At 65.4% G+C, this 46,826-nt stretch carries 40 protein-coding genes and 1 pseudogene; 24 read left to right on the top strand and 17 right to left on the bottom strand.

Annotated elements, in window-relative coordinates:
* Nucleotides 1-180: 180 nt before the first annotated feature.
* Both ACIPUB_RS15900 and ACIPUB_RS15895 read left to right on the top strand, forming a co-directional pair.
* Nucleotides 181-2,343: a S9 family peptidase gene (locus ACIPUB_RS15900; RefSeq protein WP_407608257.1), complete on the top strand. Its 2,163-nt coding sequence runs from the start codon at nt 181-183 to the stop codon at nt 2,341-2,343.
* Nucleotides 2,340-3,410: a GNAT family N-acetyltransferase gene (locus ACIPUB_RS15895; RefSeq protein ID WP_407608256.1), complete on the top strand. Its 1,071-nt coding sequence runs from the start codon at nt 2,340-2,342 to the stop codon at nt 3,408-3,410. The genes ACIPUB_RS15900 and ACIPUB_RS15895 overlap by 4 nt, the downstream gene beginning before the upstream one ends.
* A 71-nt stretch (nt 3,411-3,481) precedes the next feature.
* Here the strand turns inward: ACIPUB_RS15895 and ACIPUB_RS15890 are convergent, their stop codons facing one another.
* Nucleotides 3,482-3,841 (bottom strand): hypothetical protein, encoded by a 360-nt coding sequence (locus tag ACIPUB_RS15890; protein WP_407608255.1) that lies wholly within the window; start codon nt 3,839-3,841, stop codon nt 3,482-3,484.
* A 247-nt stretch (nt 3,842-4,088) separates the two neighbouring features.
* On the opposite strand from ACIPUB_RS15890, the gene paaI reads away from it, so the two are divergent.
* The 4 genes from paaI (at nt 4,089) to ACIPUB_RS15870 (ending at nt 7,413) form a co-directional block, all read left to right on the top strand.
* Nucleotides 4,089-4,529, top strand: coding sequence for a hydroxyphenylacetyl-CoA thioesterase PaaI (gene paaI, locus ACIPUB_RS15885; RefSeq protein ID WP_407608254.1), 441 nt, complete (start codon nt 4,089-4,091; stop codon nt 4,527-4,529).
* Between the two features lie 50 nt (nt 4,530-4,579).
* Nucleotides 4,580-5,899 (top strand): phenylacetate--CoA ligase family protein, encoded by a 1,320-nt coding sequence (locus ACIPUB_RS15880; protein ID WP_407608253.1) that lies wholly within the window; start codon nt 4,580-4,582, stop codon nt 5,897-5,899.
* A 106-nt stretch (nt 5,900-6,005) separates the two neighbouring features.
* Entirely contained in the window at nt 6,006-6,623 is a 618-nt protein-coding gene (locus ACIPUB_RS15875) for a TetR/AcrR family transcriptional regulator (protein ID WP_407608252.1), read from the top strand.
* 88 nt (nt 6,624-6,711) lie between these two features.
* Entirely contained in the window at nt 6,712-7,413 is a 702-nt protein-coding gene (locus tag ACIPUB_RS15870) for a nicotinamide mononucleotide transporter (RefSeq protein WP_407608251.1), read from the top strand.
* A gap of 85 nt (nt 7,414-7,498) precedes the next feature.
* On the opposite strand, the gene ACIPUB_RS15865 is transcribed toward ACIPUB_RS15870, so the two are convergent.
* A complete protein-coding gene (locus tag ACIPUB_RS15865) occupies nt 7,499-8,077 on the bottom strand; it encodes a GNAT family N-acetyltransferase (protein WP_407608250.1) in 579 nt (192 codons plus the stop codon).
* Nucleotides 8,078-8,356: 279 nt separating this feature from the next.
* On the opposite strand from ACIPUB_RS15865, the gene ACIPUB_RS15860 reads away from it, so the two are divergent.
* Nucleotides 8,357-10,033, top strand: a complete 1,677-nt coding sequence (locus ACIPUB_RS15860; protein WP_407608249.1) for a thiamine pyrophosphate-dependent enzyme — start codon at nt 8,357-8,359, stop codon at nt 10,031-10,033.
* An 81-nt stretch (nt 10,034-10,114) separates the two neighbouring features.
* Here the strand turns inward: ACIPUB_RS15860 and ACIPUB_RS15855 are convergent, their stop codons facing one another.
* Nucleotides 10,115-10,795 (bottom strand): SGNH/GDSL hydrolase family protein, encoded by a 681-nt coding sequence (locus tag ACIPUB_RS15855; RefSeq protein ID WP_407608248.1) that lies wholly within the window; start codon nt 10,793-10,795, stop codon nt 10,115-10,117.
* Nucleotides 10,796-11,151: 356 nt separating this feature from the next.
* Here ACIPUB_RS15855 and ACIPUB_RS15850 point away from each other — a divergent pair, with 356 nt between their 5' ends.
* The 3 genes from ACIPUB_RS15850 to ACIPUB_RS15840 are packed head-to-tail and all read left to right on the top strand — an operon-like array spanning nt 11,152 to nt 13,685.
* Nucleotides 11,152-11,535: a hypothetical protein gene (locus ACIPUB_RS15850; protein WP_407608247.1), complete on the top strand. Its 384-nt coding sequence runs from the start codon at nt 11,152-11,154 to the stop codon at nt 11,533-11,535.
* Nucleotides 11,528-13,039 (top strand): sensor histidine kinase, encoded by a 1,512-nt coding sequence (locus ACIPUB_RS15845; RefSeq protein ID WP_407608246.1) that lies wholly within the window; start codon nt 11,528-11,530, stop codon nt 13,037-13,039. Before ACIPUB_RS15850 ends, ACIPUB_RS15845 begins: the two co-directional genes overlap by 8 nt.
* Nucleotides 13,017-13,685: a response regulator transcription factor gene (locus tag ACIPUB_RS15840; RefSeq protein ID WP_407608245.1), complete on the top strand. Its 669-nt coding sequence runs from the start codon at nt 13,017-13,019 to the stop codon at nt 13,683-13,685. The genes ACIPUB_RS15845 and ACIPUB_RS15840 overlap by 23 nt, the downstream gene beginning before the upstream one ends.
* Before the next feature lie 125 nt (nt 13,686-13,810).
* Here ACIPUB_RS15840 and ACIPUB_RS15835 read toward each other — a convergent pair whose 3' ends face one another.
* From ACIPUB_RS15835 to paaZ, 4 genes are all read right to left on the bottom strand, one after another.
* The gene (locus ACIPUB_RS15835; RefSeq protein WP_407608258.1) at nt 13,811-14,275 is read right to left on the bottom strand and encodes an ASCH domain-containing protein; all 465 of its coding nucleotides are present in this window, start codon (nt 14,273-14,275) and stop codon (nt 13,811-13,813) included.
* A gap of 205 nt (nt 14,276-14,480) precedes the next feature.
* Entirely contained in the window at nt 14,481-14,966 is a 486-nt protein-coding gene (locus tag ACIPUB_RS15830; RefSeq protein WP_407608244.1) for a hypothetical protein, read from the bottom strand.
* 164 nt (nt 14,967-15,130) lie between these two features.
* Nucleotides 15,131-16,375, bottom strand: coding sequence for a phosphotransferase (locus ACIPUB_RS15825; RefSeq protein ID WP_407608243.1), 1,245 nt, complete (start codon nt 16,373-16,375; stop codon nt 15,131-15,133).
* 237 nt (nt 16,376-16,612) lie between these two features.
* Entirely contained in the window at nt 16,613-18,739 is a 2,127-nt protein-coding gene (gene paaZ / locus ACIPUB_RS15820) for a phenylacetic acid degradation bifunctional protein PaaZ (protein ID WP_407608242.1), read from the bottom strand.
* Between the two features lie 114 nt (nt 18,740-18,853).
* Here paaZ and ACIPUB_RS15815 point away from each other — a divergent pair, with 114 nt between their 5' ends.
* The 3 genes from ACIPUB_RS15815 to ACIPUB_RS15805 all read left to right on the top strand — a co-directional run bounded on the left by ACIPUB_RS15815 (nt 18,854) and on the right by ACIPUB_RS15805 (nt 21,238).
* Nucleotides 18,854-19,294, top strand: coding sequence for a PaaI family thioesterase (locus ACIPUB_RS15815; RefSeq protein ID WP_407608241.1), 441 nt, complete (start codon nt 18,854-18,856; stop codon nt 19,292-19,294).
* Between the two features lie 400 nt (nt 19,295-19,694).
* Nucleotides 19,695-20,582, top strand: a complete 888-nt coding sequence (locus ACIPUB_RS15810; protein WP_407608240.1) for a serine protein kinase RIO — start codon at nt 19,695-19,697, stop codon at nt 20,580-20,582.
* A gap of 227 nt (nt 20,583-20,809) precedes the next feature.
* The gene (locus ACIPUB_RS15805; protein ID WP_407608239.1) at nt 20,810-21,238 is read left to right on the top strand and encodes a hypothetical protein; all 429 of its coding nucleotides are present in this window, start codon (nt 20,810-20,812) and stop codon (nt 21,236-21,238) included.
* Here ACIPUB_RS15805 and ACIPUB_RS15800 read toward each other — a convergent pair.
* Both ACIPUB_RS15800 and ACIPUB_RS15795 read right to left on the bottom strand, forming a co-directional pair.
* The gene (locus ACIPUB_RS15800; RefSeq protein ID WP_407608238.1) at nt 21,219-22,883 is read right to left on the bottom strand and encodes an ATP-binding cassette domain-containing protein; all 1,665 of its coding nucleotides are present in this window, start codon (nt 22,881-22,883) and stop codon (nt 21,219-21,221) included. The genes ACIPUB_RS15805 and ACIPUB_RS15800 overlap by 20 nt on opposite strands.
* A 221-nt stretch (nt 22,884-23,104) precedes the next feature.
* The gene (locus ACIPUB_RS15795) at nt 23,105-24,121 is read right to left on the bottom strand and encodes an NAD-dependent epimerase/dehydratase family protein (RefSeq protein ID WP_407608237.1); all 1,017 of its coding nucleotides are present in this window, start codon (nt 24,119-24,121) and stop codon (nt 23,105-23,107) included.
* A gap of 485 nt (nt 24,122-24,606) precedes the next feature.
* On the opposite strand from ACIPUB_RS15795, the gene ACIPUB_RS15790 reads away from it, so the two are divergent.
* The 4 genes from ACIPUB_RS15790 (at nt 24,607) to ACIPUB_RS15775 (ending at nt 30,595) form a co-directional block, all read left to right on the top strand.
* Nucleotides 24,607-26,136: a pyridoxal phosphate-dependent decarboxylase family protein gene (locus ACIPUB_RS15790; protein WP_407608236.1), complete on the top strand. Its 1,530-nt coding sequence runs from the start codon at nt 24,607-24,609 to the stop codon at nt 26,134-26,136.
* Complete coding sequence (locus ACIPUB_RS15785; protein WP_407608235.1) at nt 26,133-27,476, top strand: lysine N(6)-hydroxylase/L-ornithine N(5)-oxygenase family protein; 1,344 nt, start codon at nt 26,133-26,135, stop codon at nt 27,474-27,476. The genes ACIPUB_RS15790 and ACIPUB_RS15785 overlap by 4 nt, the downstream gene beginning before the upstream one ends.
* Nucleotides 27,473-29,887, top strand: coding sequence for a GNAT family N-acetyltransferase (locus ACIPUB_RS15780; protein ID WP_407608234.1), 2,415 nt, complete (start codon nt 27,473-27,475; stop codon nt 29,885-29,887). The genes ACIPUB_RS15785 and ACIPUB_RS15780 overlap by 4 nt, the downstream gene beginning before the upstream one ends.
* Before the next feature lie 129 nt (nt 29,888-30,016).
* Nucleotides 30,017-30,595, top strand: coding sequence for a hypothetical protein (locus tag ACIPUB_RS15775; RefSeq protein WP_407608233.1), 579 nt, complete (start codon nt 30,017-30,019; stop codon nt 30,593-30,595).
* A 62-nt stretch (nt 30,596-30,657) separates the two neighbouring features.
* Here the strand turns inward: ACIPUB_RS15775 and ACIPUB_RS15770 are convergent, their stop codons facing one another.
* The 6 genes from ACIPUB_RS15770 to ACIPUB_RS15745 form a co-directional block, all read right to left on the bottom strand.
* The gene (locus tag ACIPUB_RS15770; protein ID WP_407608232.1) at nt 30,658-31,263 is read right to left on the bottom strand and encodes a GNAT family N-acetyltransferase; all 606 of its coding nucleotides are present in this window, start codon (nt 31,261-31,263) and stop codon (nt 30,658-30,660) included.
* 42 nt (nt 31,264-31,305) lie between these two features.
* Nucleotides 31,306-31,989, bottom strand: a complete 684-nt coding sequence (locus ACIPUB_RS15765) for a tyrosine-protein phosphatase (protein ID WP_407608231.1) — start codon at nt 31,987-31,989, stop codon at nt 31,306-31,308.
* Nucleotides 31,990-32,017: 28 nt separating this feature from the next.
* Nucleotides 32,018-32,407, bottom strand: a complete 390-nt coding sequence (locus ACIPUB_RS15760) for an antibiotic biosynthesis monooxygenase (RefSeq protein WP_407608230.1) — start codon at nt 32,405-32,407, stop codon at nt 32,018-32,020.
* Nucleotides 32,408-32,575: 168 nt separating this feature from the next.
* Nucleotides 32,576-33,448: a 3-hydroxyacyl-CoA dehydrogenase family protein gene (locus ACIPUB_RS15755; protein WP_407608229.1), complete on the bottom strand. Its 873-nt coding sequence runs from the start codon at nt 33,446-33,448 to the stop codon at nt 32,576-32,578.
* On the bottom strand, nt 33,445-34,233 hold the full coding sequence (locus ACIPUB_RS15750) for an enoyl-CoA hydratase/isomerase family protein (protein ID WP_407608228.1): 789 nt from the start codon (nt 34,231-34,233) through the stop codon (nt 33,445-33,447). The genes ACIPUB_RS15755 and ACIPUB_RS15750 overlap by 4 nt, the downstream gene beginning before the upstream one ends.
* 4 nt (nt 34,234-34,237) lie before the next feature.
* On the bottom strand, nt 34,238-35,461 hold the full coding sequence (locus tag ACIPUB_RS15745; protein WP_407608227.1) for a thiolase family protein: 1,224 nt from the start codon (nt 35,459-35,461) through the stop codon (nt 34,238-34,240).
* Between the two features lie 346 nt (nt 35,462-35,807).
* On the opposite strand from ACIPUB_RS15745, the gene ACIPUB_RS15740 reads away from it, so the two are divergent.
* The gene (locus ACIPUB_RS15740; protein ID WP_407608226.1) at nt 35,808-37,268 is read left to right on the top strand and encodes an MFS transporter; all 1,461 of its coding nucleotides are present in this window, start codon (nt 35,808-35,810) and stop codon (nt 37,266-37,268) included.
* A 126-nt stretch (nt 37,269-37,394) separates the two neighbouring features.
* On the opposite strand, the gene ACIPUB_RS15735 is transcribed toward ACIPUB_RS15740, so the two are convergent.
* Entirely contained in the window at nt 37,395-38,846 is a 1,452-nt protein-coding gene (locus ACIPUB_RS15735; protein ID WP_407608225.1) for an amino acid permease, read from the bottom strand.
* 374 nt (nt 38,847-39,220) lie between these two features.
* Here ACIPUB_RS15735 and ACIPUB_RS15730 point away from each other — a divergent pair, with 374 nt between their 5' ends.
* The 5 genes and pseudogenes from ACIPUB_RS15730 (at nt 39,221) to ACIPUB_RS15710 (ending at nt 45,747) form a co-directional block, all read left to right on the top strand.
* Nucleotides 39,221-40,186: a 1,4-dihydroxy-2-naphthoyl-CoA synthase gene (locus tag ACIPUB_RS15730; protein ID WP_407608224.1), complete on the top strand. Its 966-nt coding sequence runs from the start codon at nt 39,221-39,223 to the stop codon at nt 40,184-40,186.
* A gap of 21 nt (nt 40,187-40,207) precedes the next feature.
* Nucleotides 40,208-41,335 carry an AMP-binding protein gene (locus ACIPUB_RS15725; RefSeq protein WP_407608223.1) on the top strand — a complete coding sequence of 376 codons (1,128 nt, stop codon included), beginning with the start codon at nt 40,208-40,210 and terminating at the stop codon, nt 41,333-41,335.
* Between the two features lie 476 nt (nt 41,336-41,811).
* Nucleotides 41,812-43,386 (top strand): zinc ribbon domain-containing protein, encoded by a 1,575-nt coding sequence (locus tag ACIPUB_RS15720; RefSeq protein WP_407608222.1) that lies wholly within the window; start codon nt 41,812-41,814, stop codon nt 43,384-43,386.
* Nucleotides 43,387-43,397: 11 nt separating this feature from the next.
* A pseudogene (locus tag ACIPUB_RS15715) lies at nt 43,398-44,767 on the top strand (short-chain fatty acid transporter).
* A 92-nt stretch (nt 44,768-44,859) separates the two neighbouring features.
* Nucleotides 44,860-45,747: a 1,4-dihydroxy-2-naphthoate polyprenyltransferase gene (locus ACIPUB_RS15710; RefSeq protein WP_407608221.1), complete on the top strand. Its 888-nt coding sequence runs from the start codon at nt 44,860-44,862 to the stop codon at nt 45,745-45,747.
* A gap of 261 nt (nt 45,748-46,008) precedes the next feature.
* Here the strand turns inward: ACIPUB_RS15710 and ACIPUB_RS15705 are convergent, their stop codons facing one another.
* Nucleotides 46,009-46,278 carry a DUF4229 domain-containing protein gene (locus tag ACIPUB_RS15705; RefSeq protein ID WP_407608220.1) on the bottom strand — a complete coding sequence of 90 codons (270 nt, stop codon included), beginning with the start codon at nt 46,276-46,278 and terminating at the stop codon, nt 46,009-46,011.
* 73 nt (nt 46,279-46,351) lie between these two features.
* On the opposite strand from ACIPUB_RS15705, the gene ACIPUB_RS15700 reads away from it, so the two are divergent.
* Nucleotides 46,352-46,768: a PLD nuclease N-terminal domain-containing protein gene (locus tag ACIPUB_RS15700; RefSeq protein WP_407608219.1), complete on the top strand. Its 417-nt coding sequence runs from the start codon at nt 46,352-46,354 to the stop codon at nt 46,766-46,768.
* Nucleotides 46,769-46,826: the final 58 nt, after the last annotated feature.

Here is a 46,826-nt window from a genome sequence, read left to right as displayed (position 1 = left end):
CCCCCCCCCCCGGGCCCCGGGGGCGCGCCCCCCCCCCCCCCCCCCCCGGGGGGGCCGGGGGGGGGGCCCCCCCCCCCCCCCCCCCCATCCCCCCCTGACAGTTGGCGCCGGTAGGGTGGTTTTGTCCGCGTTGGGCGAAGCCGGGCGGCGGTTGGGTGATTGTTCGGATTGAATGGAGGCATGAGCCACGCCGAGCACGCACCCGCCGCACCGCAGACCCCCAAGGTCCCCACCGTCCGCACCCACCACGGGGATGCCTTCACCGACGACTACGAATGGCTGCGGGACAAGGACAGCCCCCAGGTCCGCGCCCACCTCGAGGCGGAGAACGCCTACGCGGAGGCAGTCACCGCCGACCAGGCACAGCTGCGCGAGGCGATCTTCAACGAGATCAAGGCACGCACCGTGGAAACCGACCTCTCGGTCCCTGCCCGCAAGCGCGGCTGGTGGTACTTCACCCGCACCCTCGAGGGCTCCCAGTACGCCATCCACTGCCGCGTTGCAGCCACCGACACCGGGGACCTGAACGCCGACTGGACCCCACCGGCCATCGAGGCCGGCGTCCCGATCGAGGGCGAGCAGGTACTGCTGGACGGCAACAAGGAGGCCGAGGGCAAGCCCTTCTTCTCCCTGGGCGGGATGGCCGTCACCGAGGACGGGAACCTGCTGGCCTACGCCCAGGACAACGCCGGCGACGAGCGCTTCACCCTGCGCATCAAGGACCTGGGCACCGGCGAACTGCTTCCGGACTCCATCGAAAACGTGTTCTACGGCCTGGCGTTCTCCCCCGACGGGACCCGCGTCTTCTACACCGTGGTCGACGACTCGTGGCGCCCCCACCAGATCAAGGCACACACCCTGGGCACCGACCCGGCCACCGACATTGTGGTGTTCCAGGAGGACGACCCGGGCATGTGGCTGGGCTTCGACCTCTCCGCGGACCGCACCGAGCTGCTGATCTCCATCGGCAACTCCGAGTACTCCGAGACCCTGACCCTTGACCTGCTCGATCCCCATGCGGTCCCGGTCATGCTCATCTCCCGGGAGCACCGCATCCTGCACTCGGCCGATCCGCTCACGCTCGACGGGCAGCGGGCCTACGTTATCACCCACGACCGCGACGCCCTGAACAACATGGTCTCGCTGCTGCGCACCGACCAGTTGGCCCTGCCCTTCGCGCAGCAGCGCTGGGAGACCGTGCTCGAGCACCGCGACACCGTCAAGGTCGAGGGCACCGCCGCCACCGCCACCCACTTGGTCGTTTCGGTGCGCAAGGACACCACCGAACGCGTCGTGGTCCTGCCGCTGGAGGGCCTGGGCACCGCGGCCCAGCAACCGGCCGTGGAACCCGCCTTCGACGAGGAGCTCTACACCTGCTCGCTGGCCAATGCGGAACTCGAAGCACCCATGATCCGGCTGTCCTACACCTCGGACTTCACCCCGGCGCGCGTCTACGACTACACCCTGGCCGACGGCACCCTGTCGCTGCGCAAGCAAACCCAGGTCAACGACTACGACCCGTCCAAGTACCGCGCCACCCGCGAATGGGCCACAGCGGCGGACGGCACCAAGATCCCGCTGACCATCCTGCGCCGGGCCGATATCTCCAACGAAACCCCCAACCCGGTGCTGGTCTACGGCTACGGCAGCTATGAGATGTCCATGGACCCCGGCTTCGGCATCCCCAGGCTCTCGCTGCTGGACCGCGGGGTCGTGTTCGTCATCGCCCACGTGCGCGGCGGCGGCGAGCTGGGCCGGTCCTGGTACCTGGAGGGCAAGAAGCTGGCCAAGAAGAACACCTTCACCGACTTCGTGGACGCCACCAAGCACCTGCTGGACACCGGCTGGGCCGACCCGAAGCGCATCGTGGCCCTGGGCGGTTCGGCGGGTGGCCTGCTCATGGGTGCTGTGGCCAACCTGGCCCCGCAGCTCTACGCCGGCATCATCGCCCAGGTCCCGTTCGTCGATGCGCTGACCTCCATCCTGGACCCGGACCTTCCGCTCTCGGCCCTGGAATGGGAGGAGTGGGGAAACCCCATCGAGGATGCCGACGTCTACGAGTACATGAAGTCCTACAGCCCGTACGAGAACGTCGCGGCCCTGCCCTACCCGAAGATCGCCGCCGTCACCTCGCTGAACGACACCCGCGTTCTCTACGTCGAACCGGCCAAGTGGGTAGCGAAGCTGCGCGAGGAGACCACCGGCACCGCGCCCATCGTGATGAAGATCGAAATGGACGGCGGACACGGTGGGGCCTCGGGCCGCTACGAGGGCTGGAAGACCCGCGCCTGGGACTACGCCTTCGCCCTCGACACCCTGGGCCTGAACTTCGAAGGCGCATGAACACACCGGAGATAACCAGCGCCCGCAGCGCGGGGTTCGCCACGAACACCGCGTTCCGGGCGCTGCTCACCGCGGCTTCCGACGCCACCGGCGCGGACCTCGACGCCCTGATCGACGAGATCAAGGACCGGGAGCTGCTGGTCGCCGTCGACGAACACGGCGTCCCGACGGCGCTGGCCGCGTACCGGCGCCTGGATCGGCACGCAGTGGAAATCGAATACCTCGCCGTCGCCCCGCAGCAGCGGCGCAGCGGGGTGGCAACCGCACTGGTGCACCGGGTCCGGGAGATTTCGGCCGCCATGGTCGTGGCGCGCACCGACGAGGACGCCATCGGCTTTTACCGGGCCATCGGCTTTCACTGCACCGACACCCCGCCCGACCCCCGCCGGCCCGGTCGCCGCCGCCACCTTTGCGTGCTGCCCCACCCGCCGCTGGTGCGGGACCCGGAACCCGATGACGGAAACGTCGAGTGGATCCGGGGGAAGCCCTCCCCCGCGCCGGTGTTGGTTCTCCCGCCGTCACCGACCTGGCCGCAGGACTTCGCTGCACTCGCCGGGGTGATCCGGCGCGCCCTCGGGGACCGTGCGCTGGCCATTGAGCACCTGGGATCCACTTCGGTGCCGGGACTTCCCGCCAAACCGATCATCGACGTGGTGCTGACGGTTCAGGATCCGGACGGGGAATCGGAATATGTGCCGCTGCTTGAGGCGGCGGGATTCATTTTCCGCCTGCGCGAGCCCGGCTGGTACCGCCACCGGCTCCTGGTGTCCGGCCCCGGTGCGGCCCTTCCGGCCGCCAATGTCCACGTCCTGGCCCCGGGCTGCCCGGAGACCGCCCGGATGGTTGCATTCCGCGACTGGCTGCGCACGCACGAGGCCGACCGCGCCGCCTATGCCCTCATCAAGCGGGCCACTGCAGCGGCAACAAATGAACGCGGCGGCGGCGCCGGGCTGGTCATGGACTACAACAAGGCCAAGGAACCGTTCATCCGCGCCCTCTACGCCCGGATCCACCAGATCCCGGCCGTAAGCGGACCCGACCGGCCCACGCCAAGACCGGACAGGTAGTGGCTCTCCGGGGACGGGACCGCGGACTCGGTTGCATGCAGGTGCGGCGCCGCTTCACGGACCCGGCGACACTACCCTTCCTGGTGCTGCAGCTTGTGCGAGGTTTCGATGCTCGGCTTCATCGCCAGCAACGTTGCAACCACGGCGATTCCGCCTCCGATCCAGGCCGTGAGTGCCGGGACATTGGCCCCGGCAAAGGACCCCAGCCCGGGCAGGATGATGGCCACCATGGCCGCCAGCAGCTGCCCCACCTCGATCCCGTACAGGTTTGGCCCGCCCAGATTGACCATGCCGACGGCAAACAACAGCGCCCCGGTGGTGATCAACAGCGGCACGGAATTCCCGATGCCCTCGGACCACAAGGGTGTCAATGCCATGACCAGGCCCACGACAACCACGGCCCAGTCTTCCCAGCGCCTCCACCTACGCATCTACGCTCAACTCCTTCGGCACGATGGATTCATTCCATTTCCCAGTCTCGCCCCGGCCCCCTGGCTGCGTGTAGGGGCTTTCGTCCCGCGACACCGAGGGAAGGGGGTTGGACGCCTGCGGCCGATTTGCCGAAACATGGCGACGACATGTCCCGCGGAAACTCGGGAATCCCGCCCTCCCGTCTTGACTTATCTCACATTTCAGGATTACCTAATGATCGTTCGGTAAATAACTGAGAGGTCCTTCATGAGCGACACTGGCGTCGATGCACCGCTGATGCATCCCATCCTGAAAAACGATTATGCGGCCAAATGGTTGGGCATCGAGGTGCTGAAGGTTGCCGACGGGCACGCCACCATCTCCATGGAGTTGCGCCAGGAAATGCTCAACGGATTCGGCATCGCCCACGGCGGAATGATCTTCGCCCTCGCCGACACCGCGTTCGCCATGTCATGCAACCCGCACACCGGTTCCTCGGACACCATCACCGTGGCTTCCGGTGTCGACATCAACTTCCTCAAGCCCGGCATCCCCGGCCGGATCCTGACTGCCGTGGCCAACCGCCGCCAGAAATCCGGGCGCAGCGGCATTTACGACATCCAGATCCTCCAGTCCGTCCCCGGCGCAGAGGACGAGGTGCTGGCCGAATTCCGTGGCCGCTCCCGCACCATCCCCAAGCGCACCTGAGAACGTTTCATCTCTCCCTACCAACCCGCAATCGCACGTAAGGCCACATCATGACCCAGACTTCCACCCGGATCGAACTGCCCAACCCGTTGGATCCCGAAGAAACCATGAGCCGCGACCAGATCGAATCGATCCAACTCGCGCGCCTGCAGGAAACGTTGGCCTACGCGTACGACAGGGTGCCGCTGTACAAGGAAAAGTACGACGGCGCGGGCGTTCACCCGAGCGACCTGAAGGAACTGGCCGACCTGGCCAAGTTCCCGTTCACCGAGAAGGAAGACCTGCGCAAGACCTACCCCTTTGGCATGTTCGCCGTGCCGCAGCACGAGGTCGCCCGCATCCACGCTTCCTCCGGCACCACCGGCCGGGCCACCGTGGTCGGCTACACCCAGCAGGACCTGGACGACTGGGCCAAGATGGGCGCGCGCTGCCTGCGCCTCTCGGGTGTGAAGCCGGGCTGGAAGGTCCACAACGCCTACGGCTACGGGTTGTTCACCGGCGGCCTGGGGGCACATGCCGCCGCCGAGCGCCTCGGCACCACCGTGATCCCGATGTCCGGCGGCCAGACCGAGAAGCAGATCACCATGATCAACGACTTCGAGCCGGACGCGATCCTGTGCACCCCGACCTATTTGTTGACCATTGGCGATGCCATGCAGCGTCAGGGCTTGGATCCGCGCAAGACCTCGCTAAAGACCGCGGTACTCGGGGCCGAGCCGTGGACCGAGGAAATGCGTCACGAGCTCGAGGTCATGTTCAACATCGATGCCTGCGACATCTACGGCCTCTCCGAAGTCATGGGCCCGGGAGTGGCCGGGGAATCCAACGAGACCAAGGACGGAAGCCACATCTGGGAGGACCACTTCCGCCCGGAGATCATCGACGCCTTCGACGAGACCAAGGTGCTGGGCGACGGGGAGCACGGTGAGCTGGTGTTCACCTCGCTGACCAAGCAGGCGCTGCCGATCATCCGCTACCGCACCCACGACCTCACCCGCCTGTTGCCCGGCACCGCGCGGCCGGGTCACCGCCGCATGGGCCGGATCACCGGGCGCAGCGACGATATGATCATCCTGCGCGGGGTCAACCTCTTCCCGTCCCAGATCGAGGAGATCGCCCTGCGCATCGATGGGCTGTCCCCGCACTTCCAGCTGGAGATCACCCGTCCCGGGCGCATGGACCAGCTCGCAGTGAAGATAGAACGCCGCGAGGACTGCACCTCCGACCGTGCCGAGGCCGCCGGCAAGGAGCTCGCCCAGCAAATCAAGATCCACGTCGGGTCCTCCTGCGCCATCCAGGTCGTTGACCCGGGCACGCTCGCCCGCTCCTCGGGCAAGCTGCGCCGCATCTACGACCTGCGCAACAAGTAGGCCGCCATGGTGATGGGGACGGGAGCGCGACACCGCGCTCCCGTCACCGTCACCGTCTTCCCGCCACCGATTTCCGGACCGACCGTTCGTGAGAGAATGAGGAATCATGACTGCCAGCATTGCAAACTCCTCACCGATCAAGCGTGGACGCCCCGGATACGACCAGGACTCCGTCCTGTCCATAGCGGTGGAAGTCTTCAACAAGCACGGCTACGACGCGACGTCGATGGGCAAGCTCGCGGAAAACCTGGGTATCAGCAAGTCCGCCATTTACCACCACGTCCCCTCCAAGGGCGATTTGCTGCGTCTGGCCCTTGACGAGGCGTTGGTGCCCCTCGAGGCCATCGCCGAGGACGAACGTGCAGGCGTGGGCACCGCCGAGGAGCGACTGAAGTTCTTCCTCCGCTCCACGATCCGCGTCCTGGTCAAGCGCCAGCAATACGTGACCCTGCTGCTGCGGTTGCGCGGCAACACCGAGATCGAGCGCGACGCGCTGCAGCGCCGCCGTGCCGTGGACCGCCGGGTCTCGGACCTCGTGGTCGAGGCCCAACGAGAGGGCTCCTTGCGCGACGACATCGATCCGCGCACCACCACTCGCCTGCTGTTCGGCACCATCAACTCGCTGGTCGAGTGGTTCCGGGAAGACGGAAACGTCACGGCCGAACAGGTCGAAGAGCATGCCATCACCATGATGTTCGATGGGTTACACAAGGCCGACCGGTAGCCGCGCGCACAGCAAGACACGCTACGATCGATAGCTGAGGCATCGGACCGCCCCCATCGTTTTTCTTTGTGAATAGGCAGTATTCTTCGTGGACGAACTTTTCTATAATCTCTTCACCCAAGCCCCCGGAACGGATTCCGGAACCCAGGTGGCACTCTTTTCAGCTTCAGCGCTGCTCAGCTGCATTGCCATGGTGCTGTTGGCCCGGCGCAACGACCTGGGCTGGTGGGCCCAGATCCTGGCGGTCTTTGCCGGCCCCCTGGTCATCGCCCTGCAGTTCGAGGCTTCCATGCTCCTGTACGCGGTGCCTGCACTGCTGGCCGCGGCCTTTGGACTGTGGCGCTTCTCCCGCTTTGAAAACGCCGGCCGTTTTGGCCGCAAGGTGATCCAACGTGGCTTCAGCGTCAAGTCGTTGCTGATCGGCGCATTGCTCGTTGTGGTTTTCACTGCCTTGCGGATGGGCCGCATGCTGACATCCGGCTTCATCTTCACCGACGGCACGGCATCCTTGTGGATTTCCTTTGCCGCCGAGTCCGCCCTGGTCGTGGCCCTCATCGGCATTGCGTGCGGGTACCGCTGGGCATGGTTGGCCAGCACGGTCTCGGCAATTGTTTACGTCGCCCTGCTTTTCAACACGAACCCCGCCTTGGCCCTGCTCGGCGTCACGGTCTTCCAGGCCCTGGCCGGCTTCTACGGCTGGTTTGCCTGGCGAAACCTCCCCGGCGAACGGTCCATCAACGCCGACGAGCCGTCGAACGCGAAGTATCCGCCCAGCCCCTACGCGGCATAGTCGGAGCCAGGCTCCGCTACGTGTGGCAATGGCCCGGAACCCTCTTGGTTCCGGGCCATTGCCGTCTCCATGCCGTGGCCGTCTCCTAGGCGCGGATCTGCAGCGGCATCGCAGGCGCGGGGTCGTCGGTGAGCAGCCTGGCGCACGTCTGGACGTCGAAGCGCTCCGGCCTGCCGAATTCGTCGAGGTACAGCAATTTCGCCCGCTCCAGGCCCTCCACCTTGAACCCGGCCTTCCTGGCCACCGCAGCCGAAGCCGGGTTGTTCATCCTGTAGGCCAACTCGAGCCGAAAGAGGCCAAGCGTTCCAAAACAGTGCACGGCCATTGCGGCTGTGGCGCGCGATGCCAATCCGGCGCCACGTGCCTCGGATGCGACCCAATAGGAGATCCACGCCGTCTCGTGGCGGCGGTCAATGGCCGTAGCCATGACATGTCCCACCGCCAGGCCGTTCACGTCAATGGCGAATGCCAGCACCTGATCGTTCTCGCAGTCGATCCACGGCGCCACCCACCTCCGAGCCGCCGCCGCGGAATTCACCGGTTCCCCGGCCTGGGCCGCCATGTCGTCGACCCCAAAGGCCGCCATAATTGACTCAATGTCCTCTTCCGAGTCGGTCCACGGCCGCAGGAAGGCTGTCGAATGGGAATCGGGTTTCGGGCTCATGCACCTACCCTAGGCCCAGTGGATCCAGTCCGGGTTCGGCCGTTTCAGCCCATCGGACCCAGCCGCGACGCATGCCGCCGGGGATTGGGCGAAAAACAAGTCATTGTGATCAACAACCCAATGTGACAGATGCGTTTCGTTGCATTCTGCGGGCAAGTGGCGGACATCATGTACATTTGCTGGAACTTGAGATCTCGTTCGACCACGGCGCGGCACAAAGACGTGCCCGCTTAGCAACACAAGTCCCGTATGCCACGGTGACCACAAGGAGCAACTGCCATGAGCGCCCAAACACTAGAAGCACTCCCCGATGCCCAGGCCACGAACAAGAAGTCGGCCGGGCACATCATTGTCGACACCCTGGTCGCCCACGGCGTGGAACGCACCTATGTGATCCCCGGGGAAAGCTACCTTGATGTACTGGACGGACTGCACCACTCCCCCATCGAGACCGTCGTCTGCCGCCACGAAGGCGGAGCCGCATACATGGCCGAGGCCGACGGCAAGATGCACCAGCGTCCGGGCATCGCCATGGTCACCCGCGGACCCGGTGCCGCCAACGCACACGTGGGCCTGCACACCGCCTGGCAGGACTCGACCCCGATGGTGCTCTTCGTGGGCCTGATCCCCTTTGCCCACCGTGACCGCGAAGCCTTCCAGGAATTCGACATCAAGGGCTGGTTCGACACCGGCGCCAAACGCGTCATGGTCCTTGACCACGCAGAGCGCGCCTCGGAGATCGTCGCCGAAGCCATGTTCGCCGCCATGAGCGGTCGTCCCGGTCCAGTGGTTGTCGGGCTTCCCGAAGACATCATCCGTGAAATGGTCGAGCCCACCCTCCACCCGGTCATCCCCGTGGCCACCGGAGGCATGACGGTGACCGACTGGAAAGAACTCAAGTCGGCACTCGAGGAATCCTCCAAGCCGCTGTTCGTGCTCGGCGGCAACGACTGGACCCAGGAGGGTTCCACCGCCCTGACCGCTTGGCTGGAAGAGCACCACCTGCCGGCCGCCGTTGAGTGGCGCTGCGAGGGCAACATTCCCTTTAGCTCCCCGTCCTACGTCGGGCCCATCGGCTACGGACGTCCCAAGCCCACCTATGACCTGCTCGAGGAAACCGACCTGCTGATCTTCGTCGGCACCGTCCCGGGAGACGTGATCACCGATGGCTTCCTGGTGCGCCAGGACTGGACCAAGAAAAACTTCCTGGTCACCATCGACCCGTCCCTGCGCGGCCGCTCGGGCCCGGTGTCCCACCAAATCGTGTCCAAGCCCGATGTCTTCGTCCGGGACCTGGTCATGATGGACTTCGCCGGCAAGCCGGAATGGAAGTCCTTCACCGATCGCATGCGGGCCGAGCAGGAAAATTTTGCAGCGTTGCCCGCCGCCACACCGTCCGAAGGCCCTGCCCGCATGGACACCATGATGGCCAACCTGGTGGCGGGCTTGCCGCAGGACGCCATGATCACCCTTGGCGCCGGCGAGCACACCAACTGGGCACACCGCTACTTCCCCACCGAGGACTACGCCTCGATGATTTCGGCACGCAACGGATCCATGGGCTACTCGGTGCCATCGGCCATTGCCGCATCTCTGAACTTCCCGGGCCGCCGCGTGGTCACCATTGCGGGCGACGGGGAGTTCCTGATGAACGGCCAGGAGCTGGCCACCGCCGCGCAGTACGGTGCCACCCCGCTGGTCATCGTGATGGACAACCAGGAATACGGAACCATCCGCACGCACCAGGAACGCCACTACCCCGAACGCATCTCGGGCACCCAGCTCAAAAACCCGGACTTCGCGCTCATGGCCCAGGCCTTTGGCGGATTCGGTGTGCGGGTCGAAAACGACAGCGACATCCCGGCTGCACTCGAGGCCGCACTGACGGCCATTGACGAGAAGGGCCAGTTCGCCCTGATCCACCTGATCGTGGAACAGCGCGTCAAGGCCTACTAAGCCGGCTTCGCGTCTCATCAGCGGAGGCCCGTTTCCCCCCTCGGGTCGGAAACGGGCCTCCGCTGTCTTCGATGGCGAGGCTCATGGCAGGGTGTTTTCCGGACGGGGCCCATGAAGCGCATCGAGCAGGAAAGCAGCCCAGTGCCCATAGCCTGCCACCGAGGGATGGAAGCGGTCGGCGGCAAAGAAGGCCTCCCCCAGCGGCGGATCGTCGGCGAAAGACACAAAGGCCAAGCCCAATTCGGCACATACCTGCGCCGACGCCGCGTCCAGGCGGCCGGCCCGGCGTTCAAGGAATGCGTTCAACGGCACCGGCAGCGCGGGAAAATACCTGAAGGGCGGCACTCCCGCGACGACGATTTCCCTGTGCCTGCCCGAATCCACGAAGACCTCAAGGATCCTGCGCAGGTCCCGGCGCCAGTGTGCGGAACTTCTCCCGGCCATGGCGTCATTGGCACCGGCAACCAACACCACAACGTCCGGGTCAGGTTGCCGAACCAGCTCCAGGAGTTCGCTGCCGATTCGTTCCAAGGTGGCACCGTTGGCGCCCTGGGCCTCCCAAGCCACCGGCAAGCGACGGCGGTCCGAAAGCCCCACGGCCAGCTGACCGGTCAGCGCGAGTGCGTGCGTCGGGGCACCGGTCCCGGCAACGGTGGATTCCCCGATGACCAGCAGACGACAGGGTTCCCCGCCGGTGCCGTGCACATCAACAATGCCATTGTTGGGACCAATCGCCCCTTGAAGGCCAGGCAGGTTCTTCACGATCCGGCGTCCTTGGAACAACGAAGGTCCGGCCTGGACCAGGTTCAGCCATCCGCGCCAAAACCAGTCGCCTCCACCACAGGTGCTCATTACACGGCCCGTCTCGCGCCGTGCATCGTCCGGCCCGTTCACCCAGTGCCTCGCGATATCCGGCGGTTCCCCCATGCTTCAGGTTCGGCCTTCGATGTGCCACTGTCAAGGCGTAAAAATGCATCGTCACACCTGGCGCTGATGCCGGGCGTGGAGATCCCACGATGGGCGTCCCGGTGCCAAGTGGGGAATGATTGCTCCCGGTTCGACCCAGTCGATTCACCCTTCTCATTTGGGTCTCATCATTCTCAGCCATACTAGTGGGCATGGGATTGGGAAAAACTGGCAAGATCGTGGCCTGGCTGGCGGTGTTCTTGACCTTGGGGCTGGGGACCTATGTGGTGGCGCTGGGACTCATTGCTCCCCCTGCTGTGAATCTGGGCCCGGCAATCACCGTCGAGGAGGGTCCGACACCGTCCAACCCGTCGCCTTCGTCCGTGACCCCCACTCCCGAGCCGAAGCCAACCGCTCCCTCACGCACCCAATCGTCAAAGCCCCCGGCCAAGCCCTCCGTCAAACCTTCCCCGAAGCCCCCGGTCCTGCCCAGCAAGTCGGCACCCGTCAAGCCGCTTCCCCCGTCCTCTGTGGACGACGATGATGACGATGACGATGACGATGACTTCGAAGAGTCGGATGACGACGATGACTAGGATCACCCGACTTGCCCGGCGACTGGCAAGGTCCTTCGCCAGCACACGCGTTGCCCGGCGAGGGTTCTCCGTGCGCACCCGCGTGCTTGCGGGCATGCTTGGACTGATCACCTTGGCATTCGCCGTCACCGGAACCGTGGTCTATCTCCTGCAGGTTCGCACCATGGACGCCCGCATCGACGACTCGCTCAAGCGCAGCGTCCAGGAATTCCAGGTACTGGCCGCCCGCAGTTCCGAATCGGCAACCGCTTCCGCACCGCTCACGGCCGAGGGCCTGCTGTACACCGCCATGCAGCAGACCCTGCCGGCCAAGCACGAGGGCATGCTGAGCATGGTCAACGACGAAGTGCGGTGGACCGCCCCCGAGATCGTCCAGCTGCGGCCGGAAAACGACCCGGAGTTCATCGCCTGGGCGGTGAACTCCGCCCCGGACGAACGGGTCATGCTCCAAACGGTGCCCACAGCCAAGGCCACCTATCGCGTGGTGAGCATTCCGCTGACCCTCGCCCAGCCCCAACCACCTGCCCACCTGTTCCTTGCCTACGACTACACCGCCGAGCGGCAGGCCCTGAATCGCGGCTTCCTCATGTATGTGGCGGTCGGCCTCGTCATCTTGCTGGTGGCCGGGGCGGCCGGATGGTTGCTGGTGGGCAGGTTCCTGCGCCCCGTGGCCCTGCTGCGCGACACCGCCCGAAAGATTTCCGAATCTGACCTGTCCCAGCGCATCGAAGTGGTCGGACGCGACGACCTCGCCGAGCTGACGATGACGGTCAACGCCATGCTGGACCGCGTGGAGAACGCCATGGTTTCCCAGCGCCAGCTCCTTGACGACGTGGGCCACGAGCTCAGGACGCCGGTGACCATCGTGCAGGGGCACCTTGAGCTCATGGACCCCTTGGATCCAGAAGACGTCAACCAGTCACGGGACATCGCGCTGGCGGAACTGGACCGAATGTCCTTCCTCATCAATGACCTGGTCACCCTTGCGAACTCCAACAGAGTCGACTTCGTCCAGCGTGCCGCGACGAACATCGGCACCCTGCTCGACGACTTGTTGGACAAGGCGCGTACGCTCGGCGACCGTGTCTGGAGGATCGGCCACAGGGTCGAGGCCACTGCCGATGTCGATCCACAGCGCATCACCCAGGCGATGCTGCAATTGTGCTCCAACGCCGTCAAGTTTTCCGCCGACGGGTCCACAATTACCATGGGAACCAACATCACGACGGACTCCGGCAACGAGGTCCTGCGCTTCTGGGTCCGCGACGAGGGAGTCGGAATCGCTGTGGCGGACCAGGAACGAATTTTCGAGCGCTTTGGCCGTGGCCACAATTCAAAACGCACCGAGGGCTCCGGGCTGGGACTGAACATCGTCTCGGCGATTGCCGGAGCACACGGAGGAAGCATCGGTGTCAGCTCCGATGTGGGCGTTGGCTCGACCTTCGTCATTGAAATCCCCATTGCCCCGGAGAAAGAAGAAGATGAGCCGAATACTGATCATTGAGGACGAGGACCGCATCAGTTCCTTTGTCGCCAAGGGGCTCAAGGCCGCTGGCTTCGCCCCGACCGTCGCCGACACGGGCAAGGAAGGCGGGTACCTTGCCCAGACCGGAGACTTCGAGCTGATCGTCTTGGATCTTGGATTGCCCGACGAGGACGGTTTCTCGGTTCTTGCGCGCATCCGCTCCACCAACGTCGATACCCCCGTCATCATTCTCACGGCGCGTTCGAGCATCGACGACACCGTTGCGGGGCTCGAAGGAGGCGCGGACGACTACATGGCCAAGCCCTTCCGGTTCGAGGAGCTCCTGGCCCGGGTGCGGCTGCGGCTGCGTCCGCAGGCGGCGGTACACGAGGAGCAGGTGATTCGAGTCGGCCCGCTGGAACTCGATTTCGGGAGCCGCCGGACGCGTCTGGACGGTCGCGAGATCGACCTATCGGCCAGGGAATTCGGGCTGGCCGAGGCCTTCATGCGAAACCCCGGGCAGGTGCTCAGCCGCGAGCAATTGCTGTCCAGGGTGTGGGGCTATGACTTCGATCCCGGGTCAAACGTCGTTGACGTGTATGTGCGCTACCTGCGCAACAAATTGGGCGCCGAATGGTTCACCACGGTGCGTGGCATGGGGTACCGCTTCGAGGACCCGTCCTGAACCGCTGCCGGGCGTCCGGGTCCTCGCACCTGATGTGACAGTTCCCACGGCCGCGGCGCCCCCTTCCGGATCCTGTTTGGAGATCAGGCGCAGTGGCGATTGTATCGGCGAGTCGCCACTCGGGGTCAGGGCCGCAACCCCGCGTGCGCAGGCGGCCAAACCGGCACAAAGCGTTCGAACACGATCTCATCTTCCTCACTCCAGGTGCGGCCGCGGGCGGTTTCGGTACGCCGCCAGTATTTGCGGTGTTCGGTCCTCCAGCTCTCCAGTGACCTGTCGTCCTCGCCTTCATCCCTGGCGAAGTCGGCATCGGCGCTGTTGAAGTCGCCGATGCGAAACTCCACGCTTTTCAGGATGACCCGAGGCGTTCCCGACCCGTCGCAGGCGATCCAATGAGATCCGATGCGCGGAAGAGACTGGCCGTCATCCAGGAACTCCCGGGCTAGCGTCGAGGTGGCTCTTTTGCGACCATGGATCACCTCGTGCAGCAGCGCGTCTGCCAGATCCGCCGAATCGCCGAAGCGTTCGACCGTGTACTCCGGGCAAAGGCGAACCCTACCCGGGTTGGCATTTGAATACTCGGCCCACATCAGGGCAGCGGCTTCCCGGTCAATGAATAGCTGACCGGCGTCTTGTGGTTTCACAGACTCAGCATGCCACGGTGGTTCCACGTACGGCACATGTCTGGCGTGGTGCAGCATCTGGAACCTGCCGAAGCGGCCGGTGCGGTGACGCACATGCGGCGGGTGCCGGTTCAGAAACCGGTACCCGCCGCGTCCGCTGGGTTCGCGTCGGTTAGCTGGCGCTGGCCGCCGAAGGGGCGGTCTGCGGAGACAAAGGTGAGACCGGGGTCTGGGCCGTAACCGGAGATACCGGAGAAACCGGAGAAACCGGAGAAACCGGAGAAACCGGGGACTGGGCCGTCACCGGCGACACCGGAGAAACCGGGGACTGGGCCGTCACCGGCGACACCGGAGAGACCGGCGACTGGGCCGTCACCGGCGACACCGGAGAGACCGGCGACTGGGCGGTAACCGGGGAAGCCGGTGTTTGGGCCGAAACCGGCGACGCTGCCGACTGTGCAGATGCGGCAGTTTGCGCGGAGACTTCGGCCGCAGCTGCGACCCGCTCTACCGAGGAGGAAGTCTGCTGCGATGCGCGCTCCTGCACCACGACCGATTCGTTGACGGCGACGGCAGGCTGGGCTACTGCGACACCGGCTCCAAGGGCAACTACGCCAAGAGCTCCGTTGATTGACCAAAATGTACGTGTCTTCTTCATGGTTCCGAACCTTCCGTTCATTGTTCAGCTGGTTGCTTGATTCCAGCATGACCTTTGAATGTGAGCCGTAGAGGAGAAAAGAATGAGAATGTTCTCATCTTGGCCTCAGACCTTAGGGAGGATTCCACGCAACCAGCCAAAGGTCCATCATTTTGGCCCAGCGACTATCCGGTTGGCTCGGTTCTCATGGCACTCTGGGCGAGGCCTGCAAGTTCTTCCACCCGACGCAATCGATCCATCGCCGCGGAACGCCAGTCGGGGTTGGATTCGTCCCGCGCGCCGGCCACGAGTGACAGGACCACGCAAGCCGCCCGGGCATAGAGCCCTCCGGCAGACACCCCGCGGTTGCCCAGTTCCGCCTCGAAAGCCTTGGCATACCGTTCGAGATAGTCCCCGACCCGTGCGTACCGCACGTCAAGACCCGGCAGGACCGCAAGGTGTCCGATAAAACAGGCAAGGTCGTCAACAAGATATCCGGGGCCGGCCGAATCAATATCCAACAACCCGGTGATGGTCCCGTCTGTGACGAAGATGTTGGCCTCGTAGAAATCCCCATGGCTCGGTGCCAGCTCGCCGCGCCGGGAGTTTTCCAGGACGTGGGCAAGGCGCTGGATCAGGGCTGCGATGTTTTCGGCTTGGTCCGGCACCGCGGTCTGGGCCGCATGCCCATACCAGCCCAGGCGGTCCGACCAGGCCGGCCTGGCGGGAAACTCCATCAGGGACTGAGGCAGCGAGTCAAGAAGCCCGATGATCTGTTTCGGGTCCAGGGGCAGGTCCGGGGCGTGCATGAGGTCTTCGGCCAGCGGCACTCCACTTGCACGGTGAAAGGCCAGCACACCGTCCATCGGCGGACCCACCGGCGTGGGGGCCGGGACGCCTGCCTGCAGGAGGGCAAGGTGCTTGTCATACAGAAGTTGCGCATCCTTCCTCAGGACCTTGAGGAACAGTTGGTTGCCATCCCCAAAACGGGCCAGTAAAACCGCCCGACGAAGCGGACGGTAGGCCAAGGTGCGCAGCTCCTCCAGCACGCGGCCGCCACCCCACTTTTCCTCGACCAATGCCGGAGTGGTCGCCAGCCGCAATCCGGGCAGCAGCGGATCTGCAGGATGCAGCCACACGACGACGGTGCCCTGACCGCTGTCCAGCCGCACGGCACCTTCCGGGACCTTCTCCAGTTTTTCCGCGGTGGCGCCAAGGTATAGGGTCGTCGATCCGTTGCTGGCCTCGAAGACTCCCGAGACCCCGGCGCCGGGCCGATGGTGCAACTCCGCCAAGGAAACCTTGGCATGCTCAAGGCCCATCGGACGGACGACATCGGCCAGGATGTCTGTCAGTTCGGCCGATTCGAAGAAGTCCAGTTGCTCCCGTTCGGTCCATGCGTCGGCATCCTGAAGCACCGGAGAATTCATCGAGCCCTCGTTCCTCATCGTCACGGCAAGTCGCGCCGGCCGGGGTCAGCGCTGACCTATTCCCTTTGCCCGCTACCTTCTCACATCCGGTGCCATGCGGGCCACGGGAAGGTCGCCACGGGCGCGTCCCTTTGCCGGTGGCGCAGAAACCGATGGCCGACCGCCCGACTCCTTGAACGGGGAGTTGGGCGGCCGGCCGTCGGTGCTTGTTCGCGTTGAGCTGCGTGCCAGGGAATGCTAGGCCCAGTTGGCGTAGGTGGTGTTTTCCTTCTCCACCAGGGTCAGCACGTCATAGGTGGCGACGATCTCGCCATCCTGGTTGTTGATGACGGCGTCCCAGGCGACTTCCCCGTACTCGTCGGTGACGCGCGGGGTGATCTTCTTGGCGGTCAGCGTGACACGGATCGAGTCCCCGTCCGGCACCGGCGTGATGAAGCGCAGGTTCTCCAGGCCGTAGTTGGCCAGGACCGGTCCCGGGGCGGGCTGGACGAAGAGTCCTGCGGCCCAGGAGACCAACAGGTAGCCGTGGGCCACGATGCCGGGGAAGAACGGGTTGGCCTCGGCCGCGGCACGATCGGTGTGTGCGTAGAAGGTGTCCCCTGTTTCGTTGGCAAACGCGGTGATTTCCTCCAGGCTGACCTTGCGCAGCGGCGAGGCAAAGGCATCGCCGATTTTCAGCTCGGCCAGCGACTTGCGGAACGGGTGGATCGCCCCCTCGACGGCGCCGAACTCGGCGTCTCCGGCAATGACTCGGTCGGCTCCCGTGTGCCATATGCCGGTGACTGCCGTGAGCATGTTCGGAGAGCCCTGGATGGCTGTGCGCTGCATGTGGTGCATGACCGAGCGGATGCCGCCGAGTTCCTCGCCACCGCCGGCGCGGCCGGGGCCGCCGTGCACCAAGTGCGGAACCGGGGATCCGTGGCCGGTGGAGCTGCGCGCCGTCTCGCGGTTGAGCATGTGGACACGGCCGTGGTGCGAGGCGATGCCGGTGGTGAGGACGCGCGCGGTGTCGGGGTCATTGGTGCATACGGTGGCCACCAGGGACCCGGAGCCCTTGGCGGCGAGGCGTACGGCGTCGCCCAGGTCGGAGTAGCCGATCACCGAGGACACCGGACCAAAGGCCTCGCGGCTGTGCACCGACTCGTTCTCCACGTCGTCCCAGGTGAGCAGCAGCGGGGACATGAAGGCCCCCGCATCGACGGTTCTCTCTTCGCCCTCGGTGGTGCGCACCACCGGTGCATCCAGGGTTCCGTAGGCGATTTCGCCGCCGGCGGCAATCATGTCCTCGACCGCGGCGCGCACGTCGCGCAACTGCTCCAGGGACGCCAGGGCTCCCATGGTGACGCCTTCGGCGCGCGGGTCGCCGATGACCACACGCTCATCGATGCGCTCGCCCACGCCCTTGACCACGTCGGCAACGAGGGTGGCGGGCACGATGTTGCGCCGGATGGCGGTGCACTTCTGGCCCGCCTTGGAAGTCATCTCCGTGGTGACTGCCTTGACGAAGGCGTCGAATTCCGGGGTGCCGACCACTGCGTCGGGACCGAGGATGGCGGCGTTGAGCGAGTCGGTTTCAGCGGTGAAGCGCACGCCGCCCTCGATAACGTTCTTGTGGGATTTCAGCGAGAATGCAGTGGAGGCCGATCCGGTGAAGGACAACATGTCGCGGTAGTCCAGCACGTCCAACAGCGTGCGGGCCGAGCCGGAGATCAGCTGGATGGACCCCTCGGGCAGGATGCCGGATTCGACCATCAGGCGCACCATGGCCTCCGCTACGTAGCCGGTGGGGGTGGCGGGCTTGGCGATGGTCGGGACACCGGCGATGAAGGCGGGCGCGAACTTCTCCAGCATTCCCCAAACCGGGAAGTTGAAGGCATTGATCTGTGCTGCAACACCGGGAATGCGGGTGTAGATGTGTTCGCCGGCAAAGGAACCGTCGCGCGAAAGGACCTCCATGGTCCCGTCGGTGATGACATTGGAGTTCGGCAATTCGCGCCGGCCCTTGGAGGAGAAGGTGAACAGCACGCCGATGCCGCCGTCGATGTCCACCATCGAGTCGATCTTGGTCGCACCGGTTTGGTAGGAGATTTCGTAAAGCACTTCGCGGCGGTCATTGAGGAACTGTGCCAGTTCCTTGAGCTTGAGGGCGCGCTCATGCAAGGTGAGCTTGCCCAGTTCGGCCTGGCCGACGGTGCGTCCATACTCAACGACCTTGGCCAGATCCATCCCGTCGCTGTTGACCGTGGCCAGGGGCGCTCCGGTGTTGGCATCCAACACGGGGGTACCCCCAACCGGCTCGGACGGGGTCCACCAAGAGTTTTGAATGAAGCTCGGAACGAGTGGAGCCATGGGAGTAGTCGTCATCGACAAGGTCCTTCCTGAACGATCGGTCAGTATTAGCAACCACAGTACAGTATGGGGAAGAGCACCACGAGTCTCGGGCGCCAAACAAGCCCGCTAAACAGGAGATTGACATCCATGAGCGCAGAGCGCCCGACCGCCCCTACCCCTGAAGCGTCGATTGGCGGAGTGTGGCAGATTGCCCTCGGCGAGTTGGATATCAAGATGGGCATCAAGATCCTCGAGGAGTCGGTCGAGAAGGTCGTGGCAACCATGCCGGTGGAGGGAAACCGCCAATCATTCGGCCTGCTACACGGAGGGGCGTCCCTGGCCGTAGGCGAGGCGGTGGGTTCCTGGGCAGCCGTCAAGCACGCCTCAACCATGGGCAAGTCCGCAGTGGGCGTGGACGTTTCGGCGACGCACCACAAGGGGGCCCGCAGCGGCTTGATCACGATCACCGCGACCCCGATCAGCCTGGGCCGCCGCGTGGCCAGCCACCAGGTTGTGATCGAGAACGAAGCCGGCGAGCGCCTCTGCACCCTGCGGATCACCAACCTGATGATCGACATCAGGACGTAAGCCCGCACAACCGGGCTAGCGATCGCAGCTGGACGCCTCCGTTCCCGTCAGCGAATGGGCCGGCCCGCTCATCGAAATGTCCCCGCTTTACCCGCGGGCGGAGGTCCTGGGGGGGGTCGGGCTGTTGACCATGCCCTGGCCGGCGCTATCACCCGGACAGCCTGGGCCGGGACACCGCGCCGACTGTCCACGTGGTCAGAGCTTTCGCGAGCAAAAACAAATGAGGCACGCGCCCCATTCCGCGAGCATTAACCCTGAGGCAACACGAGTGATTGACAACTATCAATGGCTATGGTGTGCTTGAGGACCAACGCCAGTAACTACCTGAGGAGGGATCCGATGAGTGTCCTGACCATGACCCCGGAACCACACTTTCCTTCCCACAGGAGTTACTCCAGCAATGAAGAATTACGTAGACAGCAGTTTTCCAGACACCTTTGAACCACGCCACGTCGGTAGCCGGACCAGCCGCGCTGACCGCGGCGAGGACTGGAACTACCTCGACGACCAACTCACCGAATCCCAACGTTGGTCAACCTGGCCGGCAACCGAGAAATTGATGCGCGGCCCCCTGCCCTACCCCGAGTTCGTCATAGAGGATGCCGGTGCCATCGACACTGAACTCGGCGTCCTCAAGACCGGCAAGGAAGCAGATGTCTTCCTGATCGAACGGGCCACCGCCGACCAACGATCCTTGTTGGCTGCCAAACGCTATCGATCACCGGATCAGCGAACCTTCAATCGGTCCTCGACCTACACCCAGGGCCGCAGCGTCAAGCGTTCACGCGATGCCCGTGCCCTGAAAAACGGCAGCACCTATGGGCGTCTCGTGGAGGCTTCGCGGTGGGCAAATTCAGAGTGGCAATACCTTCGTATGTGCTTTGAGGCCGGCGCTCCGGTCCCCTATCCGGTGCAGATCATGGGCACAGAGATCCTCATGGAGTTCATCGCAGATCCGGAATCCCAAGGCGCGGCAGCACCGCGGCTGCAGCATGTGCATCCAGACAAAGAACGGCTGGGCTATTACTGGGAGCAAATCGTTGGGGCCATGAAGGTTTTTGCCCAGCTGGGGTTTGCCCACGGCGACCTCTCTCCCTACAACGTCCTTGCTGCCGGCGAGAGGCTCGTGGTCATCGACCTGCCGCAATTTGTCGACCTCGCCGGGAACGAAGGCGGCGTCGGGTTCCTTCTACGGGACTGCCAGAACATCAGCGCATGGTTCCGGTCGCGGGGTCTGGATGTTGACGGCGACGAACTCCTGGCCGAGGTGATCGCAGAGGCTTGGTAGTTCCCGGCTGTCGCTCGCGTTCTCGTACCAAGGACCGTCGAGTGCAATTGGTACGTCGACTGTGCTGGTATCCGCCCGCCATGCGGGCTATGGTTGGCCCACAAACTGCTTGGGCCGCACGAACGTAACGATCAATCTCGCACCTACCTGGTGAAAGCGTGGCCACGTGGCCACTACTGGCCTTCTTAATGAATCAACTTGAGCAATTTCCAGAAAGGACATTCACCTTGAGAACCGCATACAAGGTTGTTGCTCACATCATTGCCGCCGCCGTAGTGCTTCAGGCGGCCCTCATCGCCTGGGGAACATTTGACGTCATCGGCATGCTGACTGCCGGAGATGTTCCCGAAGGCCCGCCGCTGGCCGGAATAATGCACGGCATGATCGGGATGTACGCGGCCCCGGTTCTCGTGCTGGCGCTGCTGGTCATCGCGTTGCTGGCCCATGCCGGTTTGAAATGGGCATTGTGGCTCGTCTTGGCCGTGGCCGTCCAGATCACGCTGGCCTTCGTCGCATTCGGCGCCCCCTGGGTCGGATTGCTCCACGGGATCAATGCCTTCGCCATCATCGCACTGGCGGAGCTCGGAGCCCGCGCTGTCGCCCATGCTCCTGCGCATGTGCCAAGCACCAGAAAGGTCATGCGCCCGGCGACATAGCACCGCGCCGCATTTCCCACTCACGGTCCGTGGCCAGCGCGGCGAGGAAATCCTCGTCGTGGCTGGCCACAACCATGGCGCCGCCGTATGACTCCAGGGCCGACAGCAGCTGCTCAACAGTGACCATGTCCAGGTTGTTCGTTGGCTCGTCGAGCAGCAGCAATTGCGGGGCGGGATTGGCCAGCAGGATCATCGCCAGCGCGACCCGAAACCTCTCGCCGCCCGACAACTGGGACACCGGCTCATCGACCCTGTTGCCGCGGAAATGAAACGCCGCCAGTTGTTCTCGCAGGATCCCCGGTTCCACGTCCGGAGCCGCAAGCCGGAGGTTCTCCAGCATGCTTATTCCGTTCTTGGGCCCTGCCCAATCCTGCTCTTCGGCGGCTGAAAGCCTCTGGCGCAGGAATCCGACCGGCACCCTCGATCGCATCGCCAACGCGTCCATCAACGTGGTCTTCCCTACCCCGTTGCCTCCGACAAGGGCAATGCGCTCCGGGCCCCAGATTCCAAGTACCGAGTCTCCGGTCAGGGGCTCGCCGTGTTCGAGCACGATACCTCGGGACATTTCGGCAACCGGTAATTCGAACACGCTGCGTCCGGCGGGGACGCGGGTCCGGGGCAAATCGATTCCAATCCTCAATTCCACCGGCAGCCCATTGCGGGCATCTTCGAATTCCGCGCGCGCGTCGGCCTCGTGTGACTTCATGATGCCACGGTTCTTTGCCGCCGAGACCTCGGCCTTGTTGCGCAGGGCGTTGGCCAGGATCTTTGGCATGGACTCCGCAGCCTTTTGCCCTTGCTTGGACCGCCGGGCAATCTTGGTCTCCGCCTCGCGGCTCTGCCGTTTCTCAACCGCGAGCTTGCGTCGGGCATCGGCGAGCCCCCTTTCTGCGCTGTCACGTTCGTGACCCAGCGTCTCTTCCCTGGAATCCCAGTCACCGAAGCGCACGAGGTCTATTTTCTCGGCACGCAGGGCACGCACGTTGACCGGACGCAGCTCCGCCAGGGAATCGAGCATCTTCAACAGGGTCTTGTCGTGGGTGGAAACCAGCATGGTCCCGGCGGATTGACCCACCATGTCGTAGAGCCGGTGGCGGGCGGCCCGGTCAAGGTTGTTGGTCGGCTCGTCGAGCAAGGTGATTCCGCCACCGCGGATTTCGATGCCGGCAAGCGCAACTGCCATGGTTTCCCCGCCGGAGAGGTTGCCTACGGTGCGTTGCAGGAATTCGGGGGTGACCGCTGAGTTCAGGTAGCCGGCCAGCAGGGCCGCGGACCGTTCCTCAAGATCCCAGTCGTTGCCGACCAGGTCCATGTCCCGGGCCAGGTCTTCGCTGGTGTTGTCCAGGATGCGGTGCAGTGCAGCCAGGGTGTCGGTGATGCCCATCAGGCTTGCGACACTGCGCTTGGTGTCCAGCACAATGTCCTGCGCAAGGTAGGACAATCGTGCGTCCGTGTGGATGGTGCCGCGGGTGGGTTCGAGCTCCCCGGCGACCAGCCGCAGCAGCGTGGACTTGCCTGAGCCGTTGGGTCCGATCAGGCCCGTGGTCCCTCGCACGAATGTCGTTGAGACATCGTCGAAAACTGTTCCGCCATTGGGCCAGGAAAAGCCGAGGCGGTCAATGACGATGGGGGTTGGGTGCTGCATGGTGGTTCTCGATTCGACGAAGGAAGCGCCGAAACTTCACCATGTCCTCAGACTTCCCCGTTGGGCAGTGGAGGTCATGGCGTTTCCTTGGCGCGTTTAGGCGAAGGCGAGAACTGGCAACACGTCGTGGTCCTGACGTCGACAATGGGACACCTCAATCGTGCGGCCCGGCATCGCCGGCTGTCAAATGCCCTGCTGGCGATCAAGTGTGCGCACCGGGGTCATCGGCCGGCGATGAGCGCCGACTCTTCCTCCGCGCTCAGGCCCGAGCGCAGCGATCGGATCCCACCGCCATCGTCCGCGCGTACGATGTCCTCAAAGCTCTCGCGCAGGCTGCGTCGGCGAAGGCCCATGGCCAGTGCACGGGCGTCCGATCGTCGCGCAAAGCCCACGTGTTCGGTTCCCGGCGGCAGCACCAACGGCAACGACCTGGGACCGGCCCAGGGATTCACCCGATCCGTGTCCATCCATGCCAGGTCGTATCCGTGGAGCGTGTGCCCGTCCTTGGTTGTCCCGGCTGCGCTGGCGGTCGCGGCGGCGTCCCGGGCCAGCTGCAGGACCTGGACCAGCGGATGTTGTGCTCCCACGGCATTGACGTATCCATGGTGCCCGGACAATCCGGCGTCAAGAATGAATGCCGCCAGGTCACGCACGTCGATGACCTGCACCCATTGCAGCCCGTCCGGGTCGGCCGGGACCAGCACGGGATCCCGCGACTCGGCAAAACGCAGCGGCCAATAGCTGCTGCGGCCGCTCGGGTCTCCCGGACCGCCGATCAAGCCCGGACGGACCACGAGCGTCCGGCCTCCGCGGGTTTGCAGGCTCAAGCTCTCGCAGGCAGACTTGGCCCGGCCATAGTCCGATTCGGCTTCCTCGTCGTCGGCATCGAGGGGCTTGAGAACATCGGCACTCTCGTCGGCACCGACCTCGGATTGCTCGGCGTACACCGAGCACGAGGAAACGAAAACCCAGTTGCGTGCCTTGCCGCCAAGCCGCTTGATTGCAGCGCGCGCGAATCGCGGCGAAGAAGTCAGCTCGACCACCAGATCCCAGTCGTTGTTCTCCACCCGGCCATAGGCTCCGGACGTGGCGCGGTCGGAAACGACCGCGTCGACACCCTCGACAAAGGGGTCGGTCCCGCGTGCGAGCGCCGTGACTTGGTGACCCCTGTCCAAGGCGAGGCCACTGAGCGTTTTTCCGAGCCAACCGGTCCCACCCAGCAGCAAAATATTAGTCATTCTTCGAGTCAACGACTCACTGGTCCGCAGGCACAAGTGAATTCTCGGTCGGCGTAGGTGATCGCGCGCGATCCCCCGCGTCCCCATATTGTTATCTCAGGCATGCCCCCGGTGCCGAACTCACGTCGTCGGAGCAGGATTCACCGGCCGGGAGCTGAGGTTCGCGGCTCGAGACGAACGCCCGTCCCGCCTCCGGGAAATCCGCCCGCATGAATATTCCATGCCCGGCCGCGGCCAGAACGGCTCGCGGCACAAGAGCGACTTTGCGAAGTGTGACGCGCACCCAAACCTTCCCCGTGGCCAATTGCGGGTACAACCTGGTCGGACGGGCACTATTGTCCGTCCGACCAGGTCTTTATTGGTTGTGTATTGAACTTAATTTGTATTAGAACCCTCGCCCATGCCTTTAATATCTCGGTACGAGTTAGGCAAGCATAACCTTTGCTCACCATCTCGTGGCATTCCCCCGATATCAAAGGAGCCCCATGACGCCCCAACGTCCCCTGGCGCAAACCCTGCCCACCCCCATGCGATCCCTTGCGGGCACCGCCGCCGACCATCTGCTCGGCAATAACACTGCCGAACGCATGGCCGAGGAATTCGGCGCCGCCGCCAGGCTCGCAGCCCGATCCATCGCCGCCGCCGCGGGGCCGACCACCGGCCCCGGCCCAGCCGCGCTGCGCGCCCGGCTCGACGCGGTGGACCTGCGCACCCCGCTGGGCAACACCGCCGCCGCACTGGAGGAAGCCACCGAGCTGTACCTGCGCGACGCGGTCTATTTCCACCACCCGCGTTACGCCGCGCACCTGAACTGCCCTGTGGCGCTGCCGGCCATCGCCGCCGAGGCCCTGGTCACCACGGTGAACACCTCGATGGACACCTGGGACCAAAGCGCCGGCGCCACGCTCATTGAACAGCGGCTCATCGATTGGGCCGCGGATCTTGCCGGGCTCGGCCCGGACGCCGACGGGGTCTTCACCAGCGGCGGCACCGCCTCGAACCTGCAGGCGATGCTGCTGGCCCGCAACACGGCGGTTGCCGGCAAACCCGGAAGCCTGCCCGAACGCCTTGCCGGGCTGCGCATCTACGCCTCTGCGGACAGCCACTTCAGCATCTCCACCTCCGCGTCCCTGTTGGGGCTGGGCGCCGAGGCGGTTGTTGCAGTTCCCGTCGATGGCCTCCACCGGATGGATGCAGTGGCGCTCAAGGCCGCCCTGGCCGCCGACCGCGCAGCAGGGTTGCATGCGCTGGCCATCGTGGCCACCGCGGGCACCACCGATTTCGGGGCCATCGACCCGCTGCCGGGCATCGGGGCCCTGGCCGCCGAATACGGGGCCTGGTTCCACGTCGATGCCGCCTACGGCTGCGGGTTGCTCGGATCCCCGCGCCACCGCGGACTGCTCGCCGGAATCGAGGCCGCCGACTCGGTGACAGTGGATTTCCACAAGTCCTTCTTCCAGCCCATCGGCTCCAGCGCGATCCTCGTCCGCGACCGGGCCAGGCTCGCCCTGGTATCGCACCACGCCGAGTACCTGAACCCTGCCGCCGAGGCCGGGCGCGCACCCAACCAGGTCGACAAGTCCCTGGCCACCACGCGCCGCTTCGACGCGCTGAAGCTCTGGGTCACGCTGCGCTCGATCGGCGCCGAGGCCCTCGGGACGATGTTCGACACCGTGATGGACCTGGCCGCAGCGGCCGGCACCCTGGTGAAGGAGCACCCCGAACTCGAGCTCGCGGCCGAGGTCCAGCTCAGCACCGTCGTCTTCCGCTATGTTCCTGCCCTTCCCGTGCCCGACGGGGACCTCGAACCGCTGGCCAACGAAATCCGCAGGGCGCTCTACGACTCCGGGGAGGCCATGGTCGCTGCCACCACCATCGAGGGGGTCCGCCACCTCAAGCTCACGCTGCTGAACCCGCAGACCGGCATCGGAGACGTCGCCGCCATCCTGGAAGCCGTCGTCGCCCACGGCCGCCGGATCTCCGGCGAGCGCGCCCTGGGCCAGGTGCAGGCATGAGTAGCGAACGCTTCGACACCACCCGCATCTACGACGCCGTCGGCATCGGCGCCGGCCCCTTCAACCTCGGCTTCGCCGCGCTGGCCGACCCCGTGCCCGGACTCGACGTGTTGGTGCTCGAGAGCTCCGAGGAGTTCGCCTGGCACCCGGGCATGATGCTTGAGGGCACCCACCTGCAGGTGCCCTTCATGGCCGACCTGGTCACCATGGCCGACCCCTCCCACCCGCTCTCCTTCCTGAACCACCTCAAGGACACCGGACGGCTCTACCCGTTCTACATCCGCGAGAACTTCTACCCGCTGCGCGAGGAGTACAACAACTACCTGCGCTGGGCAGCCAAGCGGCTGGACTCGGTCCGCTTTGGTGCGCACGTCGCCGCCGCCCGCTACGCGAACGGGGTGTACGAACTCGACGTGCACAACGCCGAGGGGGTGCACACCGTGCGCACCCGCCGCCTGGTGCTCGGCACCGGCACCACCCCCTACGTGCCCGCCTCCGTGCCCGAATGCGTACTGGCCTCCGGGGCAGCGGTGCACACCAGCGGCTACCGCTCCGCCCGCGAGGCCATCGCCTCCGGATCCCGCATCGCGGTGGTGGGCAGCGGACAAAGCGCCGCGGAGGTCTTCGCCGACCTGCTAGGTTCGCTGCGCCCGGACCAGCACCTTGAATGGGTGACCCGCTCCCCGCGCTTCTTCCCGCTCGAGTACACCAAGCTGACCCTGGAGATGACGTCCCCGGAGTACATCGACCACTTCCATGGACTGCCCCAAGGCACCCGTGATGCGCTCTCTGCCCGCCAAAAGGGCCTCTACAAGGGCATCAACGCGGATTTGATCGACGAGATCCACGAAATGCTCTACCGCCGCCAGGTCTCCGGCCACACCCCTGTCACCCTGCGCGCGGCAACCTCGCTCGAAGGCCTTGGGCACCGGGACGGCGCCCTGCAATTGCACCTGCGCAACCAGGACGACGACGGCGGCTTCGACACCGTCGCGGACACCCTGGTGCTGGCCACCGGCTACGCCTACCGCGAGCCGGCGTTCCTGGCCGACCTTGGGACACGCATCAACCGGCTGCCCGATGGACGGCTCGACGTGGACCGCGGGTACGCCGTCAGCGACGATGCCGACGTGCTGGTGCAAAACGCCGAACTGCATACCCACGGTTTCACCGCCCCGGACCTGGGCATGGGCGCCTACCGCAACTCCGTGATCATCAACCGGATCCTGGGCCACGAGCACTACGCCGTCGAAAAACGCATCGGCTTCCAGTCCTTCGGCAGCCCCGCCCCCGGTTCCCCGGCACCCCTCTCCCCCACACTCGAAGGAGCCCACGCATGATGTCCACCCCAGCCATCGTCCTGCCCGCGGCCCGCCGCACCGCACCGGCGGCCGCCGAATTCACCTTCCGCCGCTTCGACCCCGCCGCCGACGCCGAGCTGCTGCACGGCTGGGTCAACACCGAACGCGCCGGCTACTGGGGCATGCTCGGCTCCACCGTCCAGGAGGTCGGCAGCGCCTACCGGGAACTGAACGCCGATCCCCACCACCACGTGCTGCTGGGCCTGCTGCCCGCCGGGGACCGGTCAGCGGCACTCGAACCGGTGTTCCTGCTGGAGCACTACGCCCCGGAGCACTCGGTGCTCGCCGGCCGCTACGCGCACCGCCACGGGGATGCGGGCATGCACCTGCTGCTCGCCGGACCCGGCGACGGCAGGTCGCTGCCGGGTTTCAGCGCCGCTGCCATGGAGGCGGCGCTCGCCCACCTCTTCGCCGACCCCGCGGTGCTGCGCGTGGTGGTGGAGCCCGACGCCGCGAACACCGCCGTCCACTCGCTGAACTCCCGGCTCGGCTTCCGACCGGCAGCGCGGATCCAGCTGCCCGCCGGTGCCGGGGCCCCGGCCAAGACCGCCCTGCTTTCCCACTGCACGCGGGCCGACTTTGCCGCAGCCACCGGGCGGCCCTCCACCGCAGCGGCGCACCTGTCCCCCGGACGCTGGGAGACGGCCAACCGGCACCTGCTGGCCAAGGCCATCGCCGAGTTCACCCACGAAAGACTGCTCGACCCGGTGCCCGGGGACGCGGGGTGGACGGTGGCCGCCGGCAACCACGAGTACGGCTTCACCGCCTCGGTGCACGGGCTCGAGCATTGGGTGATCGACCCGGACTCGCTGCGCGTGTCCATCAACGGGGAACCCGCCGCCCCGGACGCCGCCGGCTTTGTGTTGGCCTTTAGCGACACCCTGGGCCTGTCCGCGGCGCAGCTTCCGGTGTACCTCGAGGAGATCGGCAGCACGCTGGCTTCGCACTGCTACAAGCAGCTGCACTCCACCGCCAGCGCCGCCGAGCTGGCCGCCGGGACCGGGGACGCGGTGGGCGACTTCCAGCGGACCGAGGCGGCGATGACCGAGGGGCACCCCTGCTTCGTGGCCAACAACGGCCGCCTGGGCCTGGGTGCCAACGACTTCCTCGGCTACGCCCCGGAGACCGGGGCCGCGCTCGCGCTGCAGTGGCTGGCCGCGCACACTTCCCGCGCCAGCTACAGCTCCCTGCCAGGGCTGGACGCCGAGTCCCTGCTGCTCTCCGAGCTCGGGGCGCGGCAGCTGGCCCGCTTCCGGGCGCGGATCGCCGAGTCCTGTGCCGGCAGCGGGCTGGATCCTGCCGACTTCGTGCTGTTGCCGATCCACCCCTGGCAGTGGGAACACAAGCTCGCGATCAGCTTCGCCGCCGACGTCGCCAGCGGGCACCTGGTGCACCTGGGTGCCGGGGACGACCTCTACCAGCCGCAGCAGTCGATCCGCACCTTCTTCAACCGCAGCGCACCGGCACGCCACTACGTGAAGACAGCGCTGTCGGTGCTGAACATGGGCTTCATGCGCGGGCTCTCGGCGGCCTACATGGAGGCGACCCCGGCCATCAACGCCTGGCTCACCTCGCTCTTCGAAACCGACGAGGAGCTGCGCCACGGCAACGTGGGGCTGCTGCGCGAGATCGCCGCCGTCGGCTATTCCAACCCGCTCTTCGAGGCGGCCGGGAAGGATGCACCGCAGCGAAAGATGCTTGCCGCCCTCTGGCGCGAATCGCCCGCCGGGCTCATCGATCCCGGCCAGCAGCTGGCCACCATGGCCTCGCTGCTGCACCTGGATTCCGCCGGCGCGTCGCTGGCGGCGGCCCACATCCGCCGCTCGGGACTGGAAGCCACCGACTGGCTCGCCCGCTACTTCGACGCCTACCTCGTCCCGCTGGTGCACTGCCTGTGCCGCTACGACCTGGCGTTCATGCCGCACGGGGAAAACGTCATCCTGGTGCTTCAGGACTCCGTGCCCGTCCGCGTGCTGCACAAGGACCTGGCCGAGGAGATCGCCATCCTCGGGGACAGGCAACCGCTGCCGCCCGGGGTCGAGCGGATCCGCGCGACCGTCCCCGAGTCCGAGCGCAGACTGGTGGTCTTCACCGACATCGTCGACTGCTTCCTGCGCTTCCTTGCCCCGGCGCTGGCCCGCGAAGGGGTCTGCAGCGAGGACGCGTTCTGGGATACCGCGGCGCAGCGGCTGCTTGCCTACCGGGAACGCCACCCGGAAACGGCCGAAGCGTTCGACGCCCTGGAGCTCTTTGCCGAGTCGTTCGAGCTCTCCTGCCTGAACCGGCTGCAGCTGCGCAACAACGCGCAGATGCTGGACCTCACCGACCAATCCGGCGGGCTGATCTACGCCGGTACCCTGGCCAACCCGATGGCCGGGCGCGGGCGCTGAGACTGGGCCGGGGGCCGCCTTCGCGCGGTCCCCGGCAAGCCGCCGCCGCCCGTTCCCTTCCGCACAGATGATGCCCAAACGTTACTGCGCTCCCGCCGCTTCGCCCGGCCCAGCGGCTAGGCTCAAACGATGAAACGGTATCTGACCACTGCGTTGGCGGCAGCGCTCCTGGCTTCGGCGACGACCGGCTGCGTCCCGCTGGAGCTGCCGCCACCGGCTTCCTCCCCGGTCGCCGAGCCGCTGCCGGTCGAGCCGGCTCCCAACACACCGGTCCCGGATTTGAAGACCTATTCCACCGAGGAACTCGCCGAACGCGTATCGGGCCTCTCGAAAAGCTCCCCCGCCCGAGCGATGCTCGAGGGAACGTTCACTTACGACTCGGCCGTTCCCGGATCCGTGGAACTGCTCTATGCCGAAAAGTCGGAGGGCGGCCAGCGCGCCATCATCCAGCTGCACGACGAGGCCAACGGCATCGGACACTTCGTCTGGTGCGCCGAGGAAACACGGTACAGCCTCAATATCGCGGACGGCACCACGGGCAGCGACTACGGAGGTGCTTCCAGTTCCTGCAGCCCCAGCAGTTCCTCGGGAGGCTCCGGCGGCCTGCCCGACGGCGTCGGGTCGGTCTTCCTGGATTTTGGGCCCTCCGCCGAGGTTTCCGCGGAAGTCATCGTGTTTAGCTACATACAGGTGCCGTTCGACGGCTGACCGTCGACTGCCGGGATCGCGGTTCCCATTCCCGCGGCGGGACCCGGTAGTTCCGTTCGCAGCTACCCCGGATTGCCGAGGTGCCCGGCCAGCCGGTGCTCAAGCCCCGCCCGGACCTGGGGCCATTCGGAGGCGATGATCGAATAGACACAGGTGTCGCGCAACGACCCGTCGGCCATGCGTCGATGCGAGCGCAGCACCCCGTCCAGCTTTGCGCCCAGGCGCTCGATGGCGGCGCGGGAGGGCATGTTCATCCAATGCGTGCGGAACTCGACGGCGGGGCAGCCAATGACCTCGAAGGCATGTCTAAGCAGCAGGAGCTTGGAGTCGACGTTTGTGCCGGTCCCGCTCACCGAGGCCCGGTTCCAGGTCGACCCGATCTCGAGCCTGGGCATTGTCGGGTCGATGTCCATGTAGGTGGTCATGCCCAGCACCACGGAATCTGCATTGCGCCGGGCGACGAAGGGCAACATCGATCCCTGCCCCTGCAGTTGAAGCCGGCGATCGATCTCGGTACGCATCTTCCCGGGTTCGGGCACCACCGTGTACCACAGGCCGAAGACCTCGCCGTCGTTGACGGCGTCAATGAGTTCGTCGTGGTGCTCGTGCCGCAGGGGTTCGAGGGTCACCAAGGGCCCGCGCAACGTCAGTGGTTCGATTTTTGTCATGGTTCCAGCCTATGACGCCCCGGGCGGAGATGGCCGTCGTGCTCAGGCCACCTTCTTCCTGATCTCATGCAATTCGGCCGGGCTCAGCCCGTGTTCGAGCAGGAACGATTCGACGCTCAGGGAATCAACGAATTGGCCCAGTGCCTCCAACCTCTCGTTCAGCGGCCCCACCAGGTCCCGTTCCTCGATGTAGGACTCGTGCGGGTGCTTCACGGGACTGACCTTGTGCCAGTCGTTGATCCCCCGGAGCGAGGCCTCGTATTGGGATTCGAGCAGGTCGGCCCGGCCGGCCAGCTTGAGCAACATCGAGACGATCAACCCGGTGCGGTCGCGCCCGGCCGAGCAGTGAAGTACGACTTTTCCGCGTGCCGCGGCAATCTGGTGGAAAACATCCGCGATGCGGTCCGGGAAGAACTCGACGTTTCGCGGATACATCCGCGGATGGTTCATGTACGGCACCGCGAGCTGCGTGAATTCCGGATGCCCCGGTTCCTCGGTGGGGGCGTTCACGATGGTGATTCCGGCCGTGGCCGCCTCGTCCACCTGGGGGTCCGTGGGGCGTCGGCGCACCTCATCGGGGTTGCGCAGGTCAATGACTGTGCGCACGCCGTCGGCGTGGGCCTGCTGCCATCCGGCACCGGTCAGCCACTCGCGCCTGCCCATGCGGTAAATGCTGCCCAGCACGACCCTGGCGTTGACTGCACCTTCCCACTGCGGCTGGTCCATGGATTCCACCATCGCGCTTTTCCGCTCCCTACGCCCTGCCGCCCTCAAACGTTTCAATGCGGATGTGGTGTTCCGGACCCGTCGCAGCACGCGGCGCAGCGGCCTGGGGATCCGCGGTTCCGGGTGCATCGGCCTTCGGCGCCTCGGTTGCCGGGCCGCCGTTTCCGGGGGCCGCCGACGCGGGCCGGCCATGCGCGGAGCGGAACGCTTCGGAGTCGCGCCAGGTTTCGAAGTCCGACTCGGAGTCGAATTCCATGGTGACCTTGTACGGGGTGTTTTCATCCACCGGACGGTCAAGCGTGGCGCGGGACAGGCCGGGAACCTTGGGCAGGTTGTTGCGCATGTTGCCGATGAATCGTTCCTCGAAGGCTGCTGCCCGTTCCGCCGGAACATCTATGCGGTTGGTGACGACGTACATGGTTGTATTCCTTCCCACGGTGGCCGCCAGTGTCCCTGGACGGCTCGGTTTCCAACCTACCCAAGAACTCCGCCGCTGCCCATTTTGTCCCGGCAATGTGGAGACACGAAAGCCGGCGGTGCCACGGATCAACGATCCCCGGCCCCACCGGCTTCGGTTGCTGCCGGACTACTTGGAAGCGGCCCAGTCGTAGAAGCCCTTGCCGGTCTTGCGGCCCAGGTGGCCCTGCTCAACCAGGTCGCGCAGGATCTGCGGCGGGGCAAAGCGGTCACCCAGGGTCTCGTGCAGGTACTCGGCAATACCCAGGCGCACGTCAAGGCCCACAATGTCGGTGGTCTTCAGCGGGCCGGTGGGGTGCTTGTATCCCAGCACCATGGCGTTGTCGATGTCCTCGGCGCTGGCCACACCCTCCTCGACCATGCGCATGGCTTCGAGCGCGATCGCGACACCGAGCCGGGATGAGGCAAAGCCGGGGGCGTCATTGACCACCACGGCGGTCTTGCCCAGCCCCTGGACCCAGCCGCGGGCCTTCTCGATGAGCGCCGGGGCACTCTGCTTGGCAATGACGACCTCGATGAGCGTGGAGGCCGGGACCGGGTTGAAGAAGTGCAGGCCCAAAAAGTTTTCCGGGCGCTGCAGTTCGGCGGCCAGCCCGCTCATGGACAGCGAGGAAGTGTTGGAGGCCAGGATCGCGTCCGCCGCGAGGTTTTCCTCGACCTTCTTGAGCGAGGAGACCTTGAGGTCCCAGATTTCCGGGACCGCCTCGACCACCAGCTCGCGGTCCGCGAAGGCCGCGTAGTCAACCGAGACGCTCAGGCGCGAAGCCATCTCACCGAGATTTGCATCGGTGGCGCCGCGCTCGATCGACTTCGCCGCGGCCGATTCGACGCGCTCGCGCGCCGCGATGGCCGACGCCTCGTCGCGCTCTACGACCACCACGTTGCAGCCTTTGACGAGGAACGCGTGGGCAATGCCCGCCCCCATGCGGCCGCCGCCGAGGACGCCGACCTTGGCCGGAAGGGTGTTGGGTTTTTCGCTCATTTACTTTTTTTCCTGTCCAAGAAGGCTTGCATGCGGTCGAATTTGGCCTGGGATTCAAAGAGCATCCCCTGGGCAAGGGTGTCGATGACCGGGTGTGCCTCGCGCGGGGTGTGGAACACGGACTTGGTGATGCGCACGGCCAGGGCGTCCTGGTTGCCGATGCGGTCGGCCAGAGCCGAGGCGGCTGCCATCAAGTCGGGTCCTTCGACCAGTTCGGTGATGAGCCCGACACGCAGGGCCTCCTCGCCCTTGAGCACCTTGCCTGCCAACAGGATCTCCTTGGCAACTGGTTCGCCCACGAGTTCCTTCAGACGCCAGGTGGCACCCGCAGCGGCCATGATGCCGAGCCCGGTTTCCGGGTTGCCCATGCGCAGCTCGGGGGTGCCGATGCGGAAGTCGGCCGCATAGGCCAGCTCGGCGCCGCCGCCCAGGGCGAAGCCGTCGAGGGCTGCGATGACGGGCATCGGCAGCTTGGCGATCCTGTCGAAGATGCCGGAGTTGATGCCGGCCAGCGCGTCATCCCTGCGGCGCTCGCGCAGCTGCGCGATGTCGGCACCGGAGGCGAAGACGCCCTTGGCCCCGGTTTCCGGGTCCGCGGGGGTGCCGGAGAGCACCATGGTCTTCGGGGTGGTCTCCAGGTAGGCGCAGACCGCGTGCAGCTCGTCGACCATCAGCTGGTCAATGGCATTCTTGACCTGGGGGCGGTCAAGCTGCACGTTCAGCCGATCGGCCGTCTCGGAGACTTTCAGGGTCTGGAATGCGGAGGCGTTCAGCGTCTCCCCCATCCTCCTAGACACCCTCGATGAGCAGTGCGGCACCCTGGCCGACGCCCACGCACATGGTGGCCAGGCCCAGCTTGGACCCGCCGGCCTTCGCCTCGCGTTCCAGGCGTCCGAGCAGGGTGATGACGATGCGTGATCCCGAGGAGCCCAGCGGGTGGCCCAGGGCGATGGCGCCGCCGTCCCGGTTCACGATCTCCGGGTCGATGCCGAGCTCGCGCATGGAAGCCAGCGACTGCGAGGCGAAGGCCTCGTTGAGTTCAACGGCCGCCAATTCCTCGATTTTGCGTCCTGAGCGTTCCATGACCTTGCGGGTGGAGGGGACCGGGCCCATGCCCATGATTTCCGGGGCCAGGCCGGCGGAGGCGCCGTCGATGATGCGGGCGCGCGGGGTCAGCCCGTATTTCTTGATGGCCTCTTCGGAGGCCACGATGATCGCCGAGGCACCGTCGTTGAGCGTGGAGGCGTTGCCCGCGGTGACCACGGTGCCGCCCTTGACGACCGGGCGCAGCTTGGAGAGCACCTCGAAGGTCGTGCCGGGGCGCGGTCCCTCGTCGGTGTCGACGATGGTTTCGCCCTTGCGGGACTTGACGGTGACCGGGACGATTTCGTCCTTGAAGCGTCCGGCCTCGATGGCGGCGATGGCGCGTTCGTGCGAGCGCACGGCGAAGGCGTCGCAGTCCTCGCGGGAGGTGTTGTAGACGCGGGCGACTTCCTCGGCAGTTTCCGGCATGGAGAAGGTGGCCTTGCCATCGCGGGAAAGCTCACCGGAGAGGAACTCGGGGTTCGGGAAACGCCAGCCGATCGAGGTGTCGAAGGTGGCTCCCGGCTTGGCGAAGGCCTTGTCCGGCTTTTCCATCACCCAGGGGGCGCGCGACATGGACTCGACGCCACCGGCAACGACGATGTCGGCGGCACCTGCCTTGATCATGTGGCTGGCCATGGTGATGGCGCTCATGCCCGAGGCGCAGAGGCGGTTGACGGTGATGCCCGGAACACTGTCCTCGAAGCCTGCAAGCAGCCAAGCCATGCGCGCGACGTTGCGGTTTTCCTCGCCGGCGCCGTTGGCGTTGCCGAAGATGACCTCGTCGACGTCTGCCGGGTCGATTCCGGCTCGCTCCACGGCGGCACGGATGGCCAGTGCGGCCAAGTCGTCGGGGCGCACGCTGCTCAATGCCCCGCCATAACGTCCTACCGGGGTGCGGGCTCCGCCCACCAAGAAAGCCTCGGTCATAACAACTCCTTTGTCATTGGGCACACGCCTGGATGGTTCCCGTCGGAAACCCGGCGGGAAAGACCTGCAATGCTCCGTGGTTTGGCTTCGGCGACCGGCTCCGGGCGGAGCGCGGAAGAATTACCGACCATTCGTTCACTAATACAATCCCATCATGCCATAAGCGCGGTCAACCTCATGGCCGGCAAACCCTCCGGTTTGACCGACCCCAATCACTGCCGTATCGTCTTCCACTTGACCGACTCCGGACCCTGTCCGGATCGTGGACCGTCACCGTCCAAGGCCGTCAACATGGATTTGGACGGGCATCCGGTCGACGGAAAGCTGAATAGCAAACGGAGCAGTAATGCAGCCGGAAAACAGCCAACCCAACCAACTAAATAACACCACACCGGTGGCATCCCAGGCCACCAACCCGGTGGATTTCGGCGAAGACATCGGCCCGGACCTATCCACCACCGCCGGCCGCAGTGAAATCCGCAAGGCAACTGCCGCCTCGGCCATGGGCAACCTCACCGAATGGTTCGATTACGGCGTCTATGCCGTGGCAGTCACCTACATTACGTTCCACTTTTTCCCCACCGAGGGCGGAACCCTCATGGCGTTGGGGACCTTCGCACTCTCGTTCCTGGTCAGGCCGCTCGGCGGCCTGGTTTGGGGACCGCTGGGCGACAAGCTGGGCCGCAAGCACATCCTGGCCCTCACCATCCTGATGATGTCCCTGGCTACATTCTTCATCGGCATCCTGCCGACCTTTGAACAGGTCGGCGTCTTGGCACCGATCCTGCTGGTGCTCCTGCGCATGATCCAGGGCTTCTCCACCGGCGGCGAGTACGGCGGTGCCGCAACATTCATGGCCGAATACTCCCCGGACAAGAAGCGCGGCTTCTTCGGGTCGTTCCTGGAGTTCGGTACCCTCGGCGGCTTCGCCCTGGGTACGGCAGTGATGCTGGGCTTCCAGGTCGCACTGAGCGATCAGGCCATGATGGACTGGGGCTGGCGCGTGCCGTTCATGATGGCCCTGCCCATGGGCCTGATTGGCCTCTACCTGCGAAACAAGCTGGAAGACACTCCGGTCTTCCAGGAACTCGAGGAGCGGGGCGAGGTCCAGGAATCGAGCTCGCTGCGCACGCTCATCCGTGGCTACTGGCGCCCGATGCTCATCATGAGCGGCCTGGTGATCGCCCTGAACGTCGTGAACTACACGTTGTTGAGCTACATGCCGACCTACCTCGAGGGCCAGCTGGGCCTGGATCCGAAGGCGTCCCTGATGGTGATCCTGGTCGGCGAGGTCGCAATGATGGCCGTCATCCCCTTTGCCGGATCGCTTTCGGACAGGGTGGGACGAAAACCCCTGTGGTTCGCGTCGCTGATCGGCCTCTTCGTGCTGGCCCTGCCGCTGTTCTGGCTGATGGGCAAGAGTTTCCCGCTCGCGATCCTCGGGTTTGCCATCCTGGGCCTGCTCTACATCCCGCAGCTAGCCACGATCACCGCAACCTTCCCGGCCATGTTCCCGTCCCACGTCAGGTTTGCCGGTTTTGCGGTGACCTACAACGTGGCGACAGCGATCTTCGGCGGTACCGCGGCCATGGTCAACGAGGCCGTCATCAACGAGACCGATTTCCTGTTGTTCCCGGCCGTCTACATGATGGCAGCCTGTGCCATCGGCCTGGTGGCCACACGGTACCTGCCCGAGACCGCCGGGGCGTCGTTGCGTGGAACCGAGATTCCGGACGCCCACGAGACCGGCATCCTGGCCGGCACCGGCACGGAAACGGACGCCGGGGCTCTCGTACCCCGGCCCTAATACGGCCCGACAGCGGCCCCGCATGAGGCGACGGCTTCTAAACGGTGGGTGGGTGGTTCCCAAGATCTCCTTGGGAACCACCCACCCACCGTTTTGTCGTTTGCGACGCCCGACCGGAATGAAGCCCTAGGAGTAGAGCTCGCTCTTGGCCGTGTTGTGCTTGGCCTTCTGCCAGCCGATCCAGAGGCCGACGGCGATCAGCGGGATGCAGGCAATGGTGTACAAACCGAGCGGGAAGACTTCGCCGTCCGGACCGGTGAGCGTGTCAAAGCCGATCAGCACTGTGATGATTGCCAGGGCGATCAGGCCCGCCCAGCTGGTGTAGGGCGCACCAGGCATCGGCAGGGAAGAGACCTTGCCGCGCTTCTTGCGCAGCATCAGCTGGCAGGCGAAGATCGAGCCCCAGGTGAACAGGACACCGATCGATGCGGTGTTCAGGGCCAGGTCGAAGGCGTAGGTTCCGCCAAGCCAGACGTTGAGGATGATGCCCACGAAGTACACGCCGCCGATGGCCAGGATGCCGGCATAGGGGACGTAGCGCTTGTTCATCTTGGTCAGCCACTGCGGGGCGTGGCCGTTGTTCGCCATCGCGCGGAAGACGCGGCCGATGGAGTACAGCCCCGAGTTGCAGGAGCTCAGCGCCGCGGTGATGACCACGAAGTTCATGACGCCGCCGATCCAGCCCCAGCCCAACTGGTCAAAGACGGTGACGAACGGGCTTTCCCCGGCCTTGTACTGGTTCCACGGCACGATCATGGCCAGCAGCGTCACCGAGCCGACGTAGAAGACGACGATGCGCACGACGACGGCGCGGATGGCGGCGGGGACTTCCTTGGCAGGGTCTTCCATCTCGCCGGCGGTGATGCCAACCAGTTCGATGGCGTTGTAGGCGAAGATGACGGCGTTGAGGACCAGGATGGTGATCATGAATCCGCGCGGGAACATGCCACCCTCGCCGGCGAACAGGTTGGAGACCGAGGCGTGCCCGTCCCCCACCTGCGCGTTGGTCACCACGAGGTAGGTGCCGATGCACAGGAAGAGCACGATGGCTGCGACCTTCAGGAACGATGCCCAGAACTCGAACTCGGCAAACGCCTTGGCGCTGAAGAGGTTCACGGCGATCAACAGGCCCAGCGCGCACAGCGCTGCGGCCTCCACGGGGACCCCCGGGAAGAAGTAGGTGAAGTACAGGCCGATGGCGATGAGCTCGGCAATGCCCGTCATGGCCCAGTTCAGCACATACATCCAGCCCGAAAGGAATGCCCCCTTGGCGCCGAAGAGCTCACCGGCATAGGAAACGAAGGAACCCGAGGACTGGCGGTACATGATGAGTTCGCCCAGTGCACGCATCAGGAAGTAGGCAATCACACCGGCAATGGCGTAGGAGAAGATCAAGGCGGGCCCGGTCGTGGCCAAGCGGCCACCTGCCCCCATGAACAGGCCCACGCCGATGGCGCCACCCATGGCGATCATCTGGACGTGCCTGCGGGTGAGGGTCTTCTTGTAGCCCTCGGCCGTCACATCCGCGTCCCTGGTGGAAATATCGGGCTGGTGTTCTCGGACGTTGTGGGGTTCCACCGTGTAGCTCCTTTGGTGACTCAACCAACCCGCTTCGATGCAACGGGCAGGGCACCCGGCCAGACCCGTTTCAGGGTGCCCGCTCACACATTTAGTGGGGGTGCAAACGGCAAACCTACCGCACTTTGCCACCCAACATGAAGTTGGGCAAGCAGTCAAAAACCCGTTCCACTGTGATCCAGGACACCATGCGTCTTGCAATCATCCTAGTGAGATGAACATTTGACGTGGATCACAAGCCCAGGCAAAGAGCAATTATTAATTGTTCAACAGTTGCGTCGGAACAAAAGGCCATGGGTCTTCGCCCATCCACGAAGCCGGGGGCCCGAGCCGCTTTCGCCCCCGCGGCTGCCGAACCGATAGCATTCATGGTTGTGAGCACCCATGATTCCACCGAACAATTGCCAGCCAAGGTTTCCGACATTTTCGACCCCGTGCAGTGGCGCGTGGTCGAGGGGTTCGACCTCGAGGACATGACCTACCACCGTCAGGTCGAACGTGATTCCGCCGGCACGGTCGTTCGCGACCTGCCGACCGTGCGCATCGCCTTCAACCGCCCGGAGGTCCGCAACGCGTTCCGCCCCGGCACCGTGGACGAGCTGTACCGCATCATGGACCACGCCAGGATGAGCTCGGACGTGGCAACGGTGCTGCTGACCGGAAACGGCCCCTCCCCCAAGGACGGCGGGCATTCCTTCTGCTCCGGCGGGGACCAGCGCATCCGCGGCCGCGACGGCTACCGCTACGCCGAGGGCGAGACCGCCGACTCGATCGACCCCGCCCGCGCCGGACGCCTGCACATCCTTGAGGTCCAGCGCCTGATGCGCACCATGCCCAAGGTCGTCATTGCAGTGGTCAACGGCTGGGCCGCCGGCGGCGGGCACTCGCTGCACGTGGTCTCGGACCTCACCATCGCCTCCCGCGAACACGGCAAATTCAAGCAGACCGACGCCACCGTCGGCTCCTTCGACGCCGGCTACGGTTCGGCGCTGCTGGCCCGCCAGGTCGGGCAGAAGAACGCCCGCTCGATCTTCTTCCTGGCCCGCGAGCACTCCGCCGAGGACATGGTCGCCATGGGCGCGGTCAACGAGGCCGTGGACCACGAACGCCTCGAGGAGGTCGCACTGGAATACGCCGCGGACATAGCCAAGCAATCCCCCCAAGCCATCCGCATGCTCAAGTTCGCCTTCAACCTGGCCGACGACGGGCTGGCCGGCCAGCAGGTCTTCGCCGGAGAAGCCACCCGCATGGCGTACATGACCGACGAGGCAGTGGAGGGCCGCGACGCCTTCCTCCAAAAACGCGACCCCGACTGGTCAGCCCACCCGTACTACTTCTAAGCCCAAGGAACCCCGGCACCCATGAATCCAGATTCCGCACTCGTTGCCCTTTCGGCATCCCTGAACGAGGAAGGGCCGGCCGTGGAGATCCTCCCGGGCACCACGAACAACGAGTACTTCGTGAACCCGGTGGCCGGGGCGGAACTGGAGGGACTCGAGGGAATCGCGGCGGTGGTGCGCACCTCGGGGTCCACGGGGACCCCGAAGCGCACCGCGCTGTCGATCGATGCACTGGCCTCCTCCTCGATGGCCACGGCCGAATACCTGGGATTCGAGGGCCAGTGGCTGCTCCCGTTGCCGATCCACTTCGTGGCAGGCCTGGCCGTGTTGACCCGCAGCCTGTATGCCGGAACCCGGCCGTGGGCGATGGACCTGGAGCAGAGCTTTACCGCCCGGGGCTTCAACGAGGCTGCCTCCGCCCTGACCGACCGCAAACGCCTGGTGTCCCTGGTCCCCACCCAGCTGCAGCGACTGTTGGAAGATCCGGACGCGGAGACCATTTCCACGCTGCAACGCTTCGACGCCATCCTGCTGGGCGGGGCACGTGCCCCGCGCGCGGTCCTGGAGGAGGCAGCAAGGCATTCGCTCAAGCTGCACCTCACCTACGGTTCAAGCGAGACCGCCGGAGGCTGCGTCTACGATGCCCGGGCCCTGCCCGGTGTGCAGGTCAGGGTCGTCGACGGGCGGATCATGCTGGGCGGGCCAACCATCGCCTCCGGCTACCTCGGGGACGCCGGCCTGACCGCCAGGCACTTCAGCGTGGACGGGTCGGGGGTGCGCTGGTACGCGACCGACGATCTGGGAAGCTACGCCGACGGCATGCTTTCGGTGTCCGGGCGGGCCGACGACGTCATTATCACCGGCGGGGTCAAGGTCTCGGCGACCCAGGTCCAGCGCGTCCTCGAGGCCCTGCCCGGTGTCTCGGCGGCGGCGGTGGTTCCCGTGCCGGATGCGCAATGGGGCCAGCAGATCGGCGCCGCCTATGTGGGAAGCGCCGCCCCCGAGGCCCTGGCCGCGGCCGTGCGCGCCTCGCTCGGTGCCGCCGCGGTGCCGCGCCGCCTGCAGGCGCTCGAGGCGCTGCCGCTGCTGCCCAATGGCAAGGTCGACAGGATGTCGCTCGCCGCGATGCTTGGCGGCGCTAAAGGCTGATCCGCCCACCCCGGTGCCGACACGTATTTGGTGCCCGGCTCCGGTTCCCCTCCGATGCCAACCTTTCGCGTAACGCGGGCCGGGTCACGGGGCGGCCCGATTCCTTGGCCGGGCACCCTGCCGGATCTGCACAACGTGGTGTCGGAACTAGTTCACTGATTCCATGGAAAAAGATCCATGACCATGGATCTTCTCGGTGTAAATATTGGTATGCACCTGTCAAGGCATGCCGGTTGGAGTAAGTCCGGATACAGGTCGTGCACGTAGTGCAGCCCCGAACAGCGTTGTGGATCCCGCCCGGGCGCACGACGAGCGAACCCTCGGCAAGGACCATGGTCCGAGCGTTGGAGTTCGTCGAGGCACCCGTGATCCACAGCCCACCCGCGGCGAGTCCAACGTGTCGGAGACCACACCTAGAGTGAATGCATGGACGCGGAAGAGATCACGCAACGACATCACGTCCTGCAAGAGGTCCTGTGGCACGCACCCGATGGCACGTCGCCCACCCGGGTCCTGCCATGATCACCGCCCACCGCCACCGGCTGGCCGCCAACACCGGCAAGGAACAAGCCCTCATGGCCCTGTTTCCCGCCTTTCGCGACACCCTGGCGAAGCTGTCCTCGATGACGGTGCGGGAACTGCAGGCCGGAGTTCCTCTGGCCAGGTGGCGGATCCTCACCGATCTGCCCTTCGACGCCCGGCTGTCGGCCAGGCAGGTCAAATCCGCGCAAAACCAGGTGCATGCGGCCCATTCCTCCTGGCTGGCCTTGCTGGAAGCCGCCGTCCGTGAGGCGATCACCGGCTCCACCCTGACCGGGACCCGGCAAACCACGTTGTATCGGATCAATTCGCGCCGCGCCTGGTGGGCCGCCGAACTGGTCCTGCCCTGGAGACAAACCGACGACGGGGAGCTGGCCCACGTCGCCCACGCCTGGGCCGAGAAGCACCCCAAGAAGTGCGTGTGGGTGCAGGTGGATCCGGCGGACCTGAGGCTCGCCCGCCACCTGGCCAAGCATCTCGACTCTCGAAGGATTCGACGGCCCAACCTGTCCCGGGTGCGGACCCTGGTCCTGGATTCGATCATCGCCAGGCCCGAACGCCCCACGGGTGCCACCGAATATGCCTGGTGGGTGAAGGTCGCCACCCTCACCCGTGGCAAGCCTGTGCGTATCCCGCTAATCGCCAATACCTACTTCGAGAACCTGGCTTCCCAACCCGGGGCCGCGGTGGCCGGGGCCATCCAGCTCCACCTGGAAACTACCGGGGCCGGGCAGCCCGCCGGGGCGGCGATCTCCCTGCTGCTGCACACCCCCGACGCACCCAAGCGAGAAACCGGGGTCGTGGTGGGCCTGGATTTCGGGATGGCCAACGCGCTGTTTGCCACCAGCGACGGACGGCTCCTGGGCCAACGCATGCTCCGCACCCTCAAATCCTGGGACGGGCGGCTCACCGAGATCGCCGCCGAACACCAATCCCGGAGCCTCAAAATTCGCGACAACCCCGAATACCGGGCCCTGAACAAGCGCATCAAGGATTTTGTCACCAACGAGATCGGGCGGGTGCTGAACATCCTCGCCCGCGAGAAGGGCGAAAACCGGGTCAGGGAACTGGTGGTGGAGAAGCTGGACTTCCGCGGTCAGGGCATGTCCCGGCGCATGAACCGGCTGCTGACCCGCACCGGACGCGCCTGCGTCAAGGCACGCCTGGCCGCGCTGGGGCCCAAGCACGGGATCACCGTCACCGCGGTGGGCTCCGCCTACACGAGCCAGGAATGCTCGGGCTGCGGGTACACCGCCAAGGCCAACCGCAGGGGCAAGCACTTCGGGTGCCGGTTCTGCGGGAAGAAACTCCACAGCGACATCAACGCCTCACGTGTCATCCGGGAACGACGTTCGTTCCCCCTGACGGATCACCACCGGCAGTCTCAGCGGAGAATGACCCTCCAACGGCTCGATCAACGACACCGCCAGCGCTGGGGTCTGCGACCGGCCGCGGGAGCGGACCCGGGCCTTGCAGGGGCCCCGGGCGATCAGGCAGCCCTGGCTGCCTGATCGGCAAGAGCATGGGGTTCCATGGAGCTCCATGCAATTACGTACTGTTAGTTCATGAGCAAAACCGCTCCACCACAAGGTGGAACAGCGATTTCCCGGCCACGCGGCCCATCAACCACTTAGTTGAACGCTTCATCCCTCGGCGTTGGTCTTCGCCACCGCCCTGATCTTCATCGTGGCCATGTTTGCGCGGACGATCACCGGGTCCAGCCCGCTGCTGGCCTTCATCACCCAGATGGCCTTGGTGTTGATGCTGGGATTCATCCTCGCCAACACCCGGCCGGTGCGAAGGCTTCTGCGCCTTTTGGGACGCGTCCCGCAGACCGCCCTGGCCGGCTACGTGTTTGTCTTCCTGGTGGCCGCCGTGGCTTCGCTGATCACCTGGGGGCTGGGCCTGGTGGTCGGCGGGCTACTGGCCCGGGAAGTCGCCGCCCAGGGCCGCGAACGCGGCATCCGCTTCCATTTCCCGATGCTCGTTGCCTCCGGGTTTGCCGGGTTTGTCGTCTGGCACATGGGCTATTCGGGATCCGGTCCGCTGACCGCGGCGACGCCCGACTCGTTCATCGCCAAGCAGCTCGGCGGCCCGCTGTCGATTTCCGAGACCACTTTCTCCTCCTGGAACATGATCGCCGCCGTAGCCGCCATCGTCATGGTTGCCCTGTCCCTGTACCTGGTGGCCCCGCGCGGGAACGACAAGATCGTGGAACTGGTCCAGGACGCCCGTGAGGAACTCGTGGCCGTCGACGACGAGGTCACCACGCCCGCCGACAGGTTGGACGCCAGCCGCCTGCCCACGCTGCTGCTCGGGACAATGCTGCTGGCCTACCTCGTCATCCACTTCTCCACCGGCGGCACGCTAACCCTGGACATCGTGAACTGGTCCTTCCTGGCCCTGATCCTGCTGCTGGTGCGCAGCCCGTTCGAGCTGATGGCGCTGACCAAGCACGCGGCATCGAATGTCGGGGAGATCCTGCTGCAGTTCCCGCTCTACGCCGGAATCCTGGGCATCATGACCGGGACCGGGCTGATCCAGGTGCTCTCGGATGTGTTCGTGTCGATCTCCACGCCGCAGACCTTCGGCGTGCTGGCGTTTCTCTCGGCCGGGTTGGTGAACTTCTTCGTTCCCTCCGGCGGTGGGCAGTTTGCCGTGCAGGCGCCGATCATGCTCACCGCGGCGGCGGAACTCGGCGTGGACCCGGCCATCCCGATCATGGCGGTGGCCTACGGCGACCAGTGGACCAACATGATCCAGCCGTTCTGGGCCCTGCCGCTGCTGGCAATTGCAGGGTTGAAGATGCGTGACATCCTGGGATACACCACGATTGTGCTGGTCGCCTCCGGGATTGTTTTTGCCGCGACCTTGCTGATCGTCTCGTTCTAGGAACGTCCCGGGCGCCGCCGGAATTTCTCCCCTGCCACCGCGCGAGAGAGAATGGTAGCTGCATGTTTTTCCCGGCAGCGAGAGGATTGATGGTGGCTACGATTGCCCAATGGGTTGAGGGCGCACGCTTGCGGACCCTGCCCATTGTGATTGCGCCGGTGATTATTGGCACGGCGGCCGCCGTGGACACCACCGGAAAACTTGCCTGGCTCGAAGCCATCCTGGCCCTGGTGGTCGGGCTGCTGCTCCAAGTCGGGGTGAACTACTCCAACGACTACTCCGACGGCATCCGCGGCACCGACGATGTCCGCGTGGGACCGCTGCGCCTGACCGGCTCGGGCCTGGCAAAACCCACCGCGGTCCGCAACGCTGCTTTTGCCTGTTTCGGGCTCGCAGGGATCGTGGGAGCGTTCCTGGTGGTGTTCACGGCATCCTGGCCGCTGCTATTGGTCGGCGTAGCGGCCATCTTCGCCGCGTGGGGTTACACCGGCGGCAAGAACCCCTATGGCTACCGGGGGCTGGGCGAGGTGTTCGTGTTCATCTTCTTCGGCCTCGTGGCCACGCTGGGGACGGCGTACACCCAGGCACACCAGTTGACGCTGCCCGCCTACATCGGGGCCTTGGGAACCGGCCTCATCGCGACCGCACTTTTGATGGCCAACAACATCCGTGACATCCCCACCGACAAGGAAGTCGGAAAGATGACTCTGGCAGTGCGGCTGGGAGACCCTGCCGCGCGCATCAGCTACGTCATGATGCTGACCCTGGCCATCCTGTTGCCGCTGGTCATGGTGTCCACGCACGCATGGATGTGGCTCATCCTGCTGACGGTGCCGTTGTGTGTGCTGCCAAGCTGGACGGTGTTGCGCAAGCACGAGCCCGGCGCACTGATCCCGGTGCTCAAGCAGACGGGCATCATCAACCTCGTCTACGCGGCGCTTTTCACGGTGGCAATCGTGATGGAGCTGGCTCTGGCCTAGCGCTCCCGTCCGCGTCCATCGCGTCGGAACAATACGTGTGCCCAGGGGCCCGGTCATCTCCATGACCGGGCCCCTGGGTGCTACGTAAAGGTACGACTACCAAGGCTTCTTCAGTCCCCATGGTGGTCCAGCCAAGGACACACCCGCGATGGGACACCGCCCCACGGTCCGTCAGCAGGCACGTAAACATCATTGGGGGCTGGCGGTGGCACCTGGTCCAGGTGCATCCGCCAGCCCCCACCGAGGCACGAATCCGTTGGGTTACTGCTCGCCGTCCAGGAACCGGTCTTCGGCTGCTTCGTCGTCAAGGTCTTGCCGGGACTTCTTGGGCCCCTTGGAGTTGAACATTTTTTGCACGTCGGCATTGGCCGCCACGCGCAACTTGTTCAGGAACAGGTAGCTCAGGGCAAACGCGATCACCAGCGCGACTAGGCCCGCGGTGAACATGGGCCACATCAGGAGATAGGCCAGTGGAAGGAATACTGCGAAAAAGAGGGCCAACCGAATCACGGTGTACTTGAAGAACTGCACCCGTACAGTCTAGACGCAGCCAGAACACAGATAAATTCACTAGACTGTATCTATGGTCCGGAACTTTATTTTTATGGCATTGGTTGCACTCGCGATAACCATCTATGCCTTGATCGAATGCGTGCGCACTCCCTCGAGCGAGGTCCGTTCACTGCCCAAGAGCGGCTGGTTCGCTGCCATCATTTTGCTGCCGCTGATCGGGGCCGGACTGTGGTTCTGGCTGGGACGACCCAAGTCGGTTTCCGACGAACGGCCGGCACAGACGCGCAGGGGCGCAACCGGAGCTCCCGACGATGATCCCGAGTTCCTTCGCAACCTGGAAATCCAGCGACGCAACAAGGCCCGCGAGGAAGAAATGCGCCGCAAGGAAGCCGAATTGAAAGCCCTCGAAACCAAATTGCGCGAAGACGGCAAGCCCGGCGACAAAAACGGCAAGCCGCGCGATGAAGGCGGCAACCCCACGGAAGACACCCCGCGACACACGCCGTAGGGAATATTCCATCGGCACCACCCCATGGTCGGGTGGCCCACGAATTCCGTGGGCCACC

Source organism: Paeniglutamicibacter sp. ORCA_105 (assembly GCF_045798545.1).
Classification (GTDB): Bacteria; Actinomycetota; Actinomycetes; order Actinomycetales; family Micrococcaceae; genus Paeniglutamicibacter; species Paeniglutamicibacter sulfureus.
Note: the sequence above shows the minus strand (reverse complement) of the source record. Positions and strands in the feature narration are given on the sequence as shown.

What these genes read in the sequence shown, in the direction of transcription:
- paaZ (WP_407608242.1), bottom strand. Translation starts at nt 18,739, where the DNA reads ATGACGACTACTCCCATGGCTCCACTCGTTCCGAGCTTCATTCAAAAC.
- ACIPUB_RS15900 (WP_407608257.1), top strand. Translation starts at nt 181, where the DNA reads ATGAGCCACGCCGAGCACGCACCCGCCGCACCGCAGACCCCCAAGGTC.
- ACIPUB_RS15840 (WP_407608245.1), top strand. Translation starts at nt 13,017, where the DNA reads ATGAGCCGAATACTGATCATTGAGGACGAGGACCGCATCAGTTCCTTT.
- ACIPUB_RS15765 (WP_407608231.1), bottom strand. Translation starts at nt 31,989, where the DNA reads ATGGACCAGCCGCAGTGGGAAGGTGCAGTCAACGCCAGGGTCGTGCTG.
- ACIPUB_RS15785 (WP_407608235.1), top strand. Translation starts at nt 26,133, where the DNA reads ATGAGTAGCGAACGCTTCGACACCACCCGCATCTACGACGCCGTCGGC.
- ACIPUB_RS15740 (WP_407608226.1), top strand. Translation starts at nt 35,808, where the DNA reads ATGCAGCCGGAAAACAGCCAACCCAACCAACTAAATAACACCACACCG.
- ACIPUB_RS15780 (WP_407608234.1), top strand. Translation starts at nt 27,473, where the DNA reads ATGATGTCCACCCCAGCCATCGTCCTGCCCGCGGCCCGCCGCACCGCA.
- ACIPUB_RS15795 (WP_407608237.1), bottom strand. Translation starts at nt 24,121, where the DNA reads ATGACTAATATTTTGCTGCTGGGTGGGACCGGTTGGCTCGGAAAAACG.
- ACIPUB_RS15755 (WP_407608229.1), bottom strand. Translation starts at nt 33,448, where the DNA reads ATGAGCGAAAAACCCAACACCCTTCCGGCCAAGGTCGGCGTCCTCGGC.
- ACIPUB_RS15775 (WP_407608233.1), top strand. Translation starts at nt 30,017, where the DNA reads ATGAAACGGTATCTGACCACTGCGTTGGCGGCAGCGCTCCTGGCTTCG.
- ACIPUB_RS15790 (WP_407608236.1), top strand. Translation starts at nt 24,607, where the DNA reads ATGACGCCCCAACGTCCCCTGGCGCAAACCCTGCCCACCCCCATGCGA.
- ACIPUB_RS15865 (WP_407608250.1), bottom strand. Translation starts at nt 8,077, where the DNA reads ATGAGCCCGAAACCCGATTCCCATTCGACAGCCTTCCTGCGGCCGTGG.
- ACIPUB_RS15860 (WP_407608249.1), top strand. Translation starts at nt 8,357, where the DNA reads ATGAGCGCCCAAACACTAGAAGCACTCCCCGATGCCCAGGCCACGAAC.
- ACIPUB_RS15810 (WP_407608240.1), top strand. Translation starts at nt 19,695, where the DNA reads ATGAAGAATTACGTAGACAGCAGTTTTCCAGACACCTTTGAACCACGC.
- ACIPUB_RS15835 (WP_407608258.1), bottom strand. Translation starts at nt 14,275, where the DNA reads ATGTGGGCCGAGTATTCAAATGCCAACCCGGGTAGGGTTCGCCTTTGC.
- ACIPUB_RS15750 (WP_407608228.1), bottom strand. Translation starts at nt 34,233, where the DNA reads ATGGGGGAGACGCTGAACGCCTCCGCATTCCAGACCCTGAAAGTCTCC.
- ACIPUB_RS15890 (WP_407608255.1), bottom strand. Translation starts at nt 3,841, where the DNA reads ATGCGTAGGTGGAGGCGCTGGGAAGACTGGGCCGTGGTTGTCGTGGGC.
- ACIPUB_RS15830 (WP_407608244.1), bottom strand. Translation starts at nt 14,966, where the DNA reads ATGAAGAAGACACGTACATTTTGGTCAATCAACGGAGCTCTTGGCGTA.
- ACIPUB_RS15760 (WP_407608230.1), bottom strand. Translation starts at nt 32,407, where the DNA reads ATGTACGTCGTCACCAACCGCATAGATGTTCCGGCGGAACGGGCAGCA.
- ACIPUB_RS15845 (WP_407608246.1), top strand. Translation starts at nt 11,528, where the DNA reads ATGACTAGGATCACCCGACTTGCCCGGCGACTGGCAAGGTCCTTCGCC.
- ACIPUB_RS15875 (WP_407608252.1), top strand. Translation starts at nt 6,006, where the DNA reads ATGACTGCCAGCATTGCAAACTCCTCACCGATCAAGCGTGGACGCCCC.
- ACIPUB_RS15725 (WP_407608223.1), top strand. Translation starts at nt 40,208, where the DNA reads ATGAATCCAGATTCCGCACTCGTTGCCCTTTCGGCATCCCTGAACGAG.
- ACIPUB_RS15770 (WP_407608232.1), bottom strand. Translation starts at nt 31,263, where the DNA reads ATGACAAAAATCGAACCACTGACGTTGCGCGGGCCCTTGGTGACCCTC.
- paaI (WP_407608254.1), top strand. Translation starts at nt 4,089, where the DNA reads ATGAGCGACACTGGCGTCGATGCACCGCTGATGCATCCCATCCTGAAA.
- ACIPUB_RS15850 (WP_407608247.1), top strand. Translation starts at nt 11,152, where the DNA reads ATGGGATTGGGAAAAACTGGCAAGATCGTGGCCTGGCTGGCGGTGTTC.
- ACIPUB_RS15700 (WP_407608219.1), top strand. Translation starts at nt 46,352, where the DNA reads ATGGCATTGGTTGCACTCGCGATAACCATCTATGCCTTGATCGAATGC.
- ACIPUB_RS15825 (WP_407608243.1), bottom strand. Translation starts at nt 16,375, where the DNA reads ATGAATTCTCCGGTGCTTCAGGATGCCGACGCATGGACCGAACGGGAG.
- ACIPUB_RS15815 (WP_407608241.1), top strand. Translation starts at nt 18,854, where the DNA reads ATGAGCGCAGAGCGCCCGACCGCCCCTACCCCTGAAGCGTCGATTGGC.
- ACIPUB_RS15745 (WP_407608227.1), bottom strand. Translation starts at nt 35,461, where the DNA reads ATGACCGAGGCTTTCTTGGTGGGCGGAGCCCGCACCCCGGTAGGACGT.
- ACIPUB_RS15895 (WP_407608256.1), top strand. Translation starts at nt 2,340, where the DNA reads ATGAACACACCGGAGATAACCAGCGCCCGCAGCGCGGGGTTCGCCACG.
- ACIPUB_RS15800 (WP_407608238.1), bottom strand. Translation starts at nt 22,883, where the DNA reads ATGCAGCACCCAACCCCCATCGTCATTGACCGCCTCGGCTTTTCCTGG.
- ACIPUB_RS15880 (WP_407608253.1), top strand. Translation starts at nt 4,580, where the DNA reads ATGACCCAGACTTCCACCCGGATCGAACTGCCCAACCCGTTGGATCCC.